Source organism: Sporolactobacillus sp. KGMB 08714 (assembly GCF_036598985.1).
GTDB lineage: Bacteria > Bacillota > Bacilli > Bacillales > Sporolactobacillaceae > Sporolactobacillus.
In genome coordinates, this window is the sequence record NZ_JAUUBW010000073.1 from 57,672 (window position 1) to 115,342 (window position 57,671).

The 57,671-nt window shown below is 49.2% G+C and carries 52 protein-coding genes, 1 pseudogene and 1 riboswitch (2 of these 54 cut by a window edge); of the genes and pseudogenes, 48 read left to right on the plus strand and 5 right to left on the minus strand.

What is annotated here, in order from left to right:
* Positions 1-754: the 3' portion of a DEAD/DEAH box helicase gene (locus Q6A92_RS19020; RefSeq protein ID WP_332239059.1), read on the plus strand. 686 nt of this gene lie to the left of the window's left edge; 754 of the gene's 1,440 nt are visible here — the last part of the coding sequence; its start codon lies off the left edge, out of view; it ends in the stop codon at positions 752-754.
* A complete protein-coding gene (locus Q6A92_RS19025; RefSeq protein ID WP_332239060.1) occupies positions 751-1,536 on the plus strand; it encodes a ComF family protein in 786 nt (261 codons plus the stop codon). The genes Q6A92_RS19020 and Q6A92_RS19025 overlap by 4 nt, the downstream gene beginning before the upstream one ends.
* A gap of 72 nt (positions 1,537-1,608) precedes the next feature.
* Here the strand turns inward: Q6A92_RS19025 and Q6A92_RS19030 are convergent, their stop codons facing one another.
* Positions 1,609-2,430, minus strand: coding sequence for a C39 family peptidase (locus Q6A92_RS19030; protein ID WP_332239061.1), 822 nt, complete (start codon positions 2,428-2,430; stop codon positions 1,609-1,611).
* Positions 2,431-2,763: 333 nt separating this feature from the next.
* Between Q6A92_RS19030 and Q6A92_RS19035 the strand changes: the two genes are divergently transcribed.
* The 9 genes from Q6A92_RS19035 (at position 2,764) to Q6A92_RS19075 (ending at position 9,629) form a co-directional block, all read left to right on the plus strand.
* On the plus strand, positions 2,764-3,159 hold the full coding sequence (locus Q6A92_RS19035; protein ID WP_274398514.1) for a TIGR03826 family flagellar region protein: 396 nt from the start codon (positions 2,764-2,766) through the stop codon (positions 3,157-3,159).
* A 212-nt stretch (positions 3,160-3,371) separates the two neighbouring features.
* Positions 3,372-3,635: a flagellar biosynthesis anti-sigma factor FlgM gene (gene flgM / locus Q6A92_RS19040; protein ID WP_274398516.1), complete on the plus strand. Its 264-nt coding sequence runs from the start codon at positions 3,372-3,374 to the stop codon at positions 3,633-3,635.
* Positions 3,636-3,688: 53 nt separating this feature from the next.
* Positions 3,689-4,186, plus strand: a complete 498-nt coding sequence (locus Q6A92_RS19045; RefSeq protein WP_332239062.1) for a flagellar protein FlgN — start codon at positions 3,689-3,691, stop codon at positions 4,184-4,186.
* A 15-nt stretch (positions 4,187-4,201) separates the two neighbouring features.
* On the plus strand, positions 4,202-5,713 hold the full coding sequence (flgK, locus tag Q6A92_RS19050; RefSeq protein WP_274398518.1) for a flagellar hook-associated protein FlgK: 1,512 nt from the start codon (positions 4,202-4,204) through the stop codon (positions 5,711-5,713).
* A gap of 6 nt (positions 5,714-5,719) precedes the next feature.
* A complete protein-coding gene (flgL, locus tag Q6A92_RS19055) occupies positions 5,720-6,616 on the plus strand; it encodes a flagellar hook-associated protein FlgL (protein WP_274398519.1) in 897 nt (298 codons plus the stop codon).
* 70 nt (positions 6,617-6,686) lie between these two features.
* The gene (gene fliW / locus Q6A92_RS19060; RefSeq protein WP_332239063.1) at positions 6,687-7,130 is read left to right on the plus strand and encodes a flagellar assembly protein FliW; all 444 of its coding nucleotides are present in this window, start codon (positions 6,687-6,689) and stop codon (positions 7,128-7,130) included.
* 5 nt (positions 7,131-7,135) lie between these two features.
* The gene (gene csrA, locus Q6A92_RS19065; RefSeq protein ID WP_274398523.1) at positions 7,136-7,381 is read left to right on the plus strand and encodes a carbon storage regulator CsrA; all 246 of its coding nucleotides are present in this window, start codon (positions 7,136-7,138) and stop codon (positions 7,379-7,381) included.
* 697 nt (positions 7,382-8,078) lie between these two features.
* A riboswitch (cyclic di-GMP riboswitch) is annotated at positions 8,079-8,170 on the plus strand.
* 152 nt (positions 8,171-8,322) lie between these two features.
* Positions 8,323-9,042, plus strand: a complete 720-nt coding sequence (locus Q6A92_RS19070; protein WP_332239064.1) for an EAL domain-containing protein — start codon at positions 8,323-8,325, stop codon at positions 9,040-9,042.
* Between the two features lie 11 nt (positions 9,043-9,053).
* Positions 9,054-9,629, plus strand: coding sequence for a PilZ domain-containing protein (locus Q6A92_RS19075; RefSeq protein WP_274398525.1), 576 nt, complete (start codon positions 9,054-9,056; stop codon positions 9,627-9,629).
* A 263-nt stretch (positions 9,630-9,892) separates the two neighbouring features.
* Here Q6A92_RS19075 and Q6A92_RS19080 read toward each other — a convergent pair whose 3' ends face one another.
* Entirely contained in the window at positions 9,893-10,849 is a 957-nt protein-coding gene (locus Q6A92_RS19080) for a helix-turn-helix transcriptional regulator (RefSeq protein WP_332239065.1), read from the minus strand.
* Positions 10,850-10,932: 83 nt separating this feature from the next.
* On the opposite strand from Q6A92_RS19080, the gene Q6A92_RS19085 reads away from it, so the two are divergent.
* Entirely contained in the window at positions 10,933-11,409 is a 477-nt protein-coding gene (locus Q6A92_RS19085; protein WP_332239066.1) for a GyrI-like domain-containing protein, read from the plus strand.
* Between the two features lie 169 nt (positions 11,410-11,578).
* Positions 11,579-13,781: pseudogene (locus Q6A92_RS19090) on the plus strand (ATP-binding cassette domain-containing protein).
* Between the two features lie 597 nt (positions 13,782-14,378).
* Here the strand turns inward: Q6A92_RS19090 and Q6A92_RS19095 are convergent.
* Positions 14,379-15,356: a hypothetical protein gene (locus Q6A92_RS19095; RefSeq protein WP_332239067.1), complete on the minus strand. Its 978-nt coding sequence runs from the start codon at positions 15,354-15,356 to the stop codon at positions 14,379-14,381.
* Positions 15,357-15,756: 400 nt separating this feature from the next.
* Between Q6A92_RS19095 and Q6A92_RS19100 the strand changes: the two genes are divergently transcribed.
* The 15 genes from Q6A92_RS19100 (at position 15,757) to Q6A92_RS19170 (ending at position 31,142) form a co-directional block, all read left to right on the plus strand.
* Positions 15,757-15,894, plus strand: a complete 138-nt coding sequence (locus Q6A92_RS19100) for a hypothetical protein (protein ID WP_274398533.1) — start codon at positions 15,757-15,759, stop codon at positions 15,892-15,894.
* Positions 15,895-16,739: 845 nt separating this feature from the next.
* Positions 16,740-17,804 carry a nucleotidyltransferase family protein gene (locus Q6A92_RS19105; RefSeq protein ID WP_332239068.1) on the plus strand — a complete coding sequence of 355 codons (1,065 nt, stop codon included), beginning with the start codon at positions 16,740-16,742 and terminating at the stop codon, positions 17,802-17,804.
* On the plus strand, positions 17,797-18,501 hold the full coding sequence (locus tag Q6A92_RS19110; protein WP_332239069.1) for an acylneuraminate cytidylyltransferase family protein: 705 nt from the start codon (positions 17,797-17,799) through the stop codon (positions 18,499-18,501). Before Q6A92_RS19105 ends, Q6A92_RS19110 begins: the two co-directional genes overlap by 8 nt.
* Positions 18,495-19,511 carry an N-acetylneuraminate synthase gene (gene neuB / locus Q6A92_RS19115; RefSeq protein WP_332239070.1) on the plus strand — a complete coding sequence of 339 codons (1,017 nt, stop codon included), beginning with the start codon at positions 18,495-18,497 and terminating at the stop codon, positions 19,509-19,511. The genes Q6A92_RS19110 and neuB overlap by 7 nt, the downstream gene beginning before the upstream one ends.
* Positions 19,512-19,519: 8 nt before the next feature.
* The gene (gene neuC / locus Q6A92_RS19120; protein WP_274398541.1) at positions 19,520-20,671 is read left to right on the plus strand and encodes a UDP-N-acetylglucosamine 2-epimerase; all 1,152 of its coding nucleotides are present in this window, start codon (positions 19,520-19,522) and stop codon (positions 20,669-20,671) included.
* A gap of 29 nt (positions 20,672-20,700) precedes the next feature.
* Positions 20,701-21,663 carry a methionyl-tRNA formyltransferase gene (locus Q6A92_RS19125; RefSeq protein ID WP_332239071.1) on the plus strand — a complete coding sequence of 321 codons (963 nt, stop codon included), beginning with the start codon at positions 20,701-20,703 and terminating at the stop codon, positions 21,661-21,663.
* Positions 21,664-21,829: 166 nt separating this feature from the next.
* A complete protein-coding gene (locus Q6A92_RS19130; protein WP_274398544.1) occupies positions 21,830-22,822 on the plus strand; it encodes an NAD-dependent 4,6-dehydratase LegB in 993 nt (330 codons plus the stop codon).
* Positions 22,823-22,838: 16 nt separating this feature from the next.
* A complete protein-coding gene (locus tag Q6A92_RS19135; protein WP_332239072.1) occupies positions 22,839-23,945 on the plus strand; it encodes a LegC family aminotransferase in 1,107 nt (368 codons plus the stop codon).
* A 164-nt stretch (positions 23,946-24,109) separates the two neighbouring features.
* The gene (locus tag Q6A92_RS19140) at positions 24,110-25,351 is read left to right on the plus strand and encodes a flagellin N-terminal helical domain-containing protein (RefSeq protein ID WP_274398547.1); all 1,242 of its coding nucleotides are present in this window, start codon (positions 24,110-24,112) and stop codon (positions 25,349-25,351) included.
* 131 nt (positions 25,352-25,482) lie between these two features.
* The gene (locus Q6A92_RS19145) at positions 25,483-26,082 is read left to right on the plus strand and encodes a hypothetical protein (protein WP_332239073.1); all 600 of its coding nucleotides are present in this window, start codon (positions 25,483-25,485) and stop codon (positions 26,080-26,082) included.
* Positions 26,069-27,913, plus strand: a complete 1,845-nt coding sequence (locus Q6A92_RS19150) for a motility associated factor glycosyltransferase family protein (protein ID WP_274398550.1) — start codon at positions 26,069-26,071, stop codon at positions 27,911-27,913. The genes Q6A92_RS19145 and Q6A92_RS19150 overlap by 14 nt, the downstream gene beginning before the upstream one ends.
* 98 nt (positions 27,914-28,011) lie before the next feature.
* Positions 28,012-28,362: a flagellar protein FlaG gene (locus tag Q6A92_RS19155; protein ID WP_274398552.1), complete on the plus strand. Its 351-nt coding sequence runs from the start codon at positions 28,012-28,014 to the stop codon at positions 28,360-28,362.
* A 32-nt stretch (positions 28,363-28,394) separates the two neighbouring features.
* Complete coding sequence (fliD, locus tag Q6A92_RS19160) at positions 28,395-30,371, plus strand: flagellar filament capping protein FliD (protein WP_332239074.1); 1,977 nt, start codon at positions 28,395-28,397, stop codon at positions 30,369-30,371.
* Positions 30,371-30,796: a flagellar export chaperone FliS gene (fliS, locus tag Q6A92_RS19165; protein WP_332239075.1), complete on the plus strand. Its 426-nt coding sequence runs from the start codon at positions 30,371-30,373 to the stop codon at positions 30,794-30,796. Before fliD ends, fliS begins: the two co-directional genes overlap by 1 nt.
* Position 30,797: 1 nt before the next feature.
* The gene (locus Q6A92_RS19170; RefSeq protein ID WP_274398556.1) at positions 30,798-31,142 is read left to right on the plus strand and encodes a hypothetical protein; all 345 of its coding nucleotides are present in this window, start codon (positions 30,798-30,800) and stop codon (positions 31,140-31,142) included.
* 243 nt (positions 31,143-31,385) lie between these two features.
* On the opposite strand, the gene Q6A92_RS19175 is transcribed toward Q6A92_RS19170, so the two are convergent.
* Together Q6A92_RS19175 and Q6A92_RS19180 are read right to left on the minus strand one after the other, a co-directional pair.
* The gene (locus Q6A92_RS19175; RefSeq protein ID WP_332239076.1) at positions 31,386-31,622 is read right to left on the minus strand and encodes a hypothetical protein; all 237 of its coding nucleotides are present in this window, start codon (positions 31,620-31,622) and stop codon (positions 31,386-31,388) included.
* A 297-nt stretch (positions 31,623-31,919) separates the two neighbouring features.
* Positions 31,920-32,060, minus strand: coding sequence for a hypothetical protein (locus Q6A92_RS19180; RefSeq protein ID WP_274398557.1), 141 nt, complete (start codon positions 32,058-32,060; stop codon positions 31,920-31,922).
* A gap of 397 nt (positions 32,061-32,457) precedes the next feature.
* Between Q6A92_RS19180 and hpf the strand changes: the two genes are divergently transcribed.
* From hpf to Q6A92_RS19280, 20 genes are all read left to right on the plus strand, one after another.
* Positions 32,458-33,027 (plus strand): ribosome hibernation-promoting factor, HPF/YfiA family, encoded by a 570-nt coding sequence (hpf, locus tag Q6A92_RS19185; protein WP_274398558.1) that lies wholly within the window; start codon positions 32,458-32,460, stop codon positions 33,025-33,027.
* A 632-nt stretch (positions 33,028-33,659) separates the two neighbouring features.
* On the plus strand, positions 33,660-36,176 hold the full coding sequence (gene secA / locus Q6A92_RS19190) for a preprotein translocase subunit SecA (protein ID WP_274398560.1): 2,517 nt from the start codon (positions 33,660-33,662) through the stop codon (positions 36,174-36,176).
* A 28-nt stretch (positions 36,177-36,204) separates the two neighbouring features.
* Positions 36,205-37,303, plus strand: a protein-coding gene (gene prfB, locus Q6A92_RS19195) for a peptide chain release factor 2 (protein ID WP_274398562.1) whose coding sequence is annotated in 2 segments (ribosomal slippage) — positions 36,205-36,267 and positions 36,269-37,303 — 1,098 coding nt in all. Because the reading frame shifts where the segments join, the coding sequence is not laid out codon by codon here.
* 207 nt (positions 37,304-37,510) lie between these two features.
* Positions 37,511-38,407: a YitT family protein gene (locus Q6A92_RS19200; protein WP_274398564.1), complete on the plus strand. Its 897-nt coding sequence runs from the start codon at positions 37,511-37,513 to the stop codon at positions 38,405-38,407.
* Positions 38,408-38,988: 581 nt separating this feature from the next.
* Positions 38,989-39,675 (plus strand): cell division ATP-binding protein FtsE, encoded by a 687-nt coding sequence (gene ftsE, locus Q6A92_RS19205; protein ID WP_274398755.1) that lies wholly within the window; start codon positions 38,989-38,991, stop codon positions 39,673-39,675.
* Positions 39,665-40,558, plus strand: a complete 894-nt coding sequence (gene ftsX / locus Q6A92_RS19210; RefSeq protein ID WP_274398565.1) for a permease-like cell division protein FtsX — start codon at positions 39,665-39,667, stop codon at positions 40,556-40,558. Before ftsE ends, ftsX begins: the two co-directional genes overlap by 11 nt.
* 141 nt (positions 40,559-40,699) lie before the next feature.
* Positions 40,700-42,163 carry a S41 family peptidase gene (locus tag Q6A92_RS19215; protein WP_274398567.1) on the plus strand — a complete coding sequence of 488 codons (1,464 nt, stop codon included), beginning with the start codon at positions 40,700-40,702 and terminating at the stop codon, positions 42,161-42,163.
* A gap of 300 nt (positions 42,164-42,463) precedes the next feature.
* Complete coding sequence (locus tag Q6A92_RS19220; protein ID WP_274398568.1) at positions 42,464-43,666, plus strand: PDZ domain-containing protein; 1,203 nt, start codon at positions 42,464-42,466, stop codon at positions 43,664-43,666.
* Positions 43,667-43,976: 310 nt separating this feature from the next.
* On the plus strand, positions 43,977-44,273 hold the full coding sequence (locus Q6A92_RS19225; RefSeq protein WP_274398569.1) for an AbrB/MazE/SpoVT family DNA-binding domain-containing protein: 297 nt from the start codon (positions 43,977-43,979) through the stop codon (positions 44,271-44,273).
* 156 nt (positions 44,274-44,429) lie between these two features.
* On the plus strand, positions 44,430-46,400 hold the full coding sequence (uvrB, locus tag Q6A92_RS19230; RefSeq protein ID WP_274398570.1) for an excinuclease ABC subunit UvrB: 1,971 nt from the start codon (positions 44,430-44,432) through the stop codon (positions 46,398-46,400).
* A gap of 7 nt (positions 46,401-46,407) precedes the next feature.
* Entirely contained in the window at positions 46,408-49,290 is a 2,883-nt protein-coding gene (gene uvrA / locus Q6A92_RS19235; protein ID WP_332239077.1) for an excinuclease ABC subunit UvrA, read from the plus strand.
* A gap of 152 nt (positions 49,291-49,442) precedes the next feature.
* Positions 49,443-49,637, plus strand: coding sequence for a PspC domain-containing protein (locus Q6A92_RS19240; RefSeq protein ID WP_274398573.1), 195 nt, complete (start codon positions 49,443-49,445; stop codon positions 49,635-49,637).
* Between the two features lie 6 nt (positions 49,638-49,643).
* Entirely contained in the window at positions 49,644-50,021 is a 378-nt protein-coding gene (locus tag Q6A92_RS19245; protein ID WP_332239078.1) for a phage holin family protein, read from the plus strand.
* 318 nt (positions 50,022-50,339) lie between these two features.
* Positions 50,340-51,260 carry an HPr(Ser) kinase/phosphatase gene (gene hprK / locus Q6A92_RS19250; protein ID WP_274398575.1) on the plus strand — a complete coding sequence of 307 codons (921 nt, stop codon included), beginning with the start codon at positions 50,340-50,342 and terminating at the stop codon, positions 51,258-51,260.
* Positions 51,261-51,298: 38 nt separating this feature from the next.
* The gene (gene lgt, locus Q6A92_RS19255) at positions 51,299-52,105 is read left to right on the plus strand and encodes a prolipoprotein diacylglyceryl transferase (RefSeq protein WP_332239079.1); all 807 of its coding nucleotides are present in this window, start codon (positions 51,299-51,301) and stop codon (positions 52,103-52,105) included.
* A 302-nt stretch (positions 52,106-52,407) separates the two neighbouring features.
* Positions 52,408-52,941: a DoxX family protein gene (locus Q6A92_RS19260; protein ID WP_332239080.1), complete on the plus strand. Its 534-nt coding sequence runs from the start codon at positions 52,408-52,410 to the stop codon at positions 52,939-52,941.
* A 235-nt stretch (positions 52,942-53,176) separates the two neighbouring features.
* Complete coding sequence (locus Q6A92_RS19265; RefSeq protein ID WP_274398581.1) at positions 53,177-54,691, plus strand: tetratricopeptide repeat protein; 1,515 nt, start codon at positions 53,177-53,179, stop codon at positions 54,689-54,691.
* 128 nt (positions 54,692-54,819) lie between these two features.
* Positions 54,820-55,770: a thioredoxin-disulfide reductase gene (gene trxB, locus Q6A92_RS19270; RefSeq protein ID WP_274398583.1), complete on the plus strand. Its 951-nt coding sequence runs from the start codon at positions 54,820-54,822 to the stop codon at positions 55,768-55,770.
* A 664-nt stretch (positions 55,771-56,434) separates the two neighbouring features.
* Positions 56,435-57,301, plus strand: a complete 867-nt coding sequence (gene rapZ / locus Q6A92_RS19275) for an RNase adapter RapZ (RefSeq protein WP_274398584.1) — start codon at positions 56,435-56,437, stop codon at positions 57,299-57,301.
* A gap of 6 nt (positions 57,302-57,307) precedes the next feature.
* Positions 57,308-57,671, plus strand: partial view of a gluconeogenesis factor YvcK family protein gene (locus Q6A92_RS19280; protein ID WP_274398585.1) — the 5' end (the start) only. Its footprint extends 599 nt past the window's final position; 364 of the gene's 963 nt are visible here — the first part of the coding sequence; the start codon lies at positions 57,308-57,310; its stop codon lies off the right edge, out of view.

A 57,671-nucleotide genomic window follows, 5' to 3' on the forward strand; every position in this document is an offset into this window, starting at 1 on the left:
CGCGCCGCTCGTCATCTCAACCGCCCACCAGCTGATTCGCTTTCACCGCTATTTCGACCGCATCTTCATTGACGAAGTGGACGCTTTTCCCTTCCATTTCGACCCGATGCTGCAGTATGCCGTTCAGAAAGCGGCCAAAGAAACTGCGCCGTTTGCCTATCTGACCGCGACCCCTCCGCCCGGGCTGAAGAACGCCTTTCTGCGCGGAGATTTACGGGGCATCAAAATAGCGCGCCGTTTTCACGGACATCCTCTGCCCGTGCCCCGCTTCTGCTGGATCGGCAACTGGAAGAAGTCGGTTGCGAAAGGGCTCCTGCCCCCTGCCATGCTGAAATGGATCAGAGAAAAAACGGAGGCCGGCATCCGCATATTCCTCTTTGTTCCTTCCGTGTCTCTATTGAGGGATCTGACCGAACTGCTGCAGCGGGAAGCATTGGGCCCCACGGCCGGCGTACATGCCGATGATCCGGACCGCCATGCTAAGGTGATGCTTTTCCGGGAAGGGCGGATCCGGATTCTGGTGACAACGACCATTCTGGAACGCGGTGTAACGATTCCGGCTGCCGAAGCTGCGGTTTTCGGTGCGGACGATCCCGTTTTTGACGAACAGGCGCTTGTCCAGATTGCGGGAAGGGTCGGACGCTCTCCGGACCATCCGGCCGGTGATGCCGTCTTTTTTCATAATGGGCGGACGCTGGGAATGGTGCGGGCGCGCCGCCATATTGAGCGGATGAATGAGGAGGGCGGATTTTGAACAGGACACGCTGCCTTTTTTGCGGCGGGATCAGGCAGGATCCTCTGACCGTCCGCACACTTCTGCTGGCCAGTACAGATCCGGGTTTCTGCAGAAAATGCAGGAAAAGTCTGGAACCGATCGATCTGCGCCGCTGCTGTCTCTCCTGCGGACGCGATCTCCGGCTGGTTGACGAACGTTTTGTCAGCGGTTCGATATGCAGCGACTGCCGGTACTGGGAAAAGAGCGGCCGGAACGGTCTGTTCGGCCGGAACCGTTCCCTTTTTACATACAATGACGGGATGAAAGCAATGATGACGAGGTTCAAGTTCCGCGGCGACGCGCTGCTCGCTGCAGGTTTCAAAAGGGAGTTTCGCTCCGCATACAGGAAACTGAAAGGCAGCGGCCGGGGAATCCGGCGGGAGCGGCTAAGGGCCGGCGAACGCGGGGCAGCAAAGGAGAAGTATCAGATCGTGCCTATTCCGCTCAGTCAAGAACGGCTTTGGGAGCGTGGTTTCAATCAGGCGCTTGTTCTTGCGGAATTACTTGAAGAACCGCTTACGCACGCGCTGATCCGTCAGGGAAGCGAGCGGAAACAAAGCAAAAAAAGCCGCAGGGAACGGCTGAGCGCCGATAAAAATCCTTTTCTGCCCGATCCGGAAGCCGCCGGATCCATCTCCGGCAGAAAGGTCCTGCTTATTGACGACATTTACACAACCGGCGCAACAATGCGCATGGCAGCGAGAGCACTTGAAGCGGCGGGGCCGCTGCGGATCGACTCGCTGACTCTGGTTCATGGATAAGGCTCCGCACACCATTTTTTTTTGCGCAAACGATTTGTTTCAAGCGCTTTTTTAAAGACCTCTATTAGGCGATTAAAAGAACGGCCATTTATGATAGCTGACGGCCTGGCTTCCCATCTGCTGCCAGGCCTGGATAAAAGCCGTCTTATCGGCCGTTTCGTTTTTTCCGCCGAGCGGATTGTTAAAAAAGATCTGGTTCTGATCAAATCCGGTCACGAGAACGGCATGTTCCATATTCGTGACGGTAACCGGTCCGTCGGCGGTTGTCCACGTCTGAAAATCACTCTTGGGAAGCGGTCTGAATGTTACGTTAGTAATCACGACGACCGGAAAGCCGGCGCGAAGCCTTTCAAGTACGGCATCGAACGGTTTTCCGCTCAGGTCGACGATCTGGTAAGGAAGATAGTCGCGTGCGAGGCGTGCGAGCGGTTCATGGTATACGCCGTAGCCGCGCTGGTTCCGGTCGGTCATGCTTCCGACAAAACCCTCATTCGGGTTGCCGAACTGTCCGTTCTGATAATAGGGTTCTGTTTTTATCTGGCGGGCGAGTTCCATTTTACCGACCCTGACGCCGGCCTGCTCCAGCAGCATGGCGAGCGATGTCACTTCGCAGCCGCGGGGCAGTTCCGGATATTGGCGGATTTCCGGCACGTCAATGAGGACATGGGAGGCCTGCGAATGCCCGCCGGAGACGGCTTCAGCCGTATCTTGAGTCACCCTTTCAATGGCCGCACCCGCCCCGGCGAAAAAGCGGCCTATGGAACTGGACAATGAAAACGGCTGCCGCTTCGAACGATCGGAGCCGCCGGGCATTTTCAGATTTGCGATGATCAGGACCAGCATCAGAACGAACAGCACAAACCAGACAAACCGCTTCTTTTTTGAAAAACGCACAAGCACACCTTCTATCTTCAAAGATAACTTTAATCACTATTATTGAGCCTATTCGTTTATTCTGGAAGAACGTCTTTTTCTCCCGACTCGCCGATCAAAGGTGAATGATGAAAAATTTTTTTCAAAGCAGCGGAGGCCGTCGTTTGCTCCCCTCCCAAACAAACTCAATGACCATTTTAGCATGAATAAGGTCGCAGAGATGAAAAAAAAACAAACACATTTATGGCTAAAGTATCTAAAATTTTTGCAGAATCGGGCCGATAGACTTACAGAGTGCAAGACGGGGATTATTTCGTTTATAATTAAGGAAGAGTTATAAAAGGAGGGTTTGCGTTGACGGAACTTGCCAATTGCGCGAACTGCGGCAGACTTTTTGTGAAAACGGTCTCCCCGTTCTGTCCGGAATGCCTGAAAGAACAGGATCGCCAGTTTGAACTTGTTTATCATTATATTACCCGCCAAGAGAACCGGACGGCAACCGTGCCCCAGGTCCACGAAGCAACCGGTGTTAAGACAGACCTGATCTATCAGTGGGTCCGGGAAGGCAGGCTGGTTCCGGCCCTGTTTCCGAATCTGGGCTATCCATGCAGATCATGCGGCACCATCATTAAAGAAGGCGTTCTGTGCGATAATTGCCGCAGACGGCTTGAGAAGGAAATCAATCAGGAAAACGCGGAGCAGGAAAAGAAAGATGGAAGAAAAAGGGGAAAAACCTATCATATCAAATAAACGCGTAAACGCGCCGGGGGAATGGCTGCCGGCCGGTTAACCCGAATCGTATTAAACATAGGCCCGCTTCAAGCCGATAAAGAAATTGGGAAGCTTGCGGCGGCCCAATGCCGGCACGTTTTCTCGAATGAGTGATCACTGGATCGCATTGCAAAACGGCGGATCTTGTGTGAGCCTGTTTGATTCATTTCCTCTAAAATGAGGTGAACACTATGAAAGTCAATCGTTACCAGCCTATTCAGCCGTATACCAATTATAATCCCGGCAAGCCGGCTGATCAGCCGGCCGCTCCGGCGGCCGAAAATGACAAAGTCGAAATTTCTTCTGAAGCCAAGCGGCTCCAGGGATCTCAGAGACTGGAAGAAGCACGCCGGCAAAAAGTGGATCAGATTAAAAACCAGGTGGATGCAGGAACCTATCATGTCGCTTCTGAAGATGTTGCGCAGAAAATATATGCTTATTGGAATCAAAAATAAAAATGCGGTACCGGCGGAAGGCCGAGTTCGTTTTCCAGCGGGGAGTGTGTAAGATGCCGGTGGATACTATGAAAAATCTTATCAGACAGTTAATCGACATTCAGGCAAAGTTGTATGAAATCGCCCTCAAAAAGACGGAAGCGATTAAAAACGGCAACACTCAGGAAGTCGGCCGTCTCACCGGGCTGGAGCAGCCGCTTGTTGAAAAATTGATTAAAATCGAGAAAAAAAGAGCGGCGGTTGTCGGGCAGGATATCGGAAAAGCGGGGGGAAATGCCGCCGCGCCGACGTTCAGCGAATGGGAAGCCGCTGCCGTGCCTGCCGGAGCACGGCCCGAATGGCAGTCTTTATTTCGCGAACTGGCCCGTTCGGTTTTTCAACTAAAACAGGCCAATCAGCTGAACCAGCATCTGCTCAGACAGTCTCTGCAATGGACCAGGCTGAATATAAACCTGTTGTATCCGCAGATCAAGTCAATGAACTACGGGAATCCGAAAGCGGGTCAGACTTCTCCGTCTGCCGTCAGCGGCCGGATCGATTCCCGGGCCTAACGGAGGTTTTGCAGGATGATCCCTATTTTTTCCACCTTAAACATGATGCAGCAGGCGCTTTTGGTGCAGCAGGAAGCCATTCAGACGACAGGGCACAACATTTCCAACGCCAACACCGAAGGCTATTCGCGCCAGCGGGTCAATCTGACGTCCTGGCTGCCCTATCCCGCTGTCGGAATCAATGCCGCCGGCGGCGCCGGCCAGATCGGGACCGGTGTTAATGCAGATTCTATTGTCCGTATCCGCGATCAGTTTGTCGATCAGCAGGTGCGCGACAATTCCAATCAGAACAGCTACTGGTCGGCTGTAAACGATGCGTACACACAGATGCAGGATATTATTAATGAACCGACCGATACAGGCATTTCCTCCGTACTTGACGGATTCTGGCAGTCCTTGCAGGATCTGGCGGGCAATTCGGGGACGAGCGGTACCGGAACCGTTGTTCTCCAAAACGGAAAGGAAGTAGCCGATACATTTAACAGTATCGCCCAATCGCTCGGACAGGTTCAGAACAACCTCAATAAGCAGATTACGGACAACACGGATCAGATCAACAGCTATGCCGATCAGATCAATGCTTTGAACAAGGAAATCGGCGCTCAGGAAGCCAACGGTTTAGTTACAAATGATTTGTACGATCAGCGCGACAACCTTGTTGATCAGCTGGCTCAGCTTGTCAATGTCAAGGTTTCCACTGTCAAAAGCGGGGGCAATCCGTCACCGCTTGCCGATGGGAAATATACGATTGAAATCGTTGATAAGGACGGAAATTCGTTCAGCCCTCCGGCAGTACTTGTCGACGGGGCGGCACTGACCAATACACACCTGCAGACGCAGATAACCGGGGCGGACACGTCCGCTCCGAGTGTTCAGATGTCATTGGTCAATCTGGACGGATCGCCGGCCGTATCCGGAACGCTGACCAATATGTCCGGCAAGCTGCAGGGAATCATTGACAGCTATTCGATTGATTATCCGAGTGTCCTGAAGAGCCTCGACAATATGGCGAGCGCACTTGCGAACGCATTTAATACTGCTTATGAAGCAAGCGCCGGATACGATTCGGCAAAAGGGACTTTCTTTCTCGGGACAGGGTCGGGAACCGACGCCGGCACGGTAACCGCGGCCAACATCCATGTCAACGACAATCTGCAGGGAAGCGATGTTACATCCGCTGCCTCCGGGGCGCCGAGCGGCGATAATACCAGCGCAACGGCGATGGCCAATGTCATTGCTGCCAACTCTTATGACGTGGACGGCACAGGTTCATCTATGACTCTGAAAAACTATCTGGAGGGACTGATCGGCCAGATCGGTGTCAATGCCCAGGCGGCCGGCCAATTCATGGATAACACGCAGACCATGCTGCAGGCGGCGCAGAACCAGCAGCAGTCGGTCAGCGGCGTCTCTTTGGACGAAGAAATGACCAATCTGATCCAGTACCAGCAATCTTACAGCGCGGCGGCCAAAGTCGTGAATACTTTGAACACGATGCTTGATACATTGATTAACCAAATGGGGTGATAGAAAATGCGGATCACACAGGGCATGATGACGAACAATATTCTGCAGAATATGTCGATGGGCTATGGAAAACTGGCCGATTATCAAAATCAGCTTGCAACCGGTAAGAAAATTACCCGCCCGTCCCAGGATCCGGTTGTCGCTTCCATGGGGATTGCTTACCGGACGGATGTCAATCATATCACCCAGTATCAGAAGAACGTAACAACGGCTGACAAGTGGCTGCAAAGTTCGGACAGCGCTCTGTCCCAGGTCAACGATGTACTGGATACGATACGGGAGCTGACGAATCAGGCAAGCAATGATACCTATACGCCGGCGCAGCGCCAGACGATCGGCGACCAGATCAGCCAGCTGACTCAGCAGCTCGTGACGATCGGCAATACGCAGATCGGCGGCCAGTATATCTTCAGCGGGGAAGATTCCCAGAATCCGCTGCTCACCGAAGACAGCACTGGCGCAGTTTCGATCAATTCAACCGCTCTTGCCAATCCCAGTCTGTCGGTCAACGTGAACGACGGTGTTTCTATGCCGATAAACGTGAATCCGAATCAGGTTTTCACAAGCAGTTTATTCAGTGATCTGAGTGATTTAAAAAATGCGTTGAACGATCCGTCGTCTACCGGAGAGCAAATCGACGGTTTCCTTGATAAGATTGATACACATCTGAATGATGTGGCAAACGCTCAGGCGGATGTCGGTGCAAAGCAAAACCGTGTCGATACGATCAGCAGCCAGCTCGATGCGCAGAACACAATGGCGACTCAGATCATGGCGACGAATGAGGATGCCGATTATGCGTCGGTCATCGTCAATCTGAATCAGCAGCAGAATGTTTATAACGCTTCGCTGGCGGTCGGCGCCAGGATCATCCAGCAATCGCTTGTCGACTTTTTGAAATAATATTGAATGGATCCGGCGCAGAGGGAATGGCTCTGTCGGACATGATAAGGAGAAGGGATTAAGGCGGATCATGAAAATCTTTACTAAGTATTTCGGCGAACAGGAAGTCGATGCGTCGGAAATTGTGACGTTTCCGGCGGGACTGCCCGGATTTTCCGATGAAAAACGTTTTATCTTCCAGCCTTTCGGTGAGGTTTTCTCCATTCTGCAGTCTATAGATCGTACAGAGATCGCTTTTGTCACGACGTCTCCGTTCCTTTTCTTTGACCGATACAGTGTGGATCTTCCGGATCATTTTGTCCGGCAGCTTGCCGTGCAGTCGAAGAGCGATGTGGCTGTCCGTGTTATTGTCAGTGTTCAAAAGCCTTTCTCCGAGTCGACGGCGAATTTGAGAGCACCGGTCATCATTAATACCCGGGACAGGGTCGGCAAACAATATATTCCGGAACGGTCTTCTTATTCACTGAGGGAGCGGCTGATGCCGAAAGCGGACACCCCAAAGAAAGGGGTATGAGGGGCATGTTGATACTGACACGCAAAAAGGGAGAGTCGATCCGGATCGGAGACATGATCGAGATAAAAATCGTTGCCGTTGACGGCGATCAGGTCAAACTCGGCATCAATGCTCCGCGGGAGATTGAAATCCACCGCCAGGAGATCTACGAGGCGATACAGAAAGAAAACAGCCAGGCTGCGGCCGGACAATTGCCTGAAGATGTGCTTCAGGCAATGAAGGGGATGAAAAAGGAGAAAAAGGATACATAAAATATGCCGTGGGCAGAGAACGGCGTCTCAGTTGTTTGAACGCTCTTTGAAAAGATTGCACGGCTCCTTTCGGATGCCCGATGGATGCAGGTAGAGCCGGATGCTTTGCAGAGCCCTTTATCCCGGATCAATAAGCGGGCCGGTAACGCGGTTTTGAGCTGTTTTCTGCCTCTTTGTGCGGGCCGAAGCGGCAAAGCCCATTTTTGACGATTGACCGGGAGATGCTGTGCGGGAAGCATCTGTTATTAATGGAACTCGTCTTTGGGAAATTATTTGAAAAATCTGATATAAAGTGAACGGAAACGGATCATTATGCCTGAAACTCAACGGTAAATCTTTGAAAATAAAGAATCGACAGCCAGCGGCCCGAAAGGCGGACAAACCAGCAAAATAAAAATTGAAGCGTATTCTCCCTTTTTCCCGTTCCGGCAGTCGATGCGATCCTTGCCGTTCCTTTACCCCGCATTCGGATAAGCAAAATGATAGAATCCGTTTGTGGGGTTTCATTCTGCCAATCAGGGAAAAAACTGTACCATTGATCTTTTTAACGCTAAAAAGACCGCCGGATCTGACAAAATGCTTCTTATATCGGAACAAAAATGAAAAACAGGTTTGACAGAAAATACACCCGAATAGGTAAAAAAGCATTGGAATGAATAACCATTTATGATATAACAAGGTCGTATTCATGTTAACTTTTGAAAAAAGGCACCCTTGTCGAAAGATAAGGTCGCAAAGCCGCGGGCCTAAAGCGAGGTTCGAGATCGCCAAGGCGGCCGGGCTGCCGAAAAAGTTGAGGCTTGAGAGGCTCGTCAACGTTCGGAGCAGTTTTTTTTGTTAAGAACTATAAAATTTTTCAAAGACTGGGCCAGAGCGGCCGGGCAAATTAAATTATCTTTGGGCCGGCCGGCTCATGGCCTGGTGAGAGGAGATGAGCCAAGGTGCAGCAGGAAAGCGGTTTTATAAAAGATGAGTTGTTTGAGCATCATTTTCAGCCGATCGTTGATCTGACTGATTGCACGGTCAGAGCTCATGAGGCGCTTTTTCGATCCCAATTTTTCGCAAGCCCCGAACAGGCTTTTCAGTTGGCAGTAAAAAAAGAGCAGCTTTACGAATTAGATTCGCGGTCTGTTCGCAAAGCCGTTGATACGTACTTAAAAGCAGGTTACTTTGAGAAAGGGAAAAAATTATTTATCAATGTATACCCATCTACCGTACTTAATAAAAGTTTTTTTTCCTTAATCGATCATATTATTGATCGTTTTCCCGGTTTAAGTCAATCCATTATTTTAGAATTTGTGGAAAATGAGAGAATCAGAGACTTTAATAAAATAGAAAACGCCGTCAAAGAGTTGAAGAAGTACGGATTGGGAATGGCCATAGACGATTTCGGCAAGGGCATTGACGATATCAACAGAACGATCGAGCTTGATGCGGACTACATCAAACTCGACAGATATTTCACCTCTCATTTGTTTACATCAAAAAGGAAACAAGCCTATGTTAAGTTTCTTGTCCAATATTGTTCTCAATTCAAATTGAAACCGATCCTTGAAGGAATAGAAACAGCCTGTGATATTGACGTTGCGCGATCGCTCGGCATTCGCTATGCTCAGGGCTACGCCCTCGGGAAACCGCAGCCACTTACCGGTATATCGTGAGGTGCTGACCGATGATTGTTTACGCGGCTGTCGCAGGCTTTATCGCTGCAGAAATCATCATGACAGCCATCGTCTATCTGATATTCCGTGCCCATTATCAGGGAGTCGTCGAACATGAGAGAAAAATCATCGTCGGATTAAAAAGGCAGTCGGCTGCGGTGCATCGGTATGATCACTTGAGGGTCGACAAGGGCGAAAGGAGGAAACATCACAGAATCCTGCTGGATCATGAAGGGTGTACCGTCCGGATTGTTGATTTCGGAGATCGTTCCCTGCAGGCTCTGAATAATAAGACAATCCATGCCGAGCTTATCGATATCAGCCTTGGCGGCCTCAAGTTTGCCTGCAGGCTTAACTTCCCGATTGTCGAGGACGTGCTGATCAACATTTCATTTCAGGCGGAAGATAAAACGCCGATTTATCTGGTCGGTACCGTGGTCAGAAAAGAAATAAAACATGAACGGAGGGAGATCTTTTACGGCGTGCAGTTCCGCAGCCTGACGGCAAGGGAGGAAACGGCGATCCAGAATTTCATCAATCAGAAGGAACTGGCCAAAAAGAAGCTCGGCTTGATGAATCCAAGGTGATTCTGATCGCGAAACGAAAGGGCAGGCTTTGGAACTCATAAAAGACGCTCAGAATGATTGCGCCCCCCGCATTTACGATCAGGTTTTTTGAGAGGAGATATTCCGTTTCAGAAGAGCTCCGTGCCACCTCACCGGCAGCAAGTCCTGAAGGTTCGAATGCGCGTCTTTCAGATACGACGTCCGGGGTTCGGATGACTTCTCTGAAAAAATGATCGGAAAATTATTCCATGATGCCGCCGACTCAATATATCCCTGGGCCGATTTTACCATCTGGCTGCCTTTTTTCGAATTATGTTCCGCAGTTCATGCGGTATCATCACGGCTTTTAAATCATCTCCTAAAAACAGCAGCCACTCGGCGTAAGAAGCCAAGTGTTCCACACCGTGCGTTTCAACAAAATCTGAAAATCTTGCCGTTTGTTGAAAAGCGTCTAAATAGTGCAAGCTAAGCGATGGCGGGTGTATTTGTTTGAACTTATTGATTGCCGAGCTGCCTAACTCGACAATTAAATTCGGTTCCGGCCGGTTGACTTTTAATAGCGCGGCGAGCTGCTTGTGCGGCATCGGCGCCTGATTATCCGGACGCACGGCCTGAATGCGGTCGACTCGAAACGTCCGCTGCTCGCGGCGCAGAAAATCAAAAGCGGCTGCGTACCAATTTGCATGGCGGCGGAAAAAATTTAACAGGTAGACGCGCCGCGTTGTCTGTTTATCAAGCGGTGCCCGATAATCGAATATGAGATAACGGCTTTTTAATGCGAGTTCGAGTACCGTTCTAAGCATCGGTGCGGCAAAATCGGTCAGTTCCAGCAAGTCGGGGTTGTCGGGATTGGTGTTTTCAAATTGCAGTAAGCGTTTTAACTCGATTAACTCGTCCTGCTGATCGGCTGAGGCAATCGCCAATAATTTTTCACTGAGCGTTCTACGATTTTGCAAATAGGGAAGCTGCTGATTGGCTGTTCCTAAAAAAGCGATAAACAACGCTTTAAGCTCATCGTGGGTAAATTGCACGGCCGGCAATAACCGGTTCGGCATGATCGAATAACCGCCGCCGCGCCCGGCTTCAGCTACCAGCGGCATGCCTAATGCTTCAATATCATGCACATCGCGAATCGCCGTCGAGCGCGAAATTGCAAACTCGCGCATCAACTCGCCGATGGTAAAAAATTGCCGGTTATTCATGTAGCGCATCATTGTATTTAAACGTTCGGTTCTCTTCATTTTTGAAATTCCTTTTAAAAGGTATTATTTTCTGACATGATTAAATAATACACTAGGCCTATCAAATTAAAGGAGACAGAAACATGCCAGATTACGAAATCCAAACAAAAGAAGCATTCACGGTCATCGGTTACGGGACCCGGCTGCCGAGAGACTATGCACAAATCCCCGCCGCTAAGGCAGCTTGGTGGCAGACGGTGATGACTGACGGCCGCTGGGATCAGCTGAAGAGACTGGCCGATAACGATCTGGAGTTTGCGGTCAATGAAGCCGTTAATCATGAATTCTGGTATTACTCCGGCGTTCAAAGCAGCGCCGAGCTGCCCGACAGCCAGGATTCGCGGGCCATTCAATTTCCCGCCGGCGAATATCTCGTCATTGCCGGTTCAGCCGGCAGCGCCGGGCAATTATTCGGTCAATTAGAAGGCGCCGCCTTTGGCCGGGTCCTGGCTGACGCGACTGATTTTGCTTATGTCGGCGGCCCGAATACATCGGTGAAAACGAGCGAAACGAATAGCAAAGTCAACGGTGAAATCTGGATTCCAATCGTGAGAAAGTGACTGAAACACGCTCTTTGCGTCTTTATTCACGGTTTTAGCCGTTGGACTAGCGAAGCCCTTCCTTTGTATTGGATTTTAAAGCCGTCCGTCCATGGGCGGCTTTGGTTTTCGCTTTTGGGATTTTTCTTTTAAAAGCCGATGATATCAATCATACACCCCGGAGGTTCCCATGACCGATCATCAATTTATCGAAATCATTCATGACCGCGAAAATAATCTCAAAAATATCAGTTTAAGGATTCCGAAAAATAAGCTGACCGTGTTCACCGGCGTGTCAGGATCGGGTAAATCGTCGATTGTCTTTGACACGATTGCTCAGGAAGCCGGACGGCAGCTGAACAGTACTTTCAGCAGCTTCGCCCGTTTGTTTCTGCCGCATTATAAGCGGCCTGATGTTGACGGCATTCGCAATCTTTCAACGGTTATTAGTATTGATCAGAAACCGCTCGGCGGCAATGCCCGTTCGACTTTAGGCACAGTGAGCGATATTAACCCGCTCTTCCGCCTGCTATTCTCGCGTTTCGGACAACCGCATAACGGCGGGGGCAGCAACGCCTTTTCGTTTAACGATCCGGCGGGAATGTGTCCCCAGTGCCAGGGGATCGGGCGAAGCTGCGTTTTAAAATTGTACAGGGCCGTTGACCGTGAAAAATCGATCGCACAAGGAGCGATCCAATTGCCCGGTTACTCTGTCGGATCGTATTATCTTCAGGTAATCTTAAATTCAGGACTGTTTGATAACGATAAACCCGTTAAAAATTTTAATCAGGATGAGATGGATCTGCTTTTGAACGGCGAAGAAAAAATCACAGCCGATTTTAACGGCGTCAAACGCAAGATCAATTATGAGGGAATTGCCCGGCAGTTCTTTCGCCTTAACGTGAAGGCCAATAAAGACATGACTGCCGCAAACAAGAAGAAAATGGACCGGTTTACGGAAATGGCGGTTTGCGATCTGTGCCACGGCCGGCGCTATAATCAGCATGCTTTGAATTCAAAGATCAACGGCTTCAACATTTTCGATCTTATCGATATGCAGCTGGATCAGCTGGATCGTACCTTAGATTCATTCGATGACGAACGGATGGTGCCGATCATGGCCGATATTAAAAAGCGGATCGGCGACTTGATTGAAATCGGGCTGGACTATTTAAGCTTAACGCGTGAGACGACCACACTTTCGGGCGGCGAATCGCAGCGAATCAAAACGGTCAAATATTTGTCGAACAGTTTAACCGGCTAATTTACATCCTGGATGAGCCAAGTACCGGACTTCATCCAAGAGACGTTCACCGGCTGAATGATCTGCTGTTGAAACTGCGCGATAAAGGGAACACCGTCATTGTCGTCGAGCATGATCCCGATGTGATTAAAATCGCCGATCATGTGGTCGATGTAGGTCCCAAAGCCGGGATTCACGGCGGTCAAATTACATTCACCGGCACTTTTCCGCAATTATTAAAATCGGATACGCTGACGGGCCGATGCTTAATACGCCGATTGCCGGTTAATGATGCGCCGCGCCGGCCCGGGCAATTTATAAGCAGCCGGCCCAGCTCCCTGCACAACCTGAAAAACGTCCGTTTGACGGTTCCGGTCGGTTTATTTACAGTGATTACAGGCGTTGCCGGCTCCGGCAAAAGCACGCTGGTCGGACAGGTCTTTGCCGAACAATTTCCGGAAGCCGTCAGGATCACTCAAAGCGCCCTGCACGCCAACAGCCGGTCGAATCCCGCCACATACACCGGCATTATGGATGAGATTCGCAAGTTGTTTGCCCGGCACAATCAGGTGAGTGAGGGATTGTTCAGTTATAACTCGGCGGGTGCCTGTCCGAAATGCGGCGGTAAAGGTGTGATTGAATTAAATTTGTCTTTCATGGATAATGCCGAGGTTGAGTGTCCGCTCTGCAGCGGTGCTCGATATGATCCCGACGTGCTTTCCTACAGACTGAAAGGCAGAAATATTGTCGAGATTATGGATATGGCGATCGAAGAAGCTTTTAGTTTTTTCAATGATGCCAAAATCAGTTCCAAATTAGCGAATGTTCAAAATGTGGGCCTGGGCTATCTATCGCTGGGGAACCGCTTGACACTCTTTCCGGCGGTGAAAGCCAGCGCCTGAAAATCGCTAAAGAACTGGACAAAAAGGGAAATATTTATATTCTCGATGAGCCGGCCACCGGACTGCACACTTCCGACATTGAAAACATCATTCGCATCATGAATGATCTGACAGGCAAGGGGAATACGGTTCTCGTGATTGAACATAACACCGACGTGATGCGCCGTGCCGACTGGATCATTGATATGGGTCCGGAGGGCGGTTCCCGCGGCGGGGAGATTATTTACCAGGGACCTAGGGACCTGTAGAAGGGCTTTCGAGTGCCGGCCGCTCCGTTACGGTGCCGTATCTTTTTAGATAATGCAAATGAAAAAATCAGGGAGTTTCCTAAAATAGGAGGTTCCCCGCCAGGAAGCTGAAAAAGTACGGAGGGGAGTCGCACCAAAATGGGTTTGAGACGCACCGAATCATGAGAATGTCGCACCGAATCGAGGAAAAATCGCACCGAATTGATCGGAACGCGCACCGAACTAGAGCAGTCGCACCAAAATGGGCTTGAAACGCACCGAATCATGAGAATATCGCACCGAATTGATCGGAACGCGCACCGAACCAGAACAGACGCACCAAAATGGGCCGGAGACGCACCGAATCACTAGAATGTCGCACCGAATCGGGCTGAACTCGCACCAAATCGAGGGGAAGTCGCACCGAACCAGAACAGTCGCACCGAAATGGGCTTGAGTCGCGCCGAATCACAAAAAAGTTGTCCTGAATCGAAAACGATATTCAAATTGGACCCGGCTGAATCAACATGGAAGAAAGTTTGTCCGTTCCATATTATTTTCCGATTCTTCGTCCGCAGAGCGTTGACTCATAAGGATGTTTCTTTTTTTCCCGATTATCTATTGCACGTAAATCGTAAAAAAATCGAGGACAGCCTGCATGACGGCCTGCATATCCGCCGTGCCGCAGTGCTGATCGACCGGCAGCAGAACCAGGTCCCTTGCCAGGCGGCACTCAAAACTGCCGGACGGAACACGTGCTATAACTTCCTGCCAGTAATCATTGACATAGATGTTGCGTTCGATCAAAAATTCTTTTAACTGTTCGCCGTATTCCGTCAATAGCGGATAACACATCGGTCCGTTTAAATTGCCGAAAACCGTTTTCAGCCGATTGTACGGACGCAGCCGCTCGTTCAAAAAATGGAAATTTTCATTTCTTTTCGTGATGGCCTGCCGATAATCGATACTCATCAGCAATCGCTGCGTCAGACGGGCCATCGCCTGCATGCCGCAGCGGTCGAGATAGGCTTCGTTCTCTTCAAAAAGCGGAGCGGCTGCCGTACTGCCGAGGTCGATTTGTTTCAGCAAGGCATCGAATCGGTAATAAGACGCGTTCCGTTTCAGATCGGGCCGGCTTTCGGCGTCCGTATATAAGTAGCCGCCGTCGGGAACGCCGAAGAACTTGCGCGGCGAGTAGAGCGTATCGGCATGCGGCAAAGGGCGTTCAAAAAAAGCCTGCGTATTGTCGATGACGACATGCTTCCGGGTGCAGCAGATCTTTCGGACATTTTCACGATGCAAACCGAAATAGTTGACGTAGAGAAAGCAGGCATCTTCTTCGGGTTCTCTGTCCAGAACAGGTGCGAAATCTTCTCCGATCCGATAAAAATTAAAAGGAACGTTCAGACGTTTCACCGGCTGAAGCACGCTGTCGCAAATATAAGCCGGCAAATAAATTTTCTTATAGTTTCTGACGCGCAGGATATATTCAAGACAATAGCGGGCGCTGTTCAGACGCAACGCCCGGGAATGATATTCGGTTCGCTTCGGCAGCTCCAGTGATAAAAAGCCGCCGATTGTTTTTCTTCTTTCCATCGTCTGGTCACCTTTCAAAAAGTTCTGATCAAAATCATTGCCGGATTATAATACTGAACATGTAATGATGTACGGAATAGCCGGTTTAAATCTGAGCTGTCCGATCCCGACGACTGCAATTGCATCTTGTTCCGAAATCCCGATAGACACACAGCGATCGTAATACAAAACGGCGAGTGCTGTAAACTCCCGGCGGGCAGTTGCCGCATTTGAGCGAGGAGAACTTCATACCTTTTTAATGAATGATCCGTCTGCCGGACTATCCGGGCAGTCTACGGCTGGATTCTGTCTTTTTGTTTGACAGCATCAGGACGGACGCTGCAAAACGGCTCATCATTAAGGCGCGGAGCACTGTCACGGCGGGCGGATTCTGATCAACCAGATGGGATTAACTGCTATCATGCATAATCCGAATGCGGCTGATGAAATAAAAGAAGATCAATCAACAAATTTGCGTATGAATGAGGCTGCTGATGGAGGATGTAATGAATGGATCATCGTCAATCCTTCAGTGAGAGGACCGAATTCCGATAAATGACCTGAATCAAAAAAGATTGTGGAGCAAGAAAATCCAGAAGTTATTGAAAAAGCTATAAAATGTGGTGAAAGGTTATTATTAACTTGGGATGATGATCCCGGGCCGACTGAAAAATTTTAGTGGAGAGATAAGGTGTTTTAGAATAAATAAATCTGGTGAACCATGCCATGCAAGTTTGTGTGGAGAAAAAATACGTACACGCGTCACTGACATGAATACATACTATCAGGAATGAATTCCATAATTCATAGTTTCTTCCGGTCGAGGGCACAAAAAAGAAAGTCCCTCCCTAAATCTTAGAATAGTAAATAGTGGCAAAGCCTCCGAGATGGGAGGAAAACTCCTATTGTCAACTCGGCTGTATGACAACAAAGTCTATTTTATCTGCAGGATCTTTACGATTTAGAACCCCCTAATTATGAGATTGTATAAGTAACGCTGGGCAGCCTTTTTAGGGAATGATAGGTAGGTGTAATAAAACTGAGGCTGCGAATCTGCCCCTCAAAAAGGCTGTTGAGCCGAACGGAAAGAAAAGAGGCTCTCCGAAGTAAATGATAGATTGCATAGTCTCTAATTGATGTCCTCAATCTATTTACCCCTTTACATACCACACTGTGCGCTCCAATTAAACCGTCGCTTTCAAAAGAGTGTCCTTTGTCTGACGCATTCATAAGAATCATGCAAATCCACAGGACGACATTTTATGAGGCCTGTATTAAAAATAGGCAAGGGCTTTACCGATAATAGCAGTAAGGGGCATTTTTCTCAGAAAAAACTTTAAGAGCCTCAGATTCAAATCCATGATAGACCGGACTCACATTAATTTGAAAGCGATGGTGATTCCAATGAAGATGCTGAATGATTTCATCTTGTCGGAACGGGATACAATTATCCAGGCGCTGATAAAAATAAATAAAAATACGACAGGTACGGTTGTCGTTGTGGATGAGGCTCATAAATTGCTCGGCACTTTAACGGATGGCGACATTCGAAGAGCGCTGATCAATAATGTTTCGCTAAACAGCAGCGTTGAAAAAATATATCATAAAAAATGTATCTTTTTTCATGAGGATTATGATAAGAAACAAGCCGGACAAGCATTTAATCAATACATAAAGATCATTCCCATTATAAACAGCGACCGCGTGATTGTTGATATTTTAGAAAAAAAGGATTTTCCGAGTGAATATGAACCTAAAACAAATGCTGTGCTGATCATGGCGGGCGGCCTTGGAACGAGACTGCGCCCGCTGACGCAGCATTTGCCCAAACCGATGCTTAAGGTCGGCGATAAACCGATACTTCAGCTGATCATTGAACGGCTGAAGCGTTTTGGTTTCAGTAATATTCTCCTGTCAGTAAACTATAAATCAGATGTCATCGAAAACTATTTCATGGATGGGGCGGCTTTCGGCGTCAGCATTCGCTATATCAGGGAAAACAAACGAATGGGAACGGCGGGCTCGATCACTCTTGCCGAAAACTATTTAAATGAACCGTTCATTGTCATGAATGGCGATATATTGACCAATTTAGATTTCAATCATCTGCTGGAATTTCATCAGAAAAACGGATTTTATATGACTGTCTGCTCAAGAAGTTATGAAATGCAGGTGCCCTACGGAGTTTTAAACATCGACAATGAAAATATTGTTTCACTCGATGAGAAGCCGATATTCCGCTATGTGGTCAGCGGCGGCATTTATGTTCTTGATCCGGCTACGATAAAGAGCATTCCAAGGGATGAATATTACGATATTCCGCAATTAATTGATTCTCTGCTTGGTAAACGGCAAAAAGTCGGTAATTTTCCGATTTTGGATTATTGGATGGACATCGGGAAAATTGAAGATTATCATGAAGCCAACAAGGATATAAAAAACCAGTTTGAGAGGCTCACTTATGTATAACGGTAAGAAAATACTGGCGATTATCCCGGCTCGAGGCGGTTCTAAGGGAATTCCCCATAAAAATATCAAAGAAGTCAACGGCAGGCCCCTGATTGCCTATTCTATCGGAGAAGCCAAAAGAAGCCGGTATATAGACAGGTTAATAATATCAACCGAAAATAAACAAATTGCCGAAGTCAGTAAAAAATTCGGGGCGGACGTTCCGTTCATGAGGCCGACGGCATTGGCGCAGGATTCAACGCCGGGAATCGATCCGATTCTGCATGCGCTGGACTGGTTCACTCAGCGAAAAGAACGATATGATTACGTTATGTGCCTGCAGTGCACCAGTCCTTTGAGGACACAGGAGCATATCGACCAGGCGATTGAAGGGCTCATTGACCGGAACAAGGATTCAATCGTCAGCGTGTGTGAAAGCAAGGTCTTACCATTCTGGATGAAAAAAATCAGCGGCGGCCTGTTGAAGGATTTTCTAGACAGCGTCCCGTTTTATGCGAGGCGTCAGGATGCACCGGCTGTTTATCAATTAAACGGGGCCATATACATGGCCAGGTCCGAAGTGCTGGAAGCCCGCAAGAACTGGTACACGGAAAATACGCTGCCGTACATTATGGATGAAGAAAGTTCGATGGATATTGACACACCGATGGATCTGAAGTTTTTAGAGTTTCTGCTAAGGGAGAAAAAGGGATGCTAAAGAGCCGTCATACTTTTATTATTGCTGAGGCCGGGGTGAATCATAACGGGGACATCGGCACCGCGTTGAAACTTGTCGATGCGGCGAAAGAAGCGGGGGCAGATGCGGTTAAGTTTCAGACCTTTAAGGCCGAGAATCTGGTCACTCATCAGGCGCCTAAAGCGGATTATCAGAAGGCAGCGACGGGTGACGGCAGCCAGTTTGCTATGCTTAAAGCACTTGAACTTTCATTTGATGATCACGTACGCCTGAAACGATATTGCGATGAAAAGAACATCTTATTCTTATCGACGCCATTTGATTTTGAAAGTGTTGACCTGCTTGAAAAAATCGGAGTGGAGTATTATAAAACAAGTTCAGGGGACCTGACGAACATACCTTTAATTGAACACATTGCGAAAAAGAATAAACCGATGATTGTTTCAACGGGTATGGCAAACCTGGGGGAAGTTGAGATGGCTGTAGAAGCGGTCAGAAGAAATACGGATCAGGATCTTTGGCTGCTTCACTGCACATCGAACTACCCGGCGGCGATGGAAGATGTTAACCTCAATGCGATGTTGACCATGAAGCATGCATTTAAGGTGCCGGTCGGTTATTCGGATCATACAAAAGGGATCGAAATCCCCGCGGCTGCCGTTGCGCTCGGTGCGGAAATTATTGAAAAACATCTGACACTGGATAAGACGATGAAGGGCCCGGATCATAAAGCGTCATTGGAACCGGCTGAATTGAAAAAAATGGTTGAGAGTATAAGAAATGTTGAAATGTCACTTGGTGACGGTGTCAAAAGATGCAATAAAAGTGAAGCAAATACAAGAATGGTAGCTAGAAAAAGCATAGTAGCAAGACGTGATCTCAAGAAGGGAGAAAAGCTAACTCTAACGAATTTGGACTTTAAACGGCCTGAATCAGGTATAAGTCCTATTTATATTAATTTAATTGTTAATAGAAAAATAGTAAAAGATATTAAACAAAATGATTTGATTACATTGGATCTGATTGAGTAGGTGATTAGATGAGAAAAATCCTCGTTGTTACCGGTACAAGAGCCGAGTACGGCCTATTGTATTGGACGATGAAAAGAATAAAAGACGACAATGAACTAAAGTTGCAGTTAATTGTAACAGGCAATCACCTTGCTCCGGATTTTGGTTATACTGCGGATTTGATCAGAAAAGACGGATTTGATATTGATGAAGAAATTGATATGATTGTCGACTCAAACAAGAAAAGCGGTATTGTTAAGTCTATGGGTCTTGAACTCATTCAAATGGCACAGGCATTTGATCGCTTGCAGCCGGATATATTGCTTATTTTAGGCGACAGATATGAAATCTTTGTGGCTGCTGCCTGTGCGATGATGATGAACGTTCCCATTGCCCATATGAATGGCGGTGAATCGACAGAAGGCGCCGTGGACGAACAAATCAGACATGCCATTACAAAGATGGCGCACCTCCATTTTCCGGGTGCAGAGTTCTATAAAGAAAGAATATTGAAAATGGGAGAAGAACCTTGGAGAGTTTTTAATGTTGGTCAAGCAGGAATTGAAAACGTAAAAAACTTAAGGCTTTTAGAAAAAGAACAACTGATGAAAGAATTGAGAATAAATTCGTGCAAAAAGATATTTTTAATCACATTTCATCCTGTTACTCTTGATGTTGAAAACGTGGGACAGCAAATTGAAAATTTATTATCAGCTATAAGTAATTTCGATGCAACGTTTATCTTTACATATCCGAATGCTGATTTTGGAAGCCGTATAATTATTAACAAAATAACAAAATTTGTTAGTGATAATGTTAATGCGTATATATTCTACAATCTGGGACAAAAAAGGTATTTAAGTCTTTTAAAATATGCAGATGTAATGATTGGAAACTCATCCAGCGGAATCATAGAGTCTCCAATTTTCAAACTGCCAGTGATCAATATCGGGGATAGGCAAAAAGGAAGATTGAAAAATAAAAATATTATTGATACAGGTTATGAAAAGCAGTGCATAGTTAAAGGAATTAATATTGCTTTAAATGATAGCAATTTTAAAAAGAATTTGGCCTGCATTGACAATATATATGGGGATGGGACAACCAGTGAAAAAGTCGTTCACATTTTAAAAACATCTAAAATTAATAAAAAGCTGCTATTCAAAAAATTAGTCTTTTAACAATACTTGATAAAAGAGTTGAATTAACGTTGAGAATCTTATTTTTTGGAGATGGCCCCTGGGCCCAGAAATCTCTGGAATACTTAATTAATCTTTCAGGGGTAACAATTTGCGGAGTAGTTCTGAGATACGATAATCCAGATTTTTTATTAAAAAAAATTGCTGAGAAGAACAGTATTAGTGTCTATATCGAAAAAAATGTAAACTGCAATAATTTTTTAAATTTTTGTAAGAACTTAGCTTTTGATTTAGGAGTTTCAATGTCCTTTAATCAAATAATAAAAAGCAAGCTTAGAGAAATTCCCCAAAATGGATTCATAAATTGTCATGCTGGTAAATTACCTAATTACAGAGGAAGAAATATAATAAACTGGGCTCTAATAAATGATGAAAAAGAAATTGGAGTCACCGCTCATTATATTGACGACAGTATAGATACAGGTGCAATAATTACTCAATCTAGCATCACTATCTCTGAGAGTGATAATTATAGAACTTTACTATTTAAAGCGACAGACAAATGTGCAGAAGTTCTTATTAGAGCTGTGCAAAAAATAAAAGATGGAAATGTTGCGGCCAAAAAACAAAGCCACATAAATGGTTCATACTTCTCTTACAGAAGAGAGGGTGACGAGTTAATAGATTGGAATTGGAGCAGCAGAAGAATTCATAATTTTATTAGAGCATTAGTTGCCCCTGCCCCAGGTGCCCAAACTTTTCTGCGACAAAAAAAAATATATATTTGGAAGAGTGAAGAAACGGATTTTCCCAATTATATTTCTACGCCAGGAGAAGTAATAAGAAAAGATAAGGATGGAATTATTGTAAAAACGGGTGATAATGCAATTAAAATTAACTTAATCTCGTATGGAGAAGAGGAGGATAAAGTTGTCCCTGGAATCTCCGTTGGACAAAGATTAGGCATTAATTTATATCAGAAAATAATTGAACTGGAAAACAGTATAAGACAACTAACAAAAAATAATGGATAGTTAATCATTTTATTCTATCATTATTTTGTACACGTTATAATACATGGTAAATCTACTTCTTATTGTTTTTTGACGGGTTCAAGTGTTTGAAAAATTATTTTATCTGCTGTTTATGTATAAATAGTAGTGAAGTGTCTCACTAAATTACATTAGGAGCTATATGAATATGAATATACGGGGGAAAAGAGTCTTAGTAACGGGCTCGGAGGGGTTTATCGGAAGCCATTTGACAGAAAGACTGGTTGAACTTGGCGCCGAAGTGACAGCCCTAGTACAATATAACTCTTTCAACAATTGGGGCTGGATCGACACGTTTGATAAAAATATCAGGGAGAGTCTGCACGTGGTAACCGGAGACGTACGGGAATACGACGGCATGAAAAGGATTATGAAGGGACAACAGGTCGTCTTTCATCTCGCGGCTTTGATTGCTATTCCTTACTCTTATCTCTCACCGATGGCTTACATTCGCACCAACGTTGAAGGGACGACCAATGTGCTTGAGGCGTGCAGAGAATTTGACGTTGAAAAAGTGGTTCATACGTCGACATCGGAAACGTACGGAACGGCTCTGTACGTTCCGATTGATGAAAAACACCCGATGCAGGCACAATCTCCCTATTCAGCATCGAAGATCGGCGCAGATAAAATCGCTGAAAGCTTTTTTAAGAGCTTTGAGCTTCCGATTGCTACGATTCGGCCGTTCAATACCTATGGACCGAGACAATCGGCAAGAGCCGTGATCCCGACAATTATTTCTCAGATCCTGTCGGGCAGGACAGAAATTAAATTGGGAAGCCTCTCGCCGACGCGGGATTTTAATTACGTCAGAGACACGGCAGAAGCCTTTATCGAAATCGCAAAGAGCGATCAAACGGTCGGACAGGTGATCAACGCGGGATCAAACGATGAAATATCTATTGGAGATACAGCGCGGAAAATCATCGACTTAATCGGGAAAAAGGTGAGGATTGTCTGCGATGATCAAAGATTAAGGCCGGTTAAAAGTGAGGTCAACCGCCTGTGGGCAGATAATGCCAAAATAAAAAAACTGACGGAATGGCAGCCCCGGTATTCTTTGGACCGAGGGCTAAGTGAGACGATCGATTGGATCAGAGGAAACATGCACTATTTTAAAACGGATATTTACAATGTCTGAAGAAAGGGGGATGTCGATGATCCCTTTATGTGTTCCTGAGATTCACGGAAATGAATGGAATTATATAAAAAATTGCCTGGATACGAATTGGGTTTCATCGGCCGGGGCCTATGTCGGCCGGTTTGAAGAAGCATTTGCACACTATTTGGATATTGAGCGGGCGGTTGTGACGATGAACGGCACGGCGGCGCTTCAACTGGCTTTGCTTTCGCTTGGGGTTGGAGCCGGCGATGAAGTGATTGTTCCATCAATGACTTTCATTTCTCCGGTAAATGCGATTCGCTATGTGGGCGCCGAACCGGTTTTTGCCGATATTCGCGAAGATACATGGGTCATGGACGAACGGCAGGTTGAAGCCTTGATTACGGCGCGGACGAAAGCGATTCTTCCGGTGCATATTTACGGGCAGCCGGTCAATATGACGAAGATCATGAAAGTGGCTGAAAAGCACCATTTGTTCGTTATTGAGGATGCAACGGAAAGCCTCGGTGCTGAGTGGGGCGGCCGCAAAGCCGGCACGATCGGAGATATCGGCTGTTTCAGTTTCAACGGCAATAAATTGATCACAACCGGTGCCGGCGGCATGCTTGTTACCGATGATCAATCGCTCGGAGAACGCGCAAAATATCTTTCGACACAAACCAAAACAATGGGTGAGAACGGTTCGTTTTACCATGAGGAAGTCGGCTATAATTTCCGTATGCCGAATCTGCTTGCGGCGATGGGCTGCGCGCAGCTTGAGAAAATCGACGAATACATTGCACTGAAAAGGAAGCACGCGGCGCGCTATAATCAACTGCTGAAGGGGATTCCGGGGCTGGCTCTTCCGGCAAAAGAAGAAGGATTTCGAAGTGCCTGCTGGCTTTTTTCGATCCTTATCGGGCCGGATTACCCGCTCTCCCGGGATCAGCTGATCGATCGGCTGAAAAAAAACGGCATCCAGTCGCGTCCTTTTTTCCAGCCGGTCCACCGGATGCCTCCTTACAAAGACTGCCGGACGGCGGAAACGATGGATCAGACGCGGAAGGCAGCGGAACGGGGGATTAATCTGCCGAGTTCCGTCGGACTGGCGGATCAGGATATTTCCCTGATCTGCTCCATCATTGGGAATAAAGACCTATGATTATATTCTCAAATAAATGCAACAAATTTTACTGAAAAAGATTAAACATTCACGTTTATACGACGATATATAAGTTGTGAAAGGTAAAGGAGGGCGCCCTCCGAAATGCCTTTTGCATGTTCCACATGGATGTGGACAATCAACAATTTCAGGGAGGAAAGAATATGATTATCAACGACAACATTCCGGCACTGAATACTTTGAATCAGCTGACGAAGAACAACAATGCGGTAAACAAATCGTTGCAGCGTCTGTCATCCGGCCTGCGGATCAACAGCGCGGCCGACGATCCGGCCGGCCTGGCGATTTCACAAAAAATGCAGGGACAGATCAACGGGTTGAATCAGGCTTCTCAGAATGCGCAGGACGCCAATTCGCTGATCCAGACGGCGGACGGCTCGCTCAGCGAGACGCAGTCGATTCTGCAGAATATGCGTGAACTGGCGGTTCAGGCTGGCAACGATACGAATACGGCTGCCGACCGTCAGCAGCTGCAGCAGGAAATCAATCAGTATACGTCGGAAATCAACGGTATTGCCAACTCAACGCAGTTCAACACGCAGAACCTGCTGAACGGCAGCCAGGATGCCTCTGCGGGAGTAAGCGGTGTAGAGACATTTAAATTGCTCAGCAATATTACTGCCGGCCAAACGGTACAGATCGGCAACCAGACATTTACTGCCGTTGCCAATGCAAGCGGCATAACATCTTCCGGGACACAGTTTGTAGCCGGCAGCGGTGCAAGCGGTCTTGCAGTGGCCATTGGCAAAAATGCTGCTCTCAGCGGTGAGTATTCTGCAGCGGCGGCAAGCGGCAAGCTGACGCTATCGCAAAAAACGGCCAATACGCTGATGGTCAGCATCGACGGCACCGGCATCGACGCGAACAGCGTACAGACAACTACACAGGGTGTTTCGTCGGGCAATGGAAAATCGCTCGTTTTCCAGATCGGCGCGAACCAGAACCAGACGCTTTCCCTGAACATAGGCGATATGAGCGCCACTGCCCTGGGAATTGCTTCGACGTCAGCCGGTGCTAACGGAAACGGCTTTGCGACTGCAGCCGACATTACCAACGGGACGGACAATACCGGTATCCAGTACGGGCTCGATATTACGACGGCGAGCGGCGCAGCTCAAGCCGTGACAACGATCCAGAGTGCGATCGATATGGTTTCTTCGCAGCGCGCGGTGCTTGGCGCCTATCAGAACCGTCTTGATTCGACCGTGAACAATCTGACAACTTCTTCACAGAACCTGACGTCCGCTAAGTCCGGCATTACCGATGTCGATATGGCGTCCGAGATGGCGAACTTTACAAAGGAAAGCATTCTCAGCCAGGCGGCGAACTCAATGCTGGCACAGGCCAACCAGCTGCCGCAGAGCGTGCTTAAACTTTTGGGCTGATTTATCTTTAGAAGAGGCGGCCTCCCTTTTGGGGGGCTTTTTTTTTATTCTTCTTTTTCCTGTTTTAGAAAAAATGCTTATCTTCCGATATAATAAATAAGCAGATGTTTTTAGAAAGCGGGGATTCCTTAATGATTGTGAAGCTAAAGGATCAAAAGGTTAAGCTGGATCAGCCTTCCGTTCAGGATGTGCTGAAGCTGATCCGTTCGCAGCTCGATGCCGATACGTTCTACAGCTGTCTGATTGCTGACGGAAGATACATTTATGAGGATTACGCAGCGTACATAACGCAGCATCTGCCGGAAATCGGCGAGCTTGAAGTGGTGACTCAGCCGCTGGCGCAGATGCTGTACAATAATCTGGTCTCTGCCCGGGATTATCTGGAGCGGGCGCTGGCAGAACTGCCGCCGCTTTCAGAGCATTTCTACAGCGGTCCGGCCGCTGCCGACTGGCAGGCATTTGCCGATTTTCTTCAAGGGCTGGAATGGATCGGCAAACTGGCACGGACAATAAGTGCCTATCCGAATGATCAGGAAAGAGCCGGGCATTTTCTTCATACTTTTTCCCTGCTTTCGGACCGTTTAGGAGAACTTGCCGAAACGGTGGCCGTCCAGGATGCGGTGGCGATCGCCGACTGCCTTCAATATGAACTGCTGCCTCAGATCGCTCAACTGAAAGACGCGATCGGAACATTGATGATAAGAGAGGGAACACGCCGTGATCCTGCTTGAAAACCGCAATTATCTGCGCCTTCACAACCGGCCGCTGCTTGAGCGGCTGGGACAAATGGAGGAACAGCCGACGCGTGTCGTAACCGAACAGGCAAAAGACGGCGAAATGACGCTGAAGATTAAGACAGATCAGGGCTACCAGTATGTGCACAGCCGTTATAATCCGCTCCGCGAGGCGGAAAGTCTTGTTTCAGCTCTCGGGAACATAGAAAAATTCGATCATGTTCTGTTCATCGGAGCAGGCCTTGGCTACATCATCAAGGCGTTTGCCTCGGCGTACCCGGATAAAAAACTGTCTGTTTATGAATGGGACGACGCTGTCTTGGAGCAGTTTCTGAGCGAGCAGGATCTGAGCGGCCGCTGGGCGGGGCCGATTGAATGGATTTCCGATAATCAGCAGGAAGTACTGGCGTCGGTCAAAAGATCCATAGATAAAACGGGCGCTCAGTTCTTCTTTTACGTCTTGCCCTTTTATGAAAGACATTATGCAAAAGAAATCAATCAATTTCTGAACCTGCTGAAGGAAAGCCTGATTGAAAAAAAGGCCGCTATGGCTACCGATTTTTCTTTTCAGCAGCGCTGGGTTGTCAACGCGGTCAAGAATTTTCCCAAACTCACGGCAACGCCCAATGTGCTAATGGATGTCGACCGATCTGTTTTTAAGGGGAAAGCGGCCGTCCTCATAGCTGCCGGCCCTTCGCTGAATGAAGAGTTTGAGAATCTGAAAAAGATTAAGAAAGAAGGCTCGGCTTATCTCTTCGCGGTCGGTTCGGCGATCAATGCGCTGCTGAAACAGGATATTATTCCGGACGCCGTTTGTTCCTACGATCCGACGCCGATGAACCAGCGAGTGATTCAGATCGTTAAAGATCGCCATCTGAGCGAATTGCCGCTGATCTTCGGCAGTACGATCGGCTTTGAGACTCTGACTGACTATCCGGGGCCGATGCTCCATGTGATCAATATCCAGGATACGCTGGCACCCTTATTGCTGAAGCGGAAGGACAGCCGGCCGATCGAGGCAGTCAACGATGCACCTTCGATTGCCGTCATTACCTTGCAGATGCTGCTCAGATTAGGCGCGGATCCGATCATCCTGGCCGGACAGAATCTGGCTTATCTCGACGATCGTTTTTATGCGCGCGGCATTTCCGCTGAGGGAGACAGCGGCCAATTAAGCGAAAACGCAAAGGAAGCAGCAATAACCGTTAAAAGTGTCGATGGGACGACGATATTGACGAGCCGATCGTATGATTCGATGCGCAGACAGATCGAACTGTATTTGCAGGCCGCCCCGGAACGGCATGTTTTTAATACAACCAGCGGCGGAGCGGCGATTGCCGGTGCACCGTTTATTCCCCTGCATCAATTGATGAAAGAACTGAAACCGGACACAGTCCGCGGCGGATGGTATGATTGCCGCAATCAATACGATCGGCCGATCATTCCCGACAAGATTGAAAGAGTGCTGCGGAAGGGCAGCGAATTAAATGAGTCTTTTGAAAAAATCTTAAAATCTCTGAGACAATTAAAAAAATCGGCCGATCGCGGCGAAGAAGCGGGCCAAATCACTGCAAAGATTGAAAAAGTGAATCATTATTTGCGAAAGATGCAGAAAAACGGCTTTTATCAAAGCCTGATTGTTCCGATGATGCGCGTCCAGACGGAGCATTTCAATAAGGTGGCTGAAACGATACGGGGCATTGGCGATCCGCTGCAAAAGGCTGAAACAATACTGAAAGAAATAGACGTTTTTTTAAACGAGTGTATCATGAATGGCCGGCTTATTTTCTCCGCAGTCAGTGACCTGCAAAAAGAGCTGAAGAAATGACCCTTTCGAAATAGCGGAACGGAATTTGCCGCTAAACCATCGCCTTCTGACAGCCGATATCTATAATAGATCGGAAATAGTTCAGAGGGGGAAGAATCATGGATGTGTTCCTTGGATCGCTTTCGGGCGGTGCTTCGGGGGTCCTCCCGTCGATGCGGCCGGATGCGCCGACCGTTCAAAGTACCGGCACTAATCAGAGTGATCAAACGGATACGACGTCCGCTACAAAGAAACGGCTGCAGCAGCTGACCTCGGAAGCCAACAAGGCGCTGCAGCCGGTCCAGACACGGCTGCATTATGTTTTTTATGATAAACTGGACCGTTATTATGTGCAGGTCATCAATGTGCGGACTCACGAAGTGATTCGCGAGATCCCGCCGAAGAAAGAATTGGACTTTTATGCGGCGGTCATGCAGGAGATGGGGCTGATGCTGAACCGCCATGTTTAAAAAAATAGGATTAGATCAGGAGGCGAATGTGAATGACTAATTTCAGCAGTTTGATCACGGGTTCTTCCAGTTCATCCAGTTCAAGCAATTCATCGGGGATCACGATTCAGGAGATTAACAGTCTAATTGGTTATAAAAATTCGAACGCGATCAGCGGGCTTGTCAGCGGAATCGACACGGACAGCATCGTCGCCAAACTGATGGCGTCCGCGGCTGAACCGCTGATTAAGATGCAGCAGACCCAGCAGCAGCTCGAATGGCAGCGTGACGATTACCGGTCGATGAATACCCTGCTTCAGACTTTGCAGACCAACGTACAGACGATGCAGCTGCAGGGAACTTATCTAACTAAGACAGTGAATAGCAGCAATGCCGCAGTTGCAACAGCAACAGCGGGAACCACGGCCGGAAATACGACTTATTCATTAACTGTGGCTAATATGGCTACTTCTGCCTCCATTACGGGTGGCGACATCGCAAAAACGGGCTTCGATCCGTCAAAGAGCCTGTGGAGCCAAGTGGACAATCTGACCAACGGCGTATCGTGGACTTCTCATCAGGTATCAAGCGAAAAAACGAGTGTTTCGACGGCGGGCACGGTTTTTCAATTGAAAAATGGATATATCGACAGTAGCCCGGATTTGAATACGAACATTTCGGTAGACGATGGCTCAGGCAATCCGACTACTTATTCTGCTGCCAATAATAATCTGTCGTTCGGGACGTCGGCACCGTCGAGTGTCGATCCCGGCAAGGCTTATATTAATACGACGACCGGTCAGATCACGTTCGGCAGTCAGGTCGCGGCCGGCTCAACCATTACATCTGATTACAGCTACGACACGGCCGATCTCTCAATACAAACCTATGATTCCAGCGGCAATGCCAATACGCCGCAGGACTTTTCCTTCAGTCCGAGTACATCATTGAATGACATGCTGACGCAAATCACACAATCGGATGCCGGGGTCAGTGCCTTCTATGATTCGGGCTCCGGGAAAGTCGTTATGACGCGGACAGACACTGGCAAACTTATTGGGAGCGATGGGAACTCCATTGAGGGCAGCGGTTCGGATACGGCTCTTGCTTTTTTCAACACAACACTTGGATTTACTAATGCGGATGCGAATTCTGGGGCTACAGATGCTCAAAAACAGGGAACTGATGCGTCATTTACAATAAATGGGCTATCTACCACGCGAGCGAGCAACACTTTTACCATCGGCGGGACGACATTTACGCTGACGGGGAGTGGTTCGGCAACCCTGAATGTGACGAATGATACGAGTTCGGTAACAACTGCAATTAACAACTTTATCACTTTATACAACAGCACCATCAGCCAGATCAACAGTAAAATTGACGAAACAGCGGATCCGAATTATCTGCCGCTGTCGAGCATTCAGCAGTCGCAGATGTCGGCTACCGATATCTCCAACTGGAATACCAAAGCGCAGCAGGGGATGATCTCGAACGACAGTGTTCTGAGCACGGCGCTGTCGCAGATGCGGATCGATCTTTATGGCCGTGTCAGCGGAACGGGCGATTCGACGATCAGCCAGCTAGCGCAAATCGGCATTACGGTCAGTTCAGATTACACACAGCACGGACAGCTCACTATTTCCGATCCGACGAAACTGCAGAATGCAATCAGCACCAATTCGCAGGCGGTTATGGCTCTTTTCACCAATAGCGGAACGGTAACCAATGCGGATGGCACGACGAGTACGGATACGTCGCAGCAGGGCCTGATGCAGCGGCTGAGCGCGACCATCTCCGATACAATGACTCAGATCGAGCAGAAAGCCGGAAATACCAGCATGGCCGATCAGCAATATTTTCTCGGCCAGAATATTGATAATTTAACGACTCAGATTTCTGCAGAGAAGACCAAGCTTGTCAGCGTTGAAGACCGCTATTACACGCAATTTAATGCAATGGAGCAGGCGATTCAGACGGCCAATCAGCAGTCGACTTATTTGCAGAACTTTATCAGCAGTAATGGATAATGAATCTAATGGAAGGCGGTGCTTTTATATTGCCGGCAAATGCATACAAGGCGTATCAGCGGAATTCCATACTGACGGCAACGCAGGGCGAACTGACGCTCATGTTGTATAACGGCTGCATTAAATTTATCAGACAGGCGCGTATGGCTATCGATAATCATGATATCGCCGGCAAAAATACTTATCTGCAAAAGGCACAGGCGATCATAAGCGAACTGATGGCGACACTCGATCAGAAGCAGCCGATCGCGCAGGAAATGATGCGCCTTTATGATTTTGTCAACCGCAGTCTGATCGCGGTCAATATGAAAGACGATCGGAAGCTTCTGGACAGCGCGGAGAATATCATGGTCATGTTCCGGGACACATGGAAGCAGGTTATCGAGATCACGCAGAAAAAGCAGCCGAAAAGAGATCGTGTCTGAGATGATCTTCCATGAACTTTATGAACAGACGTTAGCTATAAAAAAACTGCTGGATCGGGCGGATCAGACGGATCGTGAAGCGTTGATCGAAAAATTACAGCAACTGCTGGATGATCGGGGAAAGATCCTGCTCCGGCTTCCCCGGATGTCGAGTAATGAGGATAAGCGGCTCACAGAAAAAGTTGCCGATATGAATCATGAAATTAATGCGGCGATGCAGGAGATCAAGCAGAGTATTATCAATGACATGAATCAATTCCGGCATCGCAAACATTCGGTCAGCCGCTACCGCAATCCTTTTCAGGGATCGACAAAAGACGGCATGTTTTTCGACAAAAAGGAATAAGACGGTTCAGCTTCATCCGGCTGAATTCTTTCTTCAATGAGAAATAAACTGAGGGACTTCTCAGGCCATGTTTAGGTGTCCATAACCAGAACGCAGCGGCGGCCGCTCTTCTGAAAGGCGGGTGGCGGGGCAATGCGGGCGGCGATAAACGTCTCTGCAAGCGATTCGTGTGCGGATGAAGCTTTGCGAAAATGTCCGCTTTTTTCTTCGCTTGCCGCTTATTTATCGGCATTCGGATGAAAATCACCGGGTATACCGCTGGAAACTCATCGGTAAGCTGCCTATATCACCAGTAACCGCCGCTGTATCGTTAGTAAGCTGCCCGATATCAGCAGTTACAGGCAAAAAATCAACAGTAAAACGCAGAATTCCGACAGTGAGAATCAATAAATGCGGATAATCAGAATTGAAAACGCGCCTGGGTACTATGCTGTTTTCAGCAGCAGTTGAACGTGCTGCTAGAGGCCGATGCGCAATCAACACAGAAGCCTGCCGTCTGCCGGCTTGGGCGAGTCGGAGGGATGATCATAAAAATAAAATCACCCCGAGGGAATCTGGTTTCACCGGACTTTCCCCGGGACGGTACGGTTGATGAGCATATCAGCAATTCATCTCTATGACATCCGGATTTTTCCTGAGGGGACCGGGACGGCTTCATGCCGCAGTAAGCGGCACCTCCCGCTCGTGCGAGAATCCCTGGAAATTTTTAAATAGTATAATAAAGCGGCCCATCCGTTCAGAACATCCGGATGGGCCTTTCATTAGCATTCAGCTGTTTCATCTGGCTGCAACAGCTTCGTGGGTTGTTTCTTCTCTATTAAGGCTCGCGAGGAACTGCAAGTAATTGTAAGTGGATTCTTTTTCATCTTCATTGAGCTTTTCGAACAGTTCAATAATTTCTTCCTTTTTAACAGTCATTTTAAAAACCCCTTTTTGAGATGTATTCACCGTCTCAATAAACTTTGAGAAATTAATCACAAAGAAGATACTTATCAAAAACTTTCATCCTAACACCAAGTGACCTAACACGCCTGTGAAACTTATCACTTAAAAGGATTATCTTCTACTGCGTATTCATTATATGAAGAATTCAATGGCGCGTCAATACAAAATAGCGCTTTCATTGCCCTTCTTTCAATTGTATTATTGCATGAAATCAGTGCTTTTTTTGCATGAATGTGTCGGGGAAAGGAGGTCAGCATGATTATGTCGGAAATGTGTCTGTGAAAGCGCTTTTTGTTAAAGTTTTTTAAAGTTTAGGCAGGAATAAGGATCGTCATGACGAAAATATATAATATTGAAGGGAGGCTTTCTTATGAATATTAACATTCGTGGAGAAAACATTGCGATGACACCCTCTCTGCAGAGCTATGCAGAGAAAAGAATCGGCAAGCTTGAAAAGTATTTCAGCCTGCCGCTGGCAACAGAGGCGCGTGTGAACATGCGTGTTCATAATAAGGAACAGGTGATTGAGGTCACCATTCCGATGCAGGGGCTTCTCTTGAGAGCTGAAGTTGGGCAGGAAGATATGTATACAGCAATCGATCTGGTGGTTACCAAACTGGAGCGCCAGATCAAGAAATATAAAACGAAAGTCAATCGTAAGAGCCGGCAGGATATCCGCCAGGCGCGCCAGGAATCAAGTACCTCGGCGGGCGGGACGACGACCGGAACGCTGGAGACCGGGACACAGGCACCCGAAGAGCTTCAGGATGTGGTCCGCAAAAAACGGTTTGTGTTTAAACCGATGACGGTGGAAGAAGCGATCCTGCAGATGGATATGCTCGGCCATTCGTTCTTCGTGTTTAAAAACGCGGAAAGCGGCACGACCAATGTCGTTTATCGCCGCAAAGACGGCCGCTACGGGCTGATCGATCAGGAATAGGCCGATAAAAATTTAAAAATGAAGATCCGGGAGATTCACAATTTGTGAATCTCCTTTTTAAAACGTTTTTTAAGCCGCCCGGTCTGCGATCGGCAAGCGGCCAATAAGCCCGTTCCTCCCGGATATCCGCAAAAAATGAGTGAAAGCCCTGCATCCATAAAGACATTAAATCCTTGCCGTATAAATTCCGCCAATCTGTTTTCAAGCCTGTTATTTTAGCGTATACTTAAAATTAATTGCCTATCTTTTTAATCTGCGCAAAATAAATTTTTCCGCAGGCCTGATCCGATCCGATTGGAAATGCGGGAACACGACGTAAAATTTCTTTGCCGGACGAAGGGTTTTAATGGAGCGTACTGTTCAGGGTGAGAACGAGACAATGAAGAGGGCAGCGGAGATGAGCAGTCTTTCTTAGAAGGCGGCGTGCGGACGGAGTTATTGTCATCACACGCCGACATTGTTAAAATAAAAAAGATGTTGAACCGATGAAATCCGAGACACAAAGTTTTAAAGAAATGCCGGAGTGTCGGATTGATAACTGCAGACTGCAGACGAAAAGCGAGATCCTAATGGTATTTGGACGTGCCGGGGGCGGTGCGTTTTCAAAAGCCTGAAATGAGGTGTATATAGGCATGATAGGAATGCTCAAAAAAGTTTTGGGTGACACAAGCCTACGCAAACTTGGAAAAATGGAAAAAGTGGCCCATGTAATCGACGGTAGGGCAGATGAGATGAAGGCGCTGACCGATGATGAGCTTCAGGCGAAAACTCCGGAATTCAGGGAACGGCTGGCTAACGGCGAAACGCTCGAAGATATTATGCCTGAAGCCTTCGCGGTTGTCCGGGAGGCCTCGACGCGCATTCTCGGGCTGACGCCTTATTATGTTCAGCTGATTGGTGCGATTGCTCTGCATCAGGGCAACATCGCCGAGATGAAAACCGGCGAAGGGAAAACGCTCGTCGCGACGATGCCGCTGTATCTGAACGCTCTGACCGGCAAGGGCGTTCACCTGGTGACGGTGAACGATTACCTGGCCTCGCGCGATGCGAAGCAGCTCAGTTTTCTGTATAATTTTCTCGGCCTGTCGGTCGGCCTGAATTCGTCCGGATTGTCCCCCGAGGAGAAGCGAAAGGCCTATGCAGCGGACATTACTTATGGGACAAACAATGAGTTCGGTTTCGATTATCTGCGTGACAACATGGTGATTTATAAAGAAGAAAAGGTTCAGCGCCCGCTGAATTATGCAATCGTCGATGAAGTGGATTCTATTTTAGTCGATGAAGCGCGGACGCCGCTGATTATTTCCGGCAATGCCGAAAAGTCGACGGATCTTTATGTGCGGGCGAATCAGTTTGCCCGCCTCCTGACAGAGAAGCAGGATTATACCGTCGATCTGAAGACGAAGTCGGTCCAGCTGACCGAAGAAGGAATGACGAAGGCAGAGAACTTTTTTCATATCAAGAACCTGTACGACTACTCGAATGTGCTGATTAACCATCATGTGAGCGAGGCGCTGAAGGCGCATGCGATCATGCACCGCGATACGGATTACGTGGTCCAGAACGGCGAGATCATTATTGTCGATCCGTTTACCGGGCGGCTGATGCAGGGACGCCGCTACAGCGAGGGCCTGCATCAGGCGATCGAGGCCAAGGAAGGCCTTGAAATTCAGAGCGAAAGCAAAACACTGGCGACGATCACACTGCAGAACTACTTCCGCATGTACGGCAAGCTCGCGGGCATGACCGGTACGGCTAAGACTGAAGAGGAAGAATTCCAGAGCATTTACAACATGGACGTGATCGTGATACCGACCAATAAACCGGTTATTCGCGAGGACAAACCGGATTTGATCTATAAAACGAAAAAGGGCAAATTCAAGTCGGTCGTTGAAGAAATTTCAACGCTCTATCATCGCGGCCAGCCTGTGCTGGTCGGCACGGTTGCCGTGGAAACGTCCGAGCTGCTTTCAAAGATGCTGAAAAGGCACGGGATCCCGCATAATGTACTGAACGCGAAGAATCATGCACGTGAAGCGGAAATCATCGAAAATGCCGGCCAGGTCGGAGCGGTGACCATCGCCACCAATATGGCCGGACGCGGGACCGACATTAAGCTCGGCGAAGGCGTGACGGAACTTGGCGGACTTTTTATTCTCGGTACGGAACGGCATGAATCGCGGCGTATCGATAACCAGCTGCGCGGACGTTCCGGCCGTCAGGGAGATCCGGGCATGTCGCGTTTCTATCTTTCGCTCGAGGACGATCTGATGCGGCGGTTCGGATCCGACCGGATGAAAGGCATGATGGAAAAACTCGGCATGGACGACGATCAGCCGATCGAAAGCAAGATTGTCAGCCGATCGGTCGAATCCGCGCAGAAACGTGTCGAAGGCAATAACTTTGATGCCCGCAAACAGTTGCTGAAATTCGACGATGTGATGCGGCAGCAGCGTGAAATTATCTACAAGCAGCGCATGGAAGTCATGGAGTCGGAGAACCTCAGACCGGACATCGAGAATATGATAAAAACGGTGATCACCAATCTTATCCATGCTCACACGCCGGAACACGAGGTGCCGGAGGACTGGAACCTGGACGGAATCATCGATTATCTGAACGCCAAACTGTTTGATGAAGGCGTCCTTTCGATTAAGGATCTGGAGGGCAAGGATCCGGAAGAGATGATCGAGGATCTGTGCGGAAAAGCACTTGCCCGCTATGATGAAAAAGAGAAAAACTTTACACCCGAACGGATGCGCGAGTTTGAACGCGTGGTCATGCTGCGGACGGTTGACACGAAATGGATGGACCATATCGACGCAATGGAGCAGCTCCGCGAAGGAATCCATCTGCGGGCGTACGGACAGATCGACCCTTACCGGGCCTATCAGGTTGAAGGGTTTAAAATGTTCGAAGAAATGGTCGCCGGTATCGAGGAAGAAACGGTCAACATTCTGATGAAGGCCGAAATTCAGGAGCAGCCTGTCCAGCGGGAACGCGTGGCTAACGGATTGCACGTCATTTCGGGCGGCAAGGACAGTGCGCCCCAAAAAAGAAAGCCCTATGTCAATAAGATGCACGTCGGGCGCAACGATCCCTGCCCATGCGGCAGCGGGAAAAAATACAAAAACTGCCACGGCAAATGAGCCGGACAGAGGGAAAGCAGGATGAGCTATGGATTTGCCGGAAATGAAGCACGAAATCGATGAGATGGAAGGCCGTCTCAAAGAATTTAGGGGGTCTCTTTGACTTAGATAACAAAAAGGCCCGAATCGCCGAACTGGAAGAAAAAATGACGATGCCCGGTTTCTGGGACGACAATGAAAAGGCTCAGAAAGTGATCGATGAATCAAACGATCTGAAAAGCAAAGTCGACAGTCTGGGCGAATTGGAATCGAAATTTGAAGATCTGCAGGTTGCATACGAATTGGTCAGGGAAGAGGAAGACGCCGATCTTAAGAATGAATTGGAGCAGTCGCTGTCGGAAGCACGCGCAGCGTTCAACCGTTATGAAACGCAGCTGCTGCTCAGCGGACCGCACGATAAAAACAATGCGATTCTTGAACTGCATCCTGGCGCCGGCGGCACGGAGGCTCAGGATTGGGCGTCGATGCTGCTGCGCATGTACACGCGCTGGGCGGAGAGCAAAGGATTCACGGTCGAGACTCTGGACTATCTGCCGGGCGATGAAGCTGGCGTGAAAAGCGTGACACTTCTGATTAAAGGCAAAGATGCTTACGGCTACCTGAAGGCGGAAAAAGGGATCCACCGCCTTGTCAGAATTTCGCCGTTTGATGCGGCCGGGCGCCGCCATACGTCATTCGTTTCATGCGAAGTCATACCGGAGATTGATGACGATATTGATATCGAAATCAGGCCGGAAGATCTCCGCGTCGATGTTTTCCGGTCAAGCGGCGCCGGCGGGCAGCACATCAACAAGACTTCATCCGCCGTCCGCATGACGCACCTGCCGACCGGCATTGTCGTCAGCTGCCAGTCTGAACGGTCGCAATTTCAGAACCGGGACCAGGCGATGAAAATGCTGAAAGCGCGGCTGTATCAATTGGAAGAAGAAAAACGGGAAGCGGAGAAGGCTGCGCTTCACGGCGAACAGAAAGAGATCGGATGGGGCAGCCAGATCCGTTCCTATGTCTTCCATCCCTATTCGATGGTCAAAGACCACCGGACAAACGTGGAAATCGGAGATGTCAATCGCGTGATGGACGGCGATCTCGATCCGTTCATCGATGCTTACTTGCGGCTGCATCTCTGAATCGTACGAAAACATCAGTAGAGCAGACAAGGCCGCCTTATGAGTGCACGTTCAGCTCAGGGCGGTTTCTTTTTTATGCTAAACTGAAAGAATACACTGATTTTTTAAAAGATGAGCTGCCGGATAAGGAGCGCGCTTTGCGCAGTGAGAGTTTTCTTGCGGACAATGGAATTCGGGTTTACCGGTTTGGGATGAAGGAGATTGATTATGGATTTTTTATGGAAAAGGGACAAACACGCCGCTGTCTCCCGCGGGCGGATAGCGGCCGTGTCGGATTATTTGTACGTTCTGATCGGATCGGCAATCGTCGGGATCGCGTTTAATGTTTTCCAGCTGCCGAACCGAATTGCAGCCGGCGGAGTGAGCGGCATCAGTATTATTCTGCATTGGACGCTCGGCTGGGAGCCCTCTTTCGTGATTTGGGCGATCAACATACCGCTGTATATCGGCGGGGTGCTGATACTTGGCAAAAGTTTCGGCTATCTCGATTATGCGCTGAAGACATTATTGGGCACACTGTTTCTGCCGCTTTCCGTTTTTCTGACGGCGGATTGGCCGCCCGCAACGAACAATCCGCTTCTCGGCGCGTTGTTCGGAGGAATCGGCGTCGGTCTCGGACTGGGCATCGTTTTCCGCGGCCGCGGATCGACCGGCGGCACCGCGCTGGCCGGTCAGGTCATTCAGCGCTTTTCCGGGCTTTCGATCGGCCTTTGTGTCTCGGTTATTGACGGACTGATCGTCCTTTCGTCCGCCTTCTTTATTTCGCTGGAATCGGCTCTGTATGCTTTGATCAGTATCTATCTGCAGGCCAAAGTGATCGATGTGGTACAGATCGGATTCAATACGGAGAAGCTGGCACTGATTATCTCGGATAAAGAAGACGAGCTGCGACGCAGCATTTTGCAGGAGATTGACCGCGGCGTAACCAGGATCATCAGCCAGGGCGGATTCACAGGTGACAACCGCCCGATGTTGATGACCGTCGTTTCGCGGGATGAGCTGACCCACCTTAAACAGCTCGTTCATTCGGTCGATCCGGAATCTTTTTTTATTATCGCCAACGCGACGGAAGTGTTCGGTAAAGGGTTTTATAAACGCCGCTGAGGGTGCAGCGGATCGGCGAGATTCATCGGCATCATCAACGGGGGAAGGTTCGAGGCTCGTTATTAGGCGGCGCCGGGAGCGCTGGAAAGGGAGCGGCGGCTATCGGATGCGGGGAAAACGTTTGAAGATCAGGCAAGAAAAACCTTCATTCCTGATTGATCCGGCCTTTATTCCATTCATTAATAAGCCGATTGGCCCGATCTGCTTTTTTCCGACGACTCTCTCCGTGATCGCCCGGATCCCGATCCGTTCCCTTTTACGCTCATCGGCCTCGTACATTTGAAATTTAAATGTAATAATTTTCATAGGGAATACGTCGGATATGAATGGTATAATGGAAAATGATTCAAAATGATTATCTGTCATTTTATACATAAGTTGCATCGTGTGTCACACGGTCCGTTGCTTTTTTATGACCGTATTTTTTGGCGTGTACTCTGAATCGTTCACTCAAGAAGATAGACCGACTTAATTTTCACACGAGTGCGAATGCTATCTTAATGGAAACAGTTCGGCGGTTTATCGCCGGTTCAGTCAAAATCAATCAAAATGATTGCGGGGGAAACAGCAGAATGGACGACATGATTTTGATGCAGAATGTCTGGAAAGCTTATCCAAACGGCGTGATGGCGCTGAACGGCATCGATCTGTCCGTGAAGCAGGGAGAGTTTGTCTATATTGTCGGTCCGAGCGGGGCCGGAAAATCTACATTCATAAAAATGATCTTCAGAGAATTGAAACCGACAAGAGGAAAGATTTTCGTTAACCATAAAAATATTGCTACGCTCAGAGAACGGCAGGTCCCTTATTTCAGGAGGAAAATCGGTGTTGTTTTTCAGGATTTCCGTCTGCTCCCGAAATTGACGGTTTATGAAAATGTCGCGTTTGCGCTGGAAGTCATTGAGGAAGATCCGGAAGTGATCAAAAAGCGGGTAATGGAAGTGCTCGATCTTGTCGGGCTGAAGCATAAGCTGCGTTCTTTTCCCGATCAATTGTCCGGAGGCGAGCAGCAGCGCGTGTCGATTGCCCGTTCGATCTGCAACAGACCGCCGGTTCTGATTGCCGATGAACCGACGGGAAATCTTGATCCGGAGACGTCCTGGCAGATTATGGAGGTCTTTACGCGGATCAATGAACAGGGGACAACGGTCGTTATGGCGACGCATAACAAGGACATCGTGAATCGGGTCAGGCACAGAGTCATTGCGCTCGAAAGCGGCATGATTGTCCGGGATGAGCAGGAAGGTGAATACGGCTATGAAGCCTAGGACACTGAAGAGGCACATCAATGAAAGCTTTAAGAGCCTTGCCCGCAACGGCTGGATGACCTTCGCATCGGTGAGTGCGGTGACCGTGTCGCTCGTCCTGGTCGGATTGTTTCTCATGGTCATGTTTAATCTGAACAAAATCGCCGGAGATATCGAAAACGATGTACAGGTACGCGTCTACATCGACCAGTCCGCGACAGGCACGCAGCAGAATCAGCTGAAGAGCAATCTCAAGCAGGTCAAAAATGTCCAGTCGGTCACGTTTCAGTCAAAACAGCAGGGACTGAACAATCTGCTGCAGAGCATGGGCAGCGACAAATCGACTTTTCAGGATCTGCAGAAGCAGAATCCGCTGCCCAATGTTTTTATTCTGAAAACGAGCCGCCCGGAGCAGACCGTTCAGGTTGCACAGGAAGTCAGAAGCCTGCCGTATGTTTCCGATGTGCGCTACGGCAAGGGAACGGTTGAAAAGATGTTTCAGTTTGTCAGCATCGCGAGGAATGTCGGGATTGTTTTGATTATCGGGCTCCTGTTTACTTCCGTTTTTCTGATTGCCAATACGATCAAACTGACGATTGTGGCAAGGCGGCGCGAGATCGAAATCATGAAGCTCGTCGGTGCCACCAATGCCTTTGTCCGCTGGCCCTATTTTATTGAAGGACTGATTATGGGAATACTTGGTTCGATCATTCCGGTTATTCTTGTTATGATTGTTTATCATTTTGCCTATTATAATCTTGGAGGCAGCTTATCTCAAATGTTCATCAGGTTGATTCCTTATCAGACGATGACAAGCAATCTCAGCCTGCTGCTCATCGGGATCGGAGCGGCAATCGGCGTCTGGGGCAGCCTGAATTCGGTGCGCAAATTCCTCAAAGTCTGAACTAGGTGAAAGCCCGGAAGGCGTCGATGTTCTTTTTTGGACAAAAGGCCGCTGATGCTGTATGATCACGGTCGCTCAGGTTATTTATCGCCCGGATGATTCGGGCGGACTGGGCGACTGAGTTGGAGGAGGCAGTTTTTTATGAAAAAATTCAGCGGCAAAGTCGTCGCTTTGCTGATGGCGGTCTCGCTGATCGTCGGGGCGGCGGGGTCCTATGCGGTATTCAGTTTTATCAATAGAAACAACCCCGTTTCCGTTCCTGCATCGTCTGCTGTTTCCGGTTCTACTGCAGTTAGCAGTGAGGCATCGAAAGTGCAGGCGATTCATGATTTGATCGAAAAGGATTATTTTCAGAAAATAGACAGCCAGAAGCTGTATGACGGTGCAATTAACGGTATGATCCAGACACTCGGCGATCCCTTTTCGAGTTATATGAGCGCTCAGTCGGCTTCCGATTTCAACCAGTCTCTGTCTTCTTCTTTCCAGGGTATCGGTGCCGAAGTTCAGATGGTCGGCAACAAGATCAGCATCGTGTCGCCGATAAAGGGTTCTCCGGCCGAGAAAGCAGGACTCAGGCCGAATGACCAGATTGTCTCGATCAACGGCCGGTCTACCGACGGGATGGATGTCAATCAAGCCGTTGCCAAAATCCGCGGAAAAAAAGGGACGACGGTTAAGATCGGGATCAAGCGCAGCGGGGTCAGCAATGAACTGATGTTTTCGATCAAGCGCGACGTTATTCCGATTCAGACGGTCGACAGCCGGATGATCAAGCAGAACGGCCGGCCGATCGGATACATTGCGATCACTCAATTTAATGAGAATACGGATAAAGAATTTTCCAAGGCACTGACGTCGCTTCAGAATCAGAAGATGGAAGGGCTGATCATTGATGTCCGCGGCAATCCGGGCGGCTATCTTCAGGCGGTGGAGAAAATCGCCAATCTGCTGATTCCAGATAACAAGCCGGTCGTCCAGATCGAAGACCGTCAGGGTAAAAAACAGCCGTTCTATTCGACTCTTAAAACCAAAAAGAGTTATCCGATTGTCGGCCTGATCGACGGCGGCAGCGCCTCCGCCTCAGAGATTCTGGCCGGTGCGCTTCATGAAGCGGGCGGCTATCCGCTCGTCGGAGTCAAGTCGTTCGGCAAGGGAACGGTTCAACAGGGCATCGCGCTGTCCGATAACAGCGAACTGAAGCTGACCACCGATAAATGGCTGACTCCGGACGGAAACTGGATTCACAAAAAAGGCATTCAGCCGACCGTCGCAGTTCAGCAGCCGGCCTATTTCTTTGCCAGCCCGCTGACATTGAAAAACGGACAGACGCTGAAGTATGATCAGACGGGGACGTCTGTTGCCGACGCGCAGCAGATGCTTGTCGGCGCCGGTTTCGATCCGAAACGGACGGACGGTTATTTCAGCACCAATACGGAACTGGCCGTGAAAGCTTTCCAGCAATCGGCGGGGCTGCCTGTCACGGGCACGATTGATCAGAAAACCGCGGATGCGCTGCAAGCAAAAACACTGGCCGCGATTACGAACCCGAAAAATGATCTCCAGCTTAACGCGGCGATTCAGGAAATCGAAAAGGCCGTTAAGTGAACGGGAAAACGGATAGAACGCGTTCAGAAAAATCATTCGAATAGGAAAGAGGCAGGATATTTATGTTTTTTTTGTGAATATCCTGCTTCTTCTTTTTTGGCTGATCCTGCTTTCGACTCATTTTTAAGCCGGCTGACACAGGGGAGAAAGTCCCGGGGTTTCGTCCCTGTCTTGTATTCACCTGTTTTTGCCACAGAATTTATTTCCGAAAGGAAGGAAGTTTAGTTCACAGATCATATGCAATTGCTGTATTCTTAACATATCGGGAATTTCTATTTGATCGTTTTGGGGGAATTGCGGATGGGTGACGTCATACGTTCGATACTTCTGGGGATTGCTTCGTTTTTCTATAATCCCGTATTTTATTTACTGGTTCTGGGCCTGTTCCTGTTCAGCATTCAGCGGGTCAAGCGGGAACGGCTTTCGTTTCATATTAAGGCTTACGGGATGTTCAACACGGTATTTGCGAGCGTGGCGCCGAGCCTGATCATGGGGGCGTTCGGTTCAGCGTTGCTGCTCCTGTCCGGGACCGCTCTGCCGGCGGGAGTGATCGTGCTGCTCTCGTGTGCCTATCTTTTGATTATGCTGACCACTCAGCTCCGCTTTCTTTCGCCCGCAATCGCGGGCGGGGCGGCAATGATCGTAGCTTATTGGCTCCCCAATATCAGAACACCCTATCCGCTTGTTAACGGGTGGATTGACGACATCCGCGGCGTCGACTTTTTTTCCTTCGGCATTTTTCTTGTTACGGGGCTCCTGATTGAGTGCCTGCTCGTGTACGGCTGGGGCGCGCGGCAGACTTCGCCCCGTCTGATCGACAGCCGGCGCGGAAGCAAGGTCGGCGCCCATGAAGCGAGCGCACTGTGGATTGTTCCGCTGTTTTTTCTTGTCCCTTCCGCAGGTCCGGTCGGATCGATCGGGCTGTGGCCGTTTGTATCCGGCTCCGGGCATTCGTTCGGCTTCGCGCTATTTCCGCTTGGTGTCGGAATCGCTCAGCTGATCACGCATACGCTCCCGAAACGGGCCGTCCGCACCACCGGCCATTGGCTTCTTGTGAATTTTTTTGTCACCGGACTCTTTGTCGGCCTTTCTTATCTGTTTCACCTTCCGCTTCTTGCCGTTATCGGAGGCGCTCTGGCCCTGATCGGCCGGCTTGCCCTGATCGGATATCATCATTATCTGCGGGAGAAACGGCCGTTCTATTTTATCAGGCCGACAAAAGGTATCCGCGTGGTCGGCGTTATTCCGAACTCGCTCGGCGACAGGATGGGCATCAGGCTGGGGGAGGAGATCCTTCGTGTGAACGATCAGGACGTTGTCGGCGAATATGATTTTTACGAAGCGCTGCAGCAACGGGCCGCTTACTGCAAACTGGAGGTGATCGACCGCTTCGGGGAACCGCGTTTCGCCAAGGGGCCGATCCATCAGGATGACGGACACCGAATCGGACTGCTTTTTCTTGAAGCCGAGGAATGGCTGGATAATAGAAAGACAAAAGCGTGACCGAAGCATCGAATACTATTTTTGGAACAGGATCCGGCAGCGGAGGCCGCCCGTATCGATTTCCAGCTTTTCAGAAAAAAGTATGGAATTCGGCTTTGAGAGGTGCGCTGCCCGCAGGTTCTGAAAGCGAGATCCGAGGCGGCCGTCCCGTGCCCGGATGTTCCAATTTTTTAATGTTACTGTCAGATCGAAGGCACTGTAAAAAAAATTCGAACGACAAAAGAGTTATCATTGATGAATTTTCTTTTATTGTGCTATTCTTGATTTAAGTAGCCTACTAAATTAAGAGAAGGGAGCCAAAATATAACAGATGAAATCAACCGGAATTGTACGAAAAGTCGACGAGCTCGGCCGTGTTGTGATACCAATCGAGCTGAGAAGAACAATGAATATAAAAGAAGGCGATCCGCTGGAAATTTTCACCGAGGATGATCGCATTATTTTTAAAAAGTATGTTCCGAGCATGGCCTGCTTGATCACAAACGAAGTATCGCCCGACAATCTTGTTCTGGCGAATGGCAAACTGATTCTGAGCCGAAAAGCTGCCAAGGCCGTTGTCCAGGAAATTGAAAAATATATCGGTGCGGATGCAAAGTCCGATTCCTGATTTTGATAACGGCCGGAACGTTTCCATGCGATGTATGGAGACGTTTTATTTGTCTATGAAAATAATTTTAGAATATCTGTTCGTATCATTTGCCTTTTATAAAGTGTCCTGTGGTATACTTTGAGTAACGATTCATGCCAATTGGAGGGCAGACGAATGGATTTTCAGCTTGTATCAGATTACAAACCGCAGGGAGATCAGCCCGCGGCGATTCGCGAGCTGGTGGAAGGAATCAGGCACGGGAAAAAGCATCAGACTCTGCTCGGAGCAACCGGAACAGGCAAGACGTTTACCATGTCCAATGTGATTGCCGAGGTCAAGAAGCCGACGCTGGTCATCGCCCACAATAAGACGCTTGCCGGCCAGCTTTACAGCGAGTTTAAAGATTTTTTTCCGAATAATGCGGTCGAGTATTTTGTCAGCTATTACGATTACTATCAGCCGGAAGCGTATATTCCGCAGACGGATACCTATATAGAAAAGGATTCAAGCATTAATGACGAAATCGATAAACTGCGGCACTCGGCTACCAGCTCTCTGTTCGAAAGACGCGATGTCATTATCGTAGCGAGCGTTTCGTGCATTTACGGGCTGGGTTCTCCTGAAGAATACAGTTCGCTTGTTGTTTCGCTGAGGCCCGGGATGGAAAAAGACCGCGACGCGATGCTGCGCGAACTGGTCAATATCCAGTACACGCGCAATGACATCAATTTCAGCCGCGGAACGTTCCGGGTGCATGGGGACGTTGTCGAAATTTTTCCGGCCTCGCGGGACGATCACTGTATCCGCGTTGAATTTTTCGGCGATGAAATCGAGCGCCTGACCGAGATGGATCCGGTGACGGGGGAAATTGTCGGCGAGCGGGAACATGTCGCCATCTACCCTGCGTCCCACTTTGTTACGGGACAGGAGAAAATGAAACGCGCCATTACGAATATTCAGGATGAACTGGAGGAAAGACTGAAGGAGCTGCGCGACAACGGAAAACTGCTGGAAGCACAGCGCCTTGAGCAGCGGACACGCTATGATCTGGAGATGATGGAGGAAGTCGGATTCTGTTCCGGCATCGAAAACTATTCCCGTCATCTGACGTTTAGAAAAGCAGGCGAAGCACCTTATACGCTGATGGATTATTTTCCGGAAGACTTTCTGATTATGGTGGATGAATCCCATGCCACGCTGCCTCAGGTCAGGGCGATGTACAATGGCGATCAAGCACGGAAAAATGTGCTTGTGGAGCATGGATTCCGCCTGCCCTCGGCCAAGGACAACCGTCCGTTAAAATTCGAGGAGTTTGAGGAGAAGGTGAACCAGATCGTCTATGTCTCGGCAACGCCGGCCGACTACGAACTGGAGCACTCGGGAAAACCGATTGAGCAGATTATCCGTCCGACCGGGCTGCTGGACCCGAAAGTCGAAGTGCGGCCGATCAAGGGGCAGATCGACGACCTGCTTGATGAGATCAATCTTCGTGTGAAACATGGGGAGCGTGTGCTGGTCACAACGCTGACGAAGAAGATGGCCGAAAATCTGACCGATTATCTGAAAGGAATGGGTGTCAAGGTACGCTATCTGCATTCGGAAGTCAAGACACTGGATCGGATCGAAATCATCCGCGACCTGCGCCGCGGCGAATTCGATGTACTGGTCGGCATCAACCTGCTTAGAGAGGGCCTGGATATTCCTGAGGTTTCGCTGGTTGCGATACTGGATGCGGACAAGGAGGGTTTCCTGAGGTCCGAACGCTCGCTGATTCAGACGATCGGACGTGCGGCGCGCAATGCGGAAGGCAAGGTGATCCTCTATGCGGACCGCATCACCGATTCGATGCGGACGGCAATGGATGAAACCGCGCGCCGGCGCAAAATTCAGGCGGCGTTTAACCAAGTTCACCACATTACTCCTCAAACCATCAAAAAGGCGATACCGGAACTGATCCAGGCAACCTATTCCGTGGAGAGCGGCAACGGCAGCGGAAAGAAGAAAAAACGGAAACTGACGAAGTCCGAGCGTAAGAAAACAATCGTCAGCATGGAACAGGAAATGAAAAAAGCGGCAAAAACACTCGACTTCGAGCGAGCTGCCGAACTGAGGGATATTATCTACGAACTGAAGGCGGAGGGATAACGGGCCTATGGTGTTGGAAAATATTGTTGTTAAGGGCGCACGCGAACACAATCTGAAAAATGTCAATGTGACGATCCCGCGGGATAAGATGGTCGTCATTACCGGCCTGTCCGGTTCCGGGAAGTCCTCGCTCGCCTTCGACACGATCTATGCCGAAGGGCAGCGGCGCTATGTGGAATCGCTGTCCGCATACGCCCGCCAGTTCCTTGGCCAGACGAATAAGCCGGATGTCGACGCAATTGAAGGGCTGTCGCCGGCCATTTCGATTGATCAGAAGACAACCAGCCATAATCCCCGGTCGACGGTCGGAACGGTCACCGAGATTTATGATTATCTGCGCCTGCTGTTCGCACGCGTCGGCCACCCGTTCTGCCCGAATCACGGGATTGAGATTACCTCGCAGACAATTGAACAGATGGCGGACCGGGTGCTCGCTTATCCGGAACGGACGAAACTGCAGATTCTGGCGCCGATTGTATCCGGAAGGAAGGGGACCCAGGCCAAAGTCTTCGAGGAGATTAAGAAAAAAGGGTATGTCCGCGTCCGTGTGGACGGCGAGATGCGTGAAGTAGCTGATGAAATAAAACTGGAAAAAAATAAAAAGCACAACGTCGACGTCGTGATTGACCGGATCATTCTCAAACCGGGGATCGAAGGGCGGCTGTCCGATTCGCTCGAAGCGGCGACCGGGTTATCGGGCGGCCGGGTTGTCGTCGATATCATCGGCGGAGAAGAGCTGCTTTTTTCCGAACAGCATTCCTGTCCGTACTGCGGCTTTTCCATCGGCGAGATGGAGCCGAGACTGTTTTCGTTTAACAGTCCATTCGGGGCTTGTCCCGACTGTGACGGCCTCGGCTCAAGAATGGAAGTGGATCCGGATCTGGTGATACCGGATCCGGACAAGTCGCTGTCGGACGGCGCCATCGCGGCGTGGGAACCGACGAGCTCGCAGTACTATCCTCAGCTGCTGCGGGCCGCCTGTTCCCATTTCGGGATCGATATGAATGTGCCGGTCCGCGATCTTCCCAAAGATCAATGGAAGATCATTCTTTATGGAGCAGGGATGGAGCGCATCCATTTTCATTATGAGAACGAGTTCGGCGACGTTCGTGATAAGGACATGTATTTTGAAGGGGTCATTCCGAATATCGCCCGCCGCTATCGGGAGACGGCCTCCGATTTTACCCGTGAACTAATGTCGGAGTACATGACGCAGAAAGCCTGCCCGTCCTGCCACGGCTATCGTCTCCGCCCGGAAGCGCTGGCCGTGAAAATCGGAGGCAAGCACATCGGCGAGGTGACGGAACTTCCGATCAGAGAATCATTAAAATTTTTTGATTCACTGAATCTGACTGCGAAGGAGCAGTCGATCGCCCGCCTGGTTCTGCGCGAGATTAAACAGCGCACTCAGTTCCTGATCGATGTCGGGCTGGATTACCTGACATTGAGCCGTGCCGCCGGGACGCTCTCGGGCGGCGAAGCGCAGCGCATCCGTCTGGCGACGCAGATCGGTTCACAGCTGATGGGGGTGCTTTATATCCTGGATGAGCCGTCGATCGGCCTGCATCAGCGCGACAATGACCGGCTGATCCGGACGCTGCTCAATATGCGTGATCTCGGCAATACGCTGATCATTGTCGAACATGACGAAGATACGATGCTCGCATCGGATTACATTATTGACGTTGGTCCGGGCGCTGGGGAACACGGCGGGCAGATTACGGCGCAGGGTTCGCCGAAAGAGATCATGGAGAATGAGCATTCGCTGACCGGGCAGTACCTTTCCGGGAAGAAATTTATTCCCATTCCGCGGAAACGGAGAAAAGTCACAAAACGGGCGATCAAAGTTGAAGGTGCCGGTGCCAATAATCTGAAGAATATTACCGTCAGTTTTCCGCTCGGCGTCATGACCGTTGTCACCGGGGTTTCCGGCTCCGGAAAAAGCACCCTTGTCAACGAGGTTTTGTTTAAGGCGCTTGCCCAGAAGCTGAACGGCCGCCGGGAAGCGCCCGGCGAATTTAAGCGGATCCGGGGGATCAAGGAGCTTGACCGGGTCATCCAGATTGATCAGACGCCGATCGGCCGCACGCCGCGTTCCAACCCGGCAACCTACACGGGTGTATTTGATATGATCCGCGAGGTGTTCGCCGCCACGAACGAGGCGAAAGTAAGAGGTTATAAAAAAGGCCGTTTCAGCTTCAACATAAAAGGCGGGCGCTGCGAAGCATGTACCGGAGACGGGATTATCAAGATTGAGATGCACTTTCTGCCCGATGTTTATGTACCTTGCGAAGTCTGCCACGGCAAACGTTATAATCGCGAGACGCTTGACGTAACCTATAAAGGAAAAACAATCGCCGATGTACTTGACATGACCGTGGAAGAAGGACTGGAGTTCTTCAAAAATGTGCCGAGGATCAAACGTCGGCTGGAGCCGCTTTTTGCAGTCGGTCTCGGCTATATCCGTCTCGGCCAGCCGGCAACAACGCTGTCCGGCGGCGAGGCGCAGCGGGTCAAACTGGCGTCCCAGCTCTACAGGCGGACGAAGGGGCGCGCACTCTATATTCTGGATGAGCCGACGACCGGGCTCCATACCGACGATATAGCCCGGCTGCTTGCCGTTCTTCAGGAACTGGTCAACAGCGGCGACACCGTTTTGATCATCGAGCACAATCTTGATGTGATAAAATCCGCGGATTACCTAATCGATCTCGGACCCGAAGGCGGCGACGGCGGAGGCATGGTCGTAGCCTCCGGCACACCGGAACAAGTGGCTGAAATTCCGGAATCGTATACAGGCAGGTATTTAAAGCCGGTTCTGGAAAGGGATCGGAAACGGATGGACGACCGTGCCGGTAAACCGGAGCGCACGGCCGAGAAGGCGCGCTGAAAAAGCGCCTCGCCCGCTCCGCCCGAAACAAAAATCGGCCGATTGCTCCGGGAATGTGAATCTTTTTTTGAAATCATTAGATTCCGCTTGTTATTCTGTATTCCGAGAGGTTATAGTTAAATTACGGCGGAAAGCGACAGGAGGAAAGTGCTATGCATAAGAGGCTGTTTCGCTCGGAAAGTAATCGGATTGTCGGAGGTGTTCTCGGCGGCATCGGTGAATATTTTAATATTGATCCGACGGTGATCCGGATCGCTTTTCTCATTCTGGCTTTGGCGACGGCTGTTTTTCCTTGTCTCATCGGCTATTTTCTGGCCTATTTCATCATTCCGGAACAGAAAGTGTGAATGCGTTTGTTGAACAAGTGGTTTGCCAATACTTTGCTCAATATTATCATCAATATGATTATCTTAATGACGCTGGCAGGCTATCTGCATACGATGGTTCACATTTCGGGTATCGGTACTGCGTTTGCGGCGAGCGTCATTCTTTCCTTCCTGAACGCCTTTGTGCGTCCGGTGCTGATTCTTTTTTCACTCCCGGCCACGGTTCTGACGCTGGGCTTTTTTATTTTCATCATCAATGCGCTGATGCTTTATCTGACATCGGCCATCATTGGGCCCGGTTTTCAGATCGACGGATTCGGAAGCGCGCTGATCGTGGCCATCATCATGGCTGTCTGTCAGCTGATCATTCAAACTTTTATTATCAAACCGCTCCGGCGTAAGTAAGCATTGCAGGAGGAGCTTTGCTGTGTATAAGGCAGGGTAAAATTATATTTTCACATCGCAGCGGCTCATTTCGCATCGGAAAACGACGATGAGCGGGAACAGACGGAAAACCTGCGGGAACGCCGGGCCGGGCAGCCAGGCGCAATCGGAGACAGCGAAGGAGGGTAAAAAAATTTTCTCGCCGGTATGTACGCTTTTGCTGCGGCGGAATTTACGCTTTCGGAGTGCAGGCCGGCCTGGCCGGAGTTTACGAATGCCGCTCAGGTGCACGATGAAGAAAGAAGCGGGCCCAATGGGGTCCGGCAGCAGATATCGCTTATGAATAAAGTGCGCGTCAGTGAACTGATTGAACATTTTGATCTTAAACTGGTAAGCGGCGAAAAAGGGATCGAACGCGAGATTATTGTCAGTGATATCTCGCGGCCAGGTCTTGAGATTGCCGGCTACTTTACTTACTATCCGAGGCGCCGTCTGCAGCTGCTCGGACGGACCGAGCTTTCTTTTTTTAACGAACTGAGTGTGGATGAACGTTACAAGCGTACGTCTCAGATCTGTACATCGCAGACGCCGTGTATTGTCATCTCGCGCGGTATCGAAGTGCCTCAGGAATTTATCACTTCGTCGAACAAACGGAATGTTCCGATTCTGCAGTCGAAGATGAAGACAACGCGGCTGAGCAGCATGATTACTAATTATCTGGAATCCCGGCTGGCGCCGATGACGGCCGTTCACGGCGTCCTTGTGGATGTCTACGGCGTCGGGGTGCTGATTACCGGCGAAAGCGGCGTCGGGAAAAGCGAAACGGCGTTGGAGCTTGTGAAACGCGGGCACCGGCTTGTTGCCGATGATTCCGTCGAGATTCGTCAGGAGGGGGAGTCCGAGCTGGTCGGAAGCGCTCCGGAGCTGATCCAGCATCTTCTGGAGATACGCGGCCTCGGCATTATTAACGTCATGACATTGTTCGGTGCAGGGGCGGTCCGCAACTATAAACGGGTTTCTCTTGTTATTCATCTTGAGCTCTGGGATCAGGACAAAGTATACGACCGGCTCGGGCTGGACGAAGAAAAAATCAAGCTGATTGACACGGAAGTGCCGAGGCTCGTGCTGCCGGTCCGTCCCGGCCGAAATCTGGCCGTTATCATCGAAGTTGCAGCGATGAACTATCGGCTGAAAAACATGGGCTACCATGCGGCCCAGCAATTTTCGGATCGGTTAAATGATACGCTGCATGAACGCTAGAACAGTGATGAACATATAACTCCGGGGTGAAAAAAGAGATGGGACAGACAATTGAACCCTTAAACCGGGTCGCTGTACAGCTGGGGCCGGTCCATATCTACTGGTACGGCATTATTATCGCGGTGGGCGCGCTGCTCGGGCTGCTTCTGGCCATGAGAGAAGGAAAAAAGCGCGGGCTTCCTGAAAATACGTTTATTGATCTGATATTAGTCGCAGCACCGATTGCGATCATCTGTGCGCGCATTTATTACGTGGCCTTCGAATGGTCATACTATGCGCAGCATCCGATCGAAATCATTGCCATCTGGAACGGGGGAATCGCTGTATACGGGTCGCTGATCGGCGGTGTTGCGGCAGCGATCGTTTTCTGCGCGGTGCGCGGGCTGTCCTTCTGGAAAGTGGCCGATATCGCGGCGCCGAGTGTCATTCTCGGCCAGGCGATCGGACGCTGGGGCAATTTTATGAATCAGGAAGCCCACGGCGGGCCGACCACCCGTACCGTACTGGAAAACATGCATCTGCCGACTTTTATTATTAATCAAATGTATATCAACGGCACTTACTACATACCGACTTTTCTCTATGAATCGGTCTGGGATTTTATCGGATTTGTCCTTCTTCTTATTTTAAGACGAGCGAATCTTCAGCGCGGCGAACTGTTTATGTCCTACGTTATCTGGTACGCCATTGGCAGAAGCTATATTGAGGGGCTGCGCACGGACAGTCTGATGCTGGGGCCGCTGCGTGTCTCTCAATGGCTCGCCTGGATACTGATTGTTGTAGGGGCAGGTCTGATTCTCTATTGGAGGCTCAGAAAAGAAAAGCGTCCGCACTATTTGGACTGAGATTGGCTGCGGGACTGATATAAAGAACGGCCTGCCGGGTTTTATTCATACGTCGGCCGGCCGCTCTTTTGCTTCGTTCTGCTAATGATCAAAACTCTCAGGGCCGAACTCATTTGTATCATATCTGCAGGTTAACAAACTTTGAACATCAGAGCATTTGGACGGAAAATGGCAGCAATATGTGATTAATGTCACATTATCCTGCGGTCAAGAATTGTATAAAGTAAGTGGGTGATAAAAAGACACCTGTTGGTGCTTTCCCTAATGTAAGCGCATTCATTCCAGCAAGGGGGGAAAAGAAAATGGTGAATTGGTTGCGCACGAGCAAAACGTCTTCAGTCATTCTCCTCATTTTACGTCTCTGGCTCGGCTGGTCATGGTTTACCGCCGGAGTAGAAAAAGTATTCGGCACGCCGCCGTTCAGTGCGGCCGGCTACTTGAAGAATGCGGTCGCCCATCCGGTGACCGGATCGGCGGGAAACGTGCTCTATGCTCCGTTTAATGCGTTTCTGAGTCACGCAGCACTCCCGGGAGCAGATTTTTTCAGCTTCCTCGTAAAGTGGGGCGAGCTGCTGATCGGATTGGGACTGATTCTTGGGACACTGACAACGGCTGCCGCGTTTTTCGCGCTGCTCATGAATTTCACCTATCTTTTTGCCGGAACCGTTTCGAGTAACCCTCTTGATATTCTGATCGGTATGTTTATTGTTTTCGCGGGTTTCAACGCAGGTAAACTGGGCGTTGACTACTGGGTTATTCCGTGGATCCGCAGAACAGTAAGCGGCTGGTTCCATAAACCGGAACCGACAGATATGGATACAAAGGCAGCGTCTTAACAAAAATAATGAGTGATTGATTCATTCCGCCAAACTGCTGCGTATCGCAAGGAACAGTACACATCAGCGACCTTCTTCCGGAACGCCGGGGAAGAAGGCCGTTTTTCGTTATAGAGACAGCCGGCTGCGGCTGCACTTCTCCCCGCCCCCTCCCAAGGATTTTGCCCTCGGCTATTTTAAATATGCTATACTATTGCTAGTATCATAACGGCGGTTTACGGGGGATCAAAAACTGATGAAAGAGAAGAGCCGACAGAAAAAAGCGCATGTCATTTCATTTCATCATGACGGCGAGTTTTTCTACCAAAGGGGAATGGTCTGCTATCAGAAGGGCGATCTGGAACGTGCAAGCAAGTATCTCAATCGTGCGCTTATGTTTAAACCGGACGAAGTGGAATATCTTTGCCAGCAGGCGGCCATCCTTTCCGAAATGGAAGAGTACGAAACATCGATCAGCCTGTTGAAAAAAGTGGTTTATGAACTTGATGATAAATTAACGGACTGTTATTTCTTTTTAGCGAACAACTATGCTTACCTTGGGGATTTTCAGGAAGCGCTGGATGAGGTCAGCACTTATCTGGCGATGGAGCCGGACGGTGTATTCAGACATGAGGCACTGGAATTGTACCGGATGCTTTCGGAAGAAGTGGAGGACACGGACACCGGGGCAGCGGCTTATATCAGCATTCATGAAAAAGGCCGGCTCGCGCTTGAGCGCGGGCACTTCGAGGAAGCAATCGTTTTTTTTAAAAAAGTCATTGAAGATGAACCGAATTTTCTTGCTGCACAGAACAATCTGGCGATCGCCTATTTTTCGATAGGGGCGACCGTTAAGGCGCTGAAAACGGCCGAATGGGTGCTGGAAAGAGATCCCGGCAATATTCACGCATTGTGCAATCTGGCGACCTTCTTCTATCAGCTGGACGACAGTGACGATTTGGCCGTCATTATGCAACGCCTTGACCGTCTTTATCCGCTGCTTCCGGAACACTGCGGCAAACTGGGTTCGACGTATCTTTATGTCGGAGATTACGAGAAGGCCTGCCGCTGGTTGAAAATCGCCGAACGAAAGGGCGCGCGCTGCGACCAGGTTTTCTATTTCTGGATGGCGCTGGCCGCCTATCATACCGGAGATCAGAAACTGGCCGAACGCAGTTGGCGCCAGGTGGATTACTTCAGCGGCAAACCCTTTCATCCGTTCAAATACAGTAAAATTCAGAGCATGATATTCGAACCGGACGCACAGAAAAATTTTATGGTGCATGATCTGATTAGAAAAGAGGTCTGGGAAGGAAATCGTGCCTATCAGCTTTTTTCCCTGTTCTATCTTGCGGGCATCGGCGATGAAACGACGCTTGAGGAGGTTGCCGGCAGAGGAACGGATTTTGTCGTTAAGGGGATTGCCCGGAGGCTGCTTGAGGAACGCCGTGCGGAAAAAACGGACATGCGGCTTCAGATTATGCGCCAGGTGGAAGCCCGGGTCGGCGGGGAAAAAGAGGCTCTGAAAAATCCGGAACTGTACAGTTTCTGGTCGGTGGTCGACTCGGTGATTGGCCCGTCCGGGGATATGGACTGCAGCGGATGGTCGGCGGCCCTGCTGTATTTATGGAAAAAGGAATTTGGGGGGCGCACCTCACAGAAGGAAATTGCCAGGGAGCTCGGTACGACTGTGTACCGGCTGCGCAAACATGTCGGCGAACTGGCGGCGGCTCTGGACAAGCAGTGGGAAGACGGCATGACCTGGCTGTAAGACGGCCCGCACCGGTGAGCAATATTCTGGACTTTGTTTCCTATATTCTTTAGCATGGAATTATCAAACAGGCAGAAGATAATATTAATATGTAGTGATCGATTAAGATGAGAAAGGACGGGATCGAAATGTCTGAAGAGGAAAAGGTCTATGATGTGATTATCGCAGGGGCAGGTCCTGCCGGCATGACGGCCGCTGTTTATGCCGCCCGTTCCAATATGTCGACATTGATGATCGAAAGGGGGATCCCCGGCGGTCAGATGGCGAACACCGAAGCCGTTGAAAACTATCCGGGGTTTGAATCCATTCTCGGGCCCGATCTTTCAAATAAAATGTTCGAACATGCCAAGAAATTCGGTGCCGAGTATGCATATGGAGATATAAAAGAAATTAAGAACGGGAAAGATTACAAAACCGTCGTTTGCGGCAATAAGGAGTACAAAGCGGTGACCGTGATCATCACGACGGGTGCGGAGTACCGCAAAATGGGCGTTCCCGGAGAGAAAGAGTTCGCCGGCCGCGGCGTTTCCTATTGCGCGGTCTGTGACGGAGCTTTCTTCAAAGAAAAGAAGCTGGCTGTGATCGGCGGCGGCGATTCTGCGGTTGAAGAGGGGACCTATCTGACCCGCTTTGCATCACGGGTAACGATCATCCATCGCCGCGATCAGCTGCGCGCACAGAAGATCCTGCAGAATCGTGCGTTTAATAATGAGAAAATCGACTTTATCTGGGACACGGTCTGCACAAAAGTTAATGGAAAAGACGGAAAAGTTTCCAGCCTGACGCTTCACAATAAAAAGACCGGTGAGGATTCCGACTTCCCGGTAGACGGTGTCTTTATCTATGTCGGCATGGATCCCCTGACAAAGGCAGTCGAGAATCTCGGCATCACCGATGAGAAAGGCTATATCGTGACCAATGAAAAGATGGAGACGAGTATTCCGGGTATTTATGCAGCCGGGGATGTCCGCCAGAAAGAACTTCGCCAGATTGTCACGGCGACAGGAGACGGCAGCATTGCGGCAGACAACGCGCAGAAATATGTGGAAAAGATGAAGGATGTTTCGGCGGTAGGCTGAACAGTCCCGGAAAATGAGCCGGGCGGTCCGGCTGCCTGCCCTGATGTATATGAGACACGTTTTGACGGGCGGGATCAATCTTTTCATCGCTCTTTAATCTATATGTAATCGTTCTGAAACGTAAAAGGATTAATATAAAATAGGAATTGACCCCCTTTTAATATATAATATCAAGGGACACGGCAATCATTGCGTGTCGCTTTTTTTGTGTAAAAAAAGGGGATACGAAAAGGCGGGCGGAATTGAGCATTAGAAAAGCCGTGCCTTTAGCGTAAGCCGGAACCTTCCCTGCGAAGCCGCTCCCGGCCTTGTGATGGACAGGCCGCAGGACGCGGCGCCGATGTTCGGCCTTTTATCCGGACCTTCTTAAAAATTTTCTTTTTTTACTTTTAGTAAGCATAAGAAAAATAAGGCCTCGCTGCTTTTTCTTTGTGCGAAAAAATTCATAAAAGCCCGGACAGGCTTCTTTCACGGTGTTCAAACGGCATAGCTTCCGGCACCGGCACGCGCCGTCCGGTCCGGCGGGACACTTTCTCACTTTCTGAACCCCGAATTTTCGAGTATACTGTAAGAAAAGCGTTTCATCTTCGGGAACCGCCTGTTTCGCGAACCGAATCACGATACGCTTTTTCAATGAATTTACTGTTGACGGGACGGATGAAAGATGAAAGACATTCAAGTGGTGATTATTACCGGAATGTCGGGTGCCGGAAAAACGGTGGCGACCCGTATTTTTGAGGACCTGGGCTATTTCTGTATTGATAATCTTCCGCCGACCCTGATGCCTAAGTTCATCGATCTGATTGAAGACTCCGATTCGGACAAATTGAATAAAGTGGCATTGGTGATGGATTTACGCGGCAGGGAATTTTTCGATTCACTTTTTTCCTCGCTTGATGCCTTTAGCAAAGCCGAAAAAATCAGACCTAAAATACTGTTTCTGGATGCAAAGGATCAGACGCTTGTTCGGAGATACAAAGAAACCCGCCGCTCACATCCTCTCTCGCAAAAGGGACGCCCGATCGAGGGCATCCAGCTGGAACGGAAAAAGCTTGAAGAAGTGAAGGGGCTTGCTCAGTATTATATTGATACGACGGATATGAGCCCGCGCCAGCTGCGTGATCGGATTATCAGCGAGTTCGGCGGCGAGAGCGAGACGTTCCGTGTGAATCTGCTGTCCTTCGGTTTTAAGTACGGGCTTCCGATTGACGCCGATCTCGTTTTTGATGTGCGTTTTTTGCCCAATCCTTACTATATACAGCACATGCGCGCAAAAACCGGACTGGATCCCGATGTTTCCGAGTACGTCCTGAAATGGACGGAAACGCATCAGTTTCTTGGAAAACTGATGGATCTCCTTATCTTCATGCTGCCGCAATATAAACGTGAAGGAAAGGGGCAGCTCGTGATTGCGATCGGGTGTACGGGAGGAAAGCATCGTTCTGTCGCTCTTGCCGAGTGGATCAGTCAAAAACTGTCTGAAAATTATCCGACCAGTGTATCGCACCGGGACATTGAGAAAGGGAAATAAATAAAAATGGCCAATCGAAAAAAAGTTGTCGCGATCGGCGGCGGAACCGGACTGCCGGCAGTGCTCCGCGGTCTGAAGAAGTACCCCGTCGATATTACAGCGATTGTTACCGTGGCTGATGACGGCGGAAGCAGCGGCATGCTCAGGAACGAGCTGCAGATCCCGCCTCCTGGAGATATCCGCAACGTGCTTGTTTCATTATCCGATATTGAACCGGTGTTCGAAAAGCTGCTTCAGCACCGCTTCAGGACCGACAGCGGCCTGAACGGGCACTCTTTGGGCAATCTGCTGATTGCCGCCCTCACGTCGATTACCGGCGATTTTGTCAAGGGCGTCCGTGAAATGAGTCATATTCTCAATGTTCACGGAG

Bases quoted from the DNA above. Each gene is read 5' to 3' on its own strand.
- flgM (WP_274398516.1), top strand. From the start codon at position 3,372: ATGAAAGTCAATCGTTACCAGCCTATTCAGCCGTATACCAATTATAAT.
- Q6A92_RS19045 (WP_332239062.1), top strand. From the start codon at position 3,689: ATGCCGGTGGATACTATGAAAAATCTTATCAGACAGTTAATCGACATT.
- flgK (WP_274398518.1), top strand. From the start codon at position 4,202: ATGATCCCTATTTTTTCCACCTTAAACATGATGCAGCAGGCGCTTTTG.
- flgL (WP_274398519.1), top strand. From the start codon at position 5,720: ATGCGGATCACACAGGGCATGATGACGAACAATATTCTGCAGAATATG.
- fliW (WP_332239063.1), top strand. From the start codon at position 6,687: ATGAAAATCTTTACTAAGTATTTCGGCGAACAGGAAGTCGATGCGTCG.
- csrA (WP_274398523.1), top strand. From the start codon at position 7,136: ATGTTGATACTGACACGCAAAAAGGGAGAGTCGATCCGGATCGGAGAC.
- Q6A92_RS19075 (WP_274398525.1), top strand. From the start codon at position 9,054: ATGATTGTTTACGCGGCTGTCGCAGGCTTTATCGCTGCAGAAATCATC.
- Q6A92_RS19080 (WP_332239065.1), bottom strand. From the start codon at position 10,849: ATGAAGAGAACCGAACGTTTAAATACAATGATGCGCTACATGAATAAC.
- Q6A92_RS19085 (WP_332239066.1), top strand. From the start codon at position 10,933: ATGCCAGATTACGAAATCCAAACAAAAGAAGCATTCACGGTCATCGGT.
- Q6A92_RS19095 (WP_332239067.1), bottom strand. From the start codon at position 15,356: ATGGAAAGAAGAAAAACAATCGGCGGCTTTTTATCACTGGAGCTGCCG.
- Q6A92_RS19100 (WP_274398533.1), top strand. From the start codon at position 15,757: ATGCATAATCCGAATGCGGCTGATGAAATAAAAGAAGATCAATCAACA.
- Q6A92_RS19105 (WP_332239068.1), top strand. From the start codon at position 16,740: ATGAAGATGCTGAATGATTTCATCTTGTCGGAACGGGATACAATTATC.
- Q6A92_RS19110 (WP_332239069.1), top strand. From the start codon at position 17,797: ATGTATAACGGTAAGAAAATACTGGCGATTATCCCGGCTCGAGGCGGT.
- neuB (WP_332239070.1), top strand. From the start codon at position 18,495: ATGCTAAAGAGCCGTCATACTTTTATTATTGCTGAGGCCGGGGTGAAT.
- neuC (WP_274398541.1), top strand. From the start codon at position 19,520: ATGAGAAAAATCCTCGTTGTTACCGGTACAAGAGCCGAGTACGGCCTA.
- Q6A92_RS19130 (WP_274398544.1), top strand. From the start codon at position 21,830: ATGAATATACGGGGGAAAAGAGTCTTAGTAACGGGCTCGGAGGGGTTT.
- Q6A92_RS19135 (WP_332239072.1), top strand. From the start codon at position 22,839: ATGATCCCTTTATGTGTTCCTGAGATTCACGGAAATGAATGGAATTAT.
- Q6A92_RS19140 (WP_274398547.1), top strand. From the start codon at position 24,110: ATGATTATCAACGACAACATTCCGGCACTGAATACTTTGAATCAGCTG.
- Q6A92_RS19145 (WP_332239073.1), top strand. From the start codon at position 25,483: ATGATTGTGAAGCTAAAGGATCAAAAGGTTAAGCTGGATCAGCCTTCC.
- Q6A92_RS19155 (WP_274398552.1), top strand. From the start codon at position 28,012: ATGGATGTGTTCCTTGGATCGCTTTCGGGCGGTGCTTCGGGGGTCCTC.
- fliD (WP_332239074.1), top strand. From the start codon at position 28,395: ATGACTAATTTCAGCAGTTTGATCACGGGTTCTTCCAGTTCATCCAGT.
- fliS (WP_332239075.1), top strand. From the start codon at position 30,371: ATGAATCTAATGGAAGGCGGTGCTTTTATATTGCCGGCAAATGCATAC.
- Q6A92_RS19170 (WP_274398556.1), top strand. From the start codon at position 30,798: ATGATCTTCCATGAACTTTATGAACAGACGTTAGCTATAAAAAAACTG.
- Q6A92_RS19180 (WP_274398557.1), bottom strand. From the start codon at position 32,060: ATGACTGTTAAAAAGGAAGAAATTATTGAACTGTTCGAAAAGCTCAAT.
- hpf (WP_274398558.1), top strand. From the start codon at position 32,458: ATGAATATTAACATTCGTGGAGAAAACATTGCGATGACACCCTCTCTG.
- secA (WP_274398560.1), top strand. From the start codon at position 33,660: ATGATAGGAATGCTCAAAAAAGTTTTGGGTGACACAAGCCTACGCAAA.
- Q6A92_RS19200 (WP_274398564.1), top strand. From the start codon at position 37,511: ATGGATTTTTTATGGAAAAGGGACAAACACGCCGCTGTCTCCCGCGGG.
- ftsE (WP_274398755.1), top strand. From the start codon at position 38,989: ATGATTTTGATGCAGAATGTCTGGAAAGCTTATCCAAACGGCGTGATG.
- ftsX (WP_274398565.1), top strand. From the start codon at position 39,665: ATGAAGCCTAGGACACTGAAGAGGCACATCAATGAAAGCTTTAAGAGC.
- Q6A92_RS19215 (WP_274398567.1), top strand. From the start codon at position 40,700: ATGAAAAAATTCAGCGGCAAAGTCGTCGCTTTGCTGATGGCGGTCTCG.
- Q6A92_RS19220 (WP_274398568.1), top strand. From the start codon at position 42,464: ATGGGTGACGTCATACGTTCGATACTTCTGGGGATTGCTTCGTTTTTC.
- Q6A92_RS19225 (WP_274398569.1), top strand. From the start codon at position 43,977: ATGAAATCAACCGGAATTGTACGAAAAGTCGACGAGCTCGGCCGTGTT.
- uvrB (WP_274398570.1), top strand. From the start codon at position 44,430: ATGGATTTTCAGCTTGTATCAGATTACAAACCGCAGGGAGATCAGCCC.
- uvrA (WP_332239077.1), top strand. From the start codon at position 46,408: ATGGTGTTGGAAAATATTGTTGTTAAGGGCGCACGCGAACACAATCTG.
- Q6A92_RS19240 (WP_274398573.1), top strand. From the start codon at position 49,443: ATGCATAAGAGGCTGTTTCGCTCGGAAAGTAATCGGATTGTCGGAGGT.
- hprK (WP_274398575.1), top strand. From the start codon at position 50,340: ATGAATAAAGTGCGCGTCAGTGAACTGATTGAACATTTTGATCTTAAA.
- lgt (WP_332239079.1), top strand. From the start codon at position 51,299: ATGGGACAGACAATTGAACCCTTAAACCGGGTCGCTGTACAGCTGGGG.
- Q6A92_RS19260 (WP_332239080.1), top strand. From the start codon at position 52,408: ATGGTGAATTGGTTGCGCACGAGCAAAACGTCTTCAGTCATTCTCCTC.
- Q6A92_RS19265 (WP_274398581.1), top strand. From the start codon at position 53,177: ATGAAAGAGAAGAGCCGACAGAAAAAAGCGCATGTCATTTCATTTCAT.
- trxB (WP_274398583.1), top strand. From the start codon at position 54,820: ATGTCTGAAGAGGAAAAGGTCTATGATGTGATTATCGCAGGGGCAGGT.
- rapZ (WP_274398584.1), top strand. From the start codon at position 56,435: ATGAAAGACATTCAAGTGGTGATTATTACCGGAATGTCGGGTGCCGGA.